The 57,671-nt window shown below is 57.2% G+C and carries 54 protein-coding genes and 1 other annotated feature (2 of these 55 cut by a window edge); of the genes, 18 read left to right on the plus strand and 36 right to left on the minus strand.

The features are described 5' to 3' along the window. On the minus strand, positions 1-28 hold the beginning of the coding sequence (locus D5067_RS19375; protein WP_119935588.1) for an alanyl-tRNA editing protein. Its footprint begins 614 nt before the window's first position; only the first 28 of its 642 coding nucleotides appear in the window; its start codon is at positions 26-28; the stop codon falls past the left edge of the window. A 92-nt stretch (positions 29-120) separates the two neighbouring features. On the opposite strand from D5067_RS19375, the gene D5067_RS19380 reads away from it, so the two are divergent. Continuing rightward, complete coding sequence (locus D5067_RS19380; protein WP_119935589.1) at positions 121-1,026, plus strand: LysR family transcriptional regulator; 906 nt, start codon at positions 121-123, stop codon at positions 1,024-1,026. A 17-nt stretch (positions 1,027-1,043) separates the two neighbouring features. Here the strand turns inward: D5067_RS19380 and ispH are convergent, their stop codons facing one another. The 5 genes from ispH to ribF form a co-directional block, all read right to left on the minus strand. After that, positions 1,044-1,994: a 4-hydroxy-3-methylbut-2-enyl diphosphate reductase gene (gene ispH, locus D5067_RS19385; protein WP_119935590.1), complete on the minus strand. Its 951-nt coding sequence runs from the start codon at positions 1,992-1,994 to the stop codon at positions 1,044-1,046. Position 1,995: 1 nt separating this feature from the next. After that, the gene (gene fkpB / locus D5067_RS19390) at positions 1,996-2,445 is read right to left on the minus strand and encodes an FKBP-type peptidyl-prolyl cis-trans isomerase (RefSeq protein WP_119935591.1); all 450 of its coding nucleotides are present in this window, start codon (positions 2,443-2,445) and stop codon (positions 1,996-1,998) included. Between the two features lie 118 nt (positions 2,446-2,563). Continuing rightward, positions 2,564-3,064 (minus strand): signal peptidase II, encoded by a 501-nt coding sequence (gene lspA, locus D5067_RS19395; RefSeq protein ID WP_003856452.1) that lies wholly within the window; start codon positions 3,062-3,064, stop codon positions 2,564-2,566. After that, on the minus strand, positions 3,064-5,880 hold the full coding sequence (gene ileS / locus D5067_RS19400; protein ID WP_119935592.1) for an isoleucine--tRNA ligase: 2,817 nt from the start codon (positions 5,878-5,880) through the stop codon (positions 3,064-3,066). The genes lspA and ileS overlap by 1 nt, the downstream gene beginning before the upstream one ends. Positions 5,881-5,926: 46 nt before the next feature. After that, on the minus strand, positions 5,927-6,853 hold the full coding sequence (ribF, locus tag D5067_RS19405) for a bifunctional riboflavin kinase/FAD synthetase (protein WP_119935593.1): 927 nt from the start codon (positions 6,851-6,853) through the stop codon (positions 5,927-5,929). Positions 6,854-7,180: 327 nt separating this feature from the next. Between ribF and rpsT the strand changes: the two genes are divergently transcribed. Next, complete coding sequence (gene rpsT / locus D5067_RS19415) at positions 7,181-7,444, plus strand: 30S ribosomal protein S20 (RefSeq protein WP_012015991.1); 264 nt, start codon at positions 7,181-7,183, stop codon at positions 7,442-7,444. A gap of 57 nt (positions 7,445-7,501) precedes the next feature. On the opposite strand, the gene nhaR is transcribed toward rpsT, so the two are convergent. The 4 genes from nhaR to dnaK form a co-directional block, all read right to left on the minus strand. Next, the gene (gene nhaR / locus D5067_RS19420) at positions 7,502-8,401 is read right to left on the minus strand and encodes a transcriptional activator NhaR (protein ID WP_032660752.1); all 900 of its coding nucleotides are present in this window, start codon (positions 8,399-8,401) and stop codon (positions 7,502-7,504) included. Positions 8,402-8,459: 58 nt separating this feature from the next. After that, positions 8,460-9,635, minus strand: coding sequence for a Na+/H+ antiporter NhaA (nhaA, locus tag D5067_RS19425; protein ID WP_119935594.1), 1,176 nt, complete (start codon positions 9,633-9,635; stop codon positions 8,460-8,462). 172 nt (positions 9,636-9,807) lie between these two features. Beyond that, positions 9,808-10,947 carry a molecular chaperone DnaJ gene (gene dnaJ, locus D5067_RS19430; protein ID WP_119935595.1) on the minus strand — a complete coding sequence of 380 codons (1,140 nt, stop codon included), beginning with the start codon at positions 10,945-10,947 and terminating at the stop codon, positions 9,808-9,810. 85 nt (positions 10,948-11,032) lie between these two features. Then, complete coding sequence (gene dnaK / locus D5067_RS19435) at positions 11,033-12,946, minus strand: molecular chaperone DnaK (protein ID WP_119935596.1); 1,914 nt, start codon at positions 12,944-12,946, stop codon at positions 11,033-11,035. Between the two features lie 296 nt (positions 12,947-13,242). Here dnaK and satP point away from each other — a divergent pair, with 296 nt between their 5' ends. The 5 genes from satP (at position 13,243) to D5067_RS19460 (ending at position 18,354) form a co-directional block, all read left to right on the plus strand. Then, a complete protein-coding gene (gene satP / locus D5067_RS19440) occupies positions 13,243-13,809 on the plus strand; it encodes an acetate uptake transporter (protein WP_119935597.1) in 567 nt (188 codons plus the stop codon). 108 nt (positions 13,810-13,917) lie between these two features. Continuing rightward, entirely contained in the window at positions 13,918-15,177 is a 1,260-nt protein-coding gene (locus D5067_RS19445) for a chloride channel protein (RefSeq protein ID WP_119935598.1), read from the plus strand. Between the two features lie 180 nt (positions 15,178-15,357). Continuing rightward, positions 15,358-16,431 (plus strand): FecCD family ABC transporter permease, encoded by a 1,074-nt coding sequence (locus D5067_RS19450; protein WP_119935599.1) that lies wholly within the window; start codon positions 15,358-15,360, stop codon positions 16,429-16,431. Continuing rightward, positions 16,428-17,204, plus strand: a complete 777-nt coding sequence (locus D5067_RS19455) for an ABC transporter ATP-binding protein (protein ID WP_119935600.1) — start codon at positions 16,428-16,430, stop codon at positions 17,202-17,204. Before D5067_RS19450 ends, D5067_RS19455 begins: the two co-directional genes overlap by 4 nt. Positions 17,205-17,223: 19 nt before the next feature. After that, positions 17,224-18,354 carry an ABC transporter substrate-binding protein gene (locus D5067_RS19460; protein WP_119935601.1) on the plus strand — a complete coding sequence of 377 codons (1,131 nt, stop codon included), beginning with the start codon at positions 17,224-17,226 and terminating at the stop codon, positions 18,352-18,354. A 43-nt stretch (positions 18,355-18,397) separates the two neighbouring features. Here the strand turns inward: D5067_RS19460 and D5067_RS19465 are convergent, their stop codons facing one another. From D5067_RS19465 to tal, 3 genes are all read right to left on the minus strand, one after another. Beyond that, a complete protein-coding gene (locus D5067_RS19465; RefSeq protein ID WP_119935602.1) occupies positions 18,398-19,687 on the minus strand; it encodes an MFS transporter in 1,290 nt (429 codons plus the stop codon). A gap of 122 nt (positions 19,688-19,809) precedes the next feature. Beyond that, positions 19,810-20,397, minus strand: a complete 588-nt coding sequence (gene mog / locus D5067_RS19470; protein WP_119935603.1) for a molybdopterin adenylyltransferase — start codon at positions 20,395-20,397, stop codon at positions 19,810-19,812. Between the two features lie 110 nt (positions 20,398-20,507). Further along, a complete protein-coding gene (gene tal / locus D5067_RS19475) occupies positions 20,508-21,461 on the minus strand; it encodes a transaldolase (protein ID WP_119935604.1) in 954 nt (317 codons plus the stop codon). Positions 21,462-21,723: 262 nt separating this feature from the next. Between tal and D5067_RS19480 the strand changes: the two genes are divergently transcribed. Together D5067_RS19480 and yaaA are read left to right on the plus strand one after the other, a co-directional pair. Then, positions 21,724-23,154 (plus strand): alanine/glycine:cation symporter family protein, encoded by a 1,431-nt coding sequence (locus tag D5067_RS19480; protein WP_119935605.1) that lies wholly within the window; start codon positions 21,724-21,726, stop codon positions 23,152-23,154. Positions 23,155-23,220: 66 nt separating this feature from the next. After that, on the plus strand, positions 23,221-23,994 hold the full coding sequence (gene yaaA, locus D5067_RS19485) for a peroxide stress protein YaaA (RefSeq protein ID WP_119935606.1): 774 nt from the start codon (positions 23,221-23,223) through the stop codon (positions 23,992-23,994). A 32-nt stretch (positions 23,995-24,026) separates the two neighbouring features. Here yaaA and D5067_RS19490 read toward each other — a convergent pair whose 3' ends face one another. The 7 genes from D5067_RS19490 to yjjY all read right to left on the minus strand — a co-directional run bounded on the left by D5067_RS19490 (position 24,027) and on the right by yjjY (position 30,889). Continuing rightward, complete coding sequence (locus D5067_RS19490) at positions 24,027-24,329, minus strand: DUF2502 domain-containing protein (RefSeq protein WP_119935607.1); 303 nt, start codon at positions 24,327-24,329, stop codon at positions 24,027-24,029. Positions 24,330-24,620: 291 nt separating this feature from the next. Next, positions 24,621-25,907: a threonine synthase gene (gene thrC / locus D5067_RS19495; RefSeq protein ID WP_119935608.1), complete on the minus strand. Its 1,287-nt coding sequence runs from the start codon at positions 25,905-25,907 to the stop codon at positions 24,621-24,623. A gap of 3 nt (positions 25,908-25,910) precedes the next feature. Continuing rightward, a complete protein-coding gene (thrB, locus tag D5067_RS19500) occupies positions 25,911-26,840 on the minus strand; it encodes a homoserine kinase (RefSeq protein WP_119935609.1) in 930 nt (309 codons plus the stop codon). Position 26,841: 1 nt separating this feature from the next. Then, the gene (thrA, locus tag D5067_RS19505; protein WP_119935610.1) at positions 26,842-29,304 is read right to left on the minus strand and encodes a bifunctional aspartate kinase/homoserine dehydrogenase I; all 2,463 of its coding nucleotides are present in this window, start codon (positions 29,302-29,304) and stop codon (positions 26,842-26,844) included. A gap of 24 nt (positions 29,305-29,328) precedes the next feature. Continuing rightward, positions 29,329-29,445, minus strand: a sequence feature (Thr leader region). Beyond that, positions 29,384-29,452 (minus strand): thr operon leader peptide, encoded by a 69-nt coding sequence (gene thrL / locus D5067_RS19510; protein ID WP_072039575.1) that lies wholly within the window; start codon positions 29,450-29,452, stop codon positions 29,384-29,386. (Overlaps the previous feature by 62 nt.) Before the next feature lie 219 nt (positions 29,453-29,671). Next, complete coding sequence (locus D5067_RS19515) at positions 29,672-30,349, minus strand: tRNA/rRNA methyltransferase (protein ID WP_119935611.1); 678 nt, start codon at positions 30,347-30,349, stop codon at positions 29,672-29,674. 399 nt (positions 30,350-30,748) lie between these two features. Continuing rightward, a complete protein-coding gene (gene yjjY, locus D5067_RS19520) occupies positions 30,749-30,889 on the minus strand; it encodes a YjjY family protein (RefSeq protein ID WP_001541509.1) in 141 nt (46 codons plus the stop codon). Positions 30,890-30,984: 95 nt separating this feature from the next. On the opposite strand from yjjY, the gene arcA reads away from it, so the two are divergent. Then, complete coding sequence (arcA, locus tag D5067_RS19525) at positions 30,985-31,701, plus strand: two-component system response regulator ArcA (RefSeq protein ID WP_039078271.1); 717 nt, start codon at positions 30,985-30,987, stop codon at positions 31,699-31,701. Positions 31,702-31,748: 47 nt separating this feature from the next. On the opposite strand, the gene creD is transcribed toward arcA, so the two are convergent. Genes creD through creA form a run of 4 tightly spaced genes read right to left on the minus strand, consistent with a single transcriptional unit; the run spans position 31,749 to position 35,756 of the window. After that, positions 31,749-33,101, minus strand: coding sequence for a cell envelope integrity protein CreD (gene creD, locus D5067_RS19530; RefSeq protein WP_119935612.1), 1,353 nt, complete (start codon positions 33,099-33,101; stop codon positions 31,749-31,751). A gap of 56 nt (positions 33,102-33,157) precedes the next feature. Next, a complete protein-coding gene (gene creC / locus D5067_RS19535) occupies positions 33,158-34,582 on the minus strand; it encodes a two-component system sensor histidine kinase CreC (RefSeq protein WP_119935613.1) in 1,425 nt (474 codons plus the stop codon). After that, complete coding sequence (creB, locus tag D5067_RS19540) at positions 34,582-35,271, minus strand: two-component system response regulator CreB (RefSeq protein ID WP_119935614.1); 690 nt, start codon at positions 35,269-35,271, stop codon at positions 34,582-34,584. Before creB ends, creC begins: the two co-directional genes overlap by 1 nt. Before the next feature lie 14 nt (positions 35,272-35,285). After that, entirely contained in the window at positions 35,286-35,756 is a 471-nt protein-coding gene (gene creA / locus D5067_RS19545) for a protein CreA (RefSeq protein WP_119935615.1), read from the minus strand. A 211-nt stretch (positions 35,757-35,967) separates the two neighbouring features. Here creA and robA point away from each other — a divergent pair, with 211 nt between their 5' ends. Then, on the plus strand, positions 35,968-36,837 hold the full coding sequence (robA, locus tag D5067_RS19550) for an MDR efflux pump AcrAB transcriptional activator RobA (RefSeq protein ID WP_119935616.1): 870 nt from the start codon (positions 35,968-35,970) through the stop codon (positions 36,835-36,837). Here the strand turns inward: robA and gpmB are convergent. After that, entirely contained in the window at positions 36,834-37,481 is a 648-nt protein-coding gene (gene gpmB, locus D5067_RS19555; RefSeq protein ID WP_119935617.1) for a 2,3-diphosphoglycerate-dependent phosphoglycerate mutase GpmB, read from the minus strand. The genes robA and gpmB overlap by 4 nt on opposite strands. A 49-nt stretch (positions 37,482-37,530) precedes the next feature. Here gpmB and yjjX point away from each other — a divergent pair, with 49 nt between their 5' ends. Next, positions 37,531-38,046, plus strand: coding sequence for an inosine/xanthosine triphosphatase (gene yjjX / locus D5067_RS19560; protein WP_119935876.1), 516 nt, complete (start codon positions 37,531-37,533; stop codon positions 38,044-38,046). A gap of 7 nt (positions 38,047-38,053) precedes the next feature. On the opposite strand, the gene trpR is transcribed toward yjjX, so the two are convergent. Further along, positions 38,054-38,383, minus strand: a complete 330-nt coding sequence (gene trpR, locus D5067_RS19565; protein WP_119935618.1) for a trp operon repressor — start codon at positions 38,381-38,383, stop codon at positions 38,054-38,056. A 55-nt stretch (positions 38,384-38,438) separates the two neighbouring features. Then, positions 38,439-40,376 (minus strand): murein transglycosylase, encoded by a 1,938-nt coding sequence (gene sltY / locus D5067_RS19570; protein ID WP_119935619.1) that lies wholly within the window; start codon positions 40,374-40,376, stop codon positions 38,439-38,441. A gap of 227 nt (positions 40,377-40,603) precedes the next feature. Here sltY and ettA point away from each other — a divergent pair, with 227 nt between their 5' ends. Continuing rightward, a complete protein-coding gene (gene ettA, locus D5067_RS19575) occupies positions 40,604-42,271 on the plus strand; it encodes an energy-dependent translational throttle protein EttA (protein WP_119935877.1) in 1,668 nt (555 codons plus the stop codon). 116 nt (positions 42,272-42,387) lie between these two features. Here the strand turns inward: ettA and D5067_RS19580 are convergent, their stop codons facing one another. After that, the gene (locus D5067_RS19580; RefSeq protein ID WP_119935620.1) at positions 42,388-43,287 is read right to left on the minus strand and encodes a LysR family transcriptional regulator; all 900 of its coding nucleotides are present in this window, start codon (positions 43,285-43,287) and stop codon (positions 42,388-42,390) included. A gap of 108 nt (positions 43,288-43,395) precedes the next feature. On the opposite strand from D5067_RS19580, the gene D5067_RS19585 reads away from it, so the two are divergent. Continuing rightward, positions 43,396-44,397, plus strand: coding sequence for a zinc-binding alcohol dehydrogenase family protein (locus D5067_RS19585; RefSeq protein ID WP_119935621.1), 1,002 nt, complete (start codon positions 43,396-43,398; stop codon positions 44,395-44,397). 99 nt (positions 44,398-44,496) lie between these two features. Here D5067_RS19585 and nadR read toward each other — a convergent pair whose 3' ends face one another. From nadR to serB, 3 genes are read right to left on the minus strand one after another with little or no spacing between them, the layout of a single operon-like run. Continuing rightward, the gene (gene nadR, locus D5067_RS19590) at positions 44,497-45,729 is read right to left on the minus strand and encodes a multifunctional transcriptional regulator/nicotinamide-nucleotide adenylyltransferase/ribosylnicotinamide kinase NadR (RefSeq protein WP_119935622.1); all 1,233 of its coding nucleotides are present in this window, start codon (positions 45,727-45,729) and stop codon (positions 44,497-44,499) included. Positions 45,730-45,764: 35 nt separating this feature from the next. Beyond that, complete coding sequence (gene radA / locus D5067_RS19595; RefSeq protein WP_119935623.1) at positions 45,765-47,150, minus strand: DNA repair protein RadA; 1,386 nt, start codon at positions 47,148-47,150, stop codon at positions 45,765-45,767. A 42-nt stretch (positions 47,151-47,192) separates the two neighbouring features. Next, complete coding sequence (gene serB / locus D5067_RS19600; protein WP_119935624.1) at positions 47,193-48,161, minus strand: phosphoserine phosphatase; 969 nt, start codon at positions 48,159-48,161, stop codon at positions 47,193-47,195. Positions 48,162-48,278: 117 nt separating this feature from the next. Between serB and D5067_RS19605 the strand changes: the two genes are divergently transcribed. Both D5067_RS19605 and lplA read left to right on the plus strand, forming a co-directional pair. Beyond that, positions 48,279-48,923, plus strand: coding sequence for a YtjB family periplasmic protein (locus D5067_RS19605; protein ID WP_119935625.1), 645 nt, complete (start codon positions 48,279-48,281; stop codon positions 48,921-48,923). Positions 48,924-48,962: 39 nt separating this feature from the next. After that, a complete protein-coding gene (gene lplA, locus D5067_RS19610; protein WP_119935626.1) occupies positions 48,963-49,979 on the plus strand; it encodes a lipoate--protein ligase in 1,017 nt (338 codons plus the stop codon). An 85-nt stretch (positions 49,980-50,064) separates the two neighbouring features. On the opposite strand, the gene deoD is transcribed toward lplA, so the two are convergent. From deoD to deoC, 4 genes are all read right to left on the minus strand, one after another. Then, entirely contained in the window at positions 50,065-50,787 is a 723-nt protein-coding gene (gene deoD, locus D5067_RS19615; RefSeq protein ID WP_010427122.1) for a purine-nucleoside phosphorylase, read from the minus strand. An 89-nt stretch (positions 50,788-50,876) separates the two neighbouring features. Further along, positions 50,877-52,100 carry a phosphopentomutase gene (deoB, locus tag D5067_RS19620; RefSeq protein WP_119935627.1) on the minus strand — a complete coding sequence of 408 codons (1,224 nt, stop codon included), beginning with the start codon at positions 52,098-52,100 and terminating at the stop codon, positions 50,877-50,879. A 53-nt stretch (positions 52,101-52,153) separates the two neighbouring features. After that, positions 52,154-53,476 (minus strand): thymidine phosphorylase, encoded by a 1,323-nt coding sequence (gene deoA, locus D5067_RS19625; RefSeq protein ID WP_119935628.1) that lies wholly within the window; start codon positions 53,474-53,476, stop codon positions 52,154-52,156. Positions 53,477-53,585: 109 nt separating this feature from the next. Further along, positions 53,586-54,365 (minus strand): deoxyribose-phosphate aldolase, encoded by a 780-nt coding sequence (gene deoC, locus D5067_RS19630; protein WP_210433789.1) that lies wholly within the window; start codon positions 54,363-54,365, stop codon positions 53,586-53,588. A 262-nt stretch (positions 54,366-54,627) separates the two neighbouring features. Between deoC and D5067_RS19635 the strand changes: the two genes are divergently transcribed. Both D5067_RS19635 and D5067_RS19640 read left to right on the plus strand, forming a co-directional pair. Further along, on the plus strand, positions 54,628-56,175 hold the full coding sequence (locus D5067_RS19635; protein WP_119935629.1) for a YjjI family glycine radical enzyme: 1,548 nt from the start codon (positions 54,628-54,630) through the stop codon (positions 56,173-56,175). Further along, positions 56,150-57,010: a YjjW family glycine radical enzyme activase gene (locus D5067_RS19640; RefSeq protein WP_119935630.1), complete on the plus strand. Its 861-nt coding sequence runs from the start codon at positions 56,150-56,152 to the stop codon at positions 57,008-57,010. Before D5067_RS19635 ends, D5067_RS19640 begins: the two co-directional genes overlap by 26 nt. Here D5067_RS19640 and D5067_RS19645 read toward each other — a convergent pair. Further along, positions 57,005-57,671: the 3' portion of a TatD family hydrolase gene (locus D5067_RS19645; RefSeq protein ID WP_119935631.1), read on the minus strand. It continues 116 nt past the right edge of the window; only the last 667 of its 783 coding nucleotides appear in the window; its start codon lies off the right edge, out of view; the stop codon is at positions 57,005-57,007. The genes D5067_RS19640 and D5067_RS19645 overlap by 6 nt on opposite strands.

Below are 57,671 nucleotides of genomic sequence, written 5' to 3' on the forward strand. Positions count from 1 at the left end.
CGCTTGTGTAATAAAGTCGTTCTGTCATGGTTGTTCTCCTCTGTATCCTGACAGTATATTCATGACGTCATCATAGATAATCCGCCTTTCAAACAATGCACTATTGCCTGGTAAGCACAAATGAAACCTGCACTGCTTCCCGACCTTGCCACTTTTGTTACCATCGTAGAACACGGCAATTTTTCGACTGCAGCCCGTATTACGGGAGCAACGCCTTCAGCGATCAGCCGTTGTGTTTCACGTCTTGAGCAGGAGATGGGATCTAAGTTACTGCACCGCACCACGCGCAAGCTGGCACTGACCGAAACCGGAAAATCGGTTTATGAACATGCACTGGATATGCTGGAAGCGGCACAACAGGCAATGGATTCTGGTAGCAGCGTGCAAACCGTTGCGCAGGGAAAACTCACGGTGAGCGTGCCAAAAGCCGTGGGACGATTTGTGATCCATCCGCTGATCCCCGAGTTCCTGGAGCGCTACCCGCAAATTGACGTTTGTCTGCGTCTGGAAGATCGCTACATGGACCTGATCGACGATGGGGTCGATCTGGCATTGCGGATCACCAGTACCCCTTCTCCTGGCCTGTACGGAAAGCCCCTGATGCCGGTAACCCATGTTATTTGCGCCACGCCAGAATATCTTCGACGTGCAGGCACGCCACAGCATCCGCACGACCTCCGGGCACATAGCTGTATATCGCTCGGGGAAACCCCGGCCGATTCACGATGGAAATTCACCCTGCAGGGGAAAACGGAGATCGTACAGACGCACGGCCGCTATGCTGCAAACCACACTGGCGTGCGGCTGGATGCGGTAAAACGTCATGTTGGTATCGGGAGCTTACCGCTGTTTACAGCGCGCGAGGCTTTGGAAAAAGGGGAGATTGTGCAGGTTCTGCCGGAGTGGGCATTTATCAGCAGCTATACGGGCGAGCTCTGGTTGCTCTGGACGCGCAACAAACATATGCCAGCCAGAATGCGGGCGATGATCAACTACCTGAATGAAAAAATGCCAGTCATTCAGTGACTGGCATTTTTTAACGCTTATTCCACCTCGCGGGCGTCGATACGCAGCTCTTTAGGCACTTCGAAGACAATGTTCTCTTCGCGGCCTTCCAGCGGAACCGCTTCGCCACCGCCCAGCTCCTGCAGACGGGCAATCACGTTCTGCACCAGAATATCCGGTGCGGAAGCACCCGCGGTAACGCCGACGCAGGCCGCATTTTTGACCCACGCTTCCTGTATATCCGTCGAATCGTCAATCAGGAACGCCGCTTTCCCCATACGCTGCGCCAGCTCGGCCAGACGGTTGGAGTTAGAGGAGTTTTTGGAGCCGACCACCAGCACCACGTCCGCCCGTTCAGCCAGCGCACGCACGGCCTCCTGACGGTTGGTCGTTGCGTAGCAGATGTCGTCCTTACGCGGCCCGACGATTTTCGGGAAGCGCTGGCGCAGGGCGTCAATCACGTCTGATGTGTCATCTACGGAGAGCGTGGTCTGGGTCATAAACGACAGACGCCCTTCGTTTTTCACGTCCAGCGTAAAGACGTCTTCCGGCGATTCGACCAGGTACATGCCCCCTTCCGGGTTGCTGTACTGGCCCATGGTACCTTCGACTTCCGGGTGACCAGCATGGCCAATCAGAATTGACTCTTCACCACGACGGCTGGCGCGCGCCACTTCCATATGCACCTTGGTCACCAGCGGACAGGTGGCATCGAATACGGTCAGATCGCGGCTTTTCGCTTCGTTACGCACAGCCTGAGAAACGCCGTGGGCGGAGAAGATCAGGATCGCACCATCCGGCACTTCGCTAATCTGCTCAATAAAGATCGCACCGCGCTCGCGCAGGCTGTCGACCACGTAGCGGTTGTGCACCACTTCGTGGCGCACGTAAATTGGCGCGCCGTAAATTTCCAGCGCGTTTTCAACAATGCTGATAGCGCGGTCTACACCGGCGCAAAAGCCGCGCGGGTTAGCCAACAGGATCTGCATTTCAGGCCTCCAGTGCCGGTTCGATTTCCAGCACTTCTACATCAAAATGAACGGTACGCCCGGCAAGCGGATGGTTGAAGTCAACGGTAATAGAGTCGCCGTTGATTTCGCGGATCACGCCAGGCATTTCGCTGCCGTCCATAGCGGTAAAGAGCATAATCGCCCCAACCTCCGGTTCGCCTGCATCCATAAACTCACGGCGCGAGAAGTATTGCACCAGGTCCGGGCTTGGCACGCCAAACGCCGCATCGGGCTCCAGCGAAAAGGCTTTTTTCTCCCCCTCTTTCAGACCGAGGAGCTGCTGTTCAAGGCCTTCAGACAGGGAAGTATCGCCAAGACGAAACAGGGCCGGTTTGCCGTTGTTGCGGGTGGATTCGGCCGTGGAGCCGTCATCCAGCTTCAGCGTGAAGTGAACGAGAACCGCGCTGTTGCTCTGTACGGATTTAGACATACACATTGCTCTTTAATGTTGTCTCGCCTGTGTGCCGGGTGGCGCTTCGCTTACCCGGCCTACAAGTGTCGGCATATTCGGTAGGCCGGGATCGCTACGCGTCACCCGGCTGGTTTTGTTACGCCTGCTCTTTCGCGGCCGGTTTAGGCAAGAAGCCTTCCAGCACGATTAACGCCGCGCCGACGCATATTGCGCTATCGGCCAGGTTAAAGGTGGCGAAGTGCCAGTCGCCGACGTAGAAGTCGATCATATCGACCACAAAGCCGTGCCACAGGCGGTCAAACAGGTTGCCCAGCGCGCCGCCAATGATCAGCGCGTAGGCGATGTTATTCAGCTTTTGCGTGGCCTTCGAGCGGTACATCAGCACCGCCAGCACTACGCAGATACCGATAGCGATACCCGCGAAGAACCAGCGCTGCCAGCCACCGCTGTCAGCAAGGAAACTAAACGCTGCGCCGTAGTTGCGCGCATAGTGCAGGTTAAGCGACGGGAACAGCGGAACCGTATCCCCCAGAGCAAAGTTCTGGAGGATCAGGAACTTGCTGCCCAGATCGATAATCAGCACCACCACAACCAGCCACAGCCAGCGCAGTCCTGTTGAACAGAGAGTTTTACTCATCAGGCAAACTTACGTTTTTCGCCGTCACCGGCGACGTTGCTTACACAGCGTCCGCAGATGTCTGCGTGTTCCGCCACCTGACCAACATCGGTGGTGTAATGCCAGCAGCGCGGGCATTTCTCACCGTCGGCCTTGCTCAGCGCGACTTTCAGTCCTTTGAGCAGTTCGCTCTGCTGAGCATCAGCAGAAGCCTCGGCATAATCCGCAACTTTCGCACCGGAGGTCAACAGGACAAATCGTAATTCATCGCCCAGCGCCGTCAGCTTCGCCGCCAGCTCAGGTTCCGCGTACAGGGTCACTGCCGCTTCCAGAGAGCCACCGACTTTCTTGTCAGCACGCGCCTGCTCGATAACCTTGTTCACTTCGCCACGCACTTTCAGCAGCTCGTCCCAGAAGGCGTCGTTCATCGCTTCAGTGCTGGAGAGATCGAACAGGCCTTCGTACCACTCGCCGGTGAAGACGTACTTCTCACGCTCGCCCGGCAGATAGCCCCAGATTTCATCCGCGGTGAAGGACATGATCGGCGCCATCCAGCGCACCAGCGCTTCCGCGATGTGGAACAGCGCGGTCTGGCAGCTACGACGCGCCACGCTGTCCGCTTTCGCGGTGTACTGGCGGTCTTTAATGATGTCGAGGTAGAACGAGCCCATCTCGATGGAGCAGAAGCGCATCAGGCGCTGCACCACTTCGTGGAAGTCGTAAGACTCGTAGGCCTTCAGAATATCGTCCTGCGCCGCTTTCGCGCAGCTTACCGCCCAGCGGTCCAGCACCACCATCTCTTCCGGCTTCACCATGTCTTTAACCGGATCGAACCCGTTCAGGTTCGCCAGCAGGAAGCGCGCGGTGTTGCGGATACGACGATAGCTGTCGGCGGCACGTTTCAGGATCTCGTCAGACACCGCCATTTCGCCGGTGTAGTCGGTAGAGGCCACCCACAGACGCAGAATGTCCGCGCCCAGCTTATTCATCACGTCCTGCGGAGAAACGGTGTTACCGATAGATTTGGACATCTTGCGGCCCTGACCATCCACGGTGAAGCCGTGGGTCAGAACCTGACGGTAAGGTGCTTTGCCCTTCATGGCGGTGGAGATCATCAGGGATGACATGAACCAGCCGCGGTGTTGGTCAGAGCCTTCCAGATACATGTCGGCAGCGTGACCGGCAAACTCCGGACGCACGTCAACCACGGAGGAGTGGGTAGAGCCGGAGTCGAACCATACGTCCAGGGTATCCGGCACTTTCTCGTAGCTGTCTGCGTCAGCGCCCAGGATGTCGCGGGCGTCAAGATCCCACCACGCCTGAATGCCGTCAACTTCGACGCGCTTCGCCACTTCTTCCATCAGTTCCAGGGTATTCGGGTGCAGTTCCTGCGTCTCTTTATGCACGAACAGAGACATCGGTACGCCCCAGGTACGCTGACGGGAGATACACCAGTCAGGACGGTTAGCGACCATGGATTCGATACGCGCCTGGCCCCAGTCCGGGATCCACTGCACGCCTTTGATCTCTTTCAGGGACTGCTCGCGCAGGCCTTTCTGATCCATGCTGACGAACCACTGCGGGGTCGCACGGAAGATGATTGGTGACTTGTGACGCCAGCAGCATGGGTAGCTGTGCTGCATTTTCTCAACGTGCAGCAGCGCGCCGCTGGTGCGCAGCATATCAACGATGATGTCGTTGGCTTTGAAGACGTTGATGCCGTCCAGCGCCGGATAGGTGCCCGGCAGGTAAGAGCCGTCCGGGCCAACCGGGTTAGCGATTTCCAGACCGTATTTCAGGCTGATGTTGTAGTCGTCAGGACCGTGGCCGCCGGCGGTATGCACCGCACCGGTACCCGCTTCCAGCGTCACGTGGTCGCCCAGGATCGCCGGAACGTCGAAGTCCAGGAACGGGTGTTTAAAGCGCATCAGCTCCAGCGCGTCACCTTTCACGGTGCCGAGCACGGTGTAGTCGGCGATGTGCGCGCGCTTCAGCACGCTTTCAACCAGATCTTTCGCCAGGATAACCGCCTGGCCTTCAACCTGCACCAGCGCGTATTCAAACTCACCGGACAGGGAGATCGCGCGGTTGGCTGGCAGGGTCCACGGAGTGGTGGTCCAGATCACCAGAGAGATCGGGCCGTTTACCGAGGAGACGCCAAATTTAGCTTTCACCGCATCCTGATCTACCGCGTGGAAGGCCACGTCGATAGACGGAGAGGTTTTGTCGTAATACTCAACTTCCGCTTCTGCCAGCGCAGAGCGGCAGTCCACGCACCAGTGCACCGGCTTCGCGCCTTTATGCAGGTGGCCGTTTCCGATGATTTTACCCAGCGCACGGATGATGTTGGCTTCGGTTTTGAAGTCCATGGTCAGGTACGGGTGCGACCAGTCGCCCAATACGCCCAGACGGATAAAGTCAGCGCGCTGACCGTCAACCTGGGTGGCGGCGTATTCGCGGCATTTCGCGCGGAACTCGGCGGCGGTGAACTTCTCACCCGGCTTGCCAAACTCTTGCTCCACTTTCAGCTCGATTGGCAGACCGTGGCAGTCCCAGCCCGGAACGTAAGGCGAGTCAAAGCCCGTGAGGCCTTTGGACTTCACGATAATGTCTTTCAGAATCTTGTTAACAGAGTGACCAATATGAATGCTGCCATTCGCATATGGAGGGCCATCATGCAGAATGAAGGATTTTTTGCCTTTTTTGGCTGCACGAATGATGCCGTACAGGTCATCATCGGTCCAACGCGCCAGCATTCCCGGTTCACGCTTGGCGAGATCGCCGCGCATCGGGAACCCTGTTTCCGGCAAATTCAGGGTTGATTTATAGTCACTCATCAGATTCTCGGTTCCGTATTTATCACGTAGGCATTTAAGCCGGGTTTTATCGCCCAAAAAACTCGCGGGCCGTCAATTCATCTCGCGCGATTTGCGCTTTTAGTTCATCCAGCGAGCCAAATCGCTGCTCGTTGCGTATCTTTTTACGCAGTATTACATCTATATGGCGACCGTAAAGGTCCATTACAACGTCCAGCAGGTGCACTTCTAGCTGTTGACGCACGCCGGCGACGGTAGGACGCGTGCCAATGTTGGCGACACCGTAAAAGGGTTTATCGCCCAGTCCTGCGACTTCTACCGCATAGACCCCTTTAACCGGGGAGACCTGACGACGCAGCGGAATATTCGCCGTCGGGAAACCTATAGTGCGGCCCAGCGCATCGCCGTGAACCACACGGCCTGAGATGGTGAACGGATGCCCCAGCAGGTTTTCTGCCGTATCCAGTTCATCATTCGCCAGCGCCTGGCGGACCGCCGTACTGCTGACGCGAACGCCGCCTTCACAGAAGGTCATCGCGCTGGTGACGTCAAAACCGTACTCCAGGCCAGCCTTCTGTAATAGCAAGAAATCGCCCTGACGACCAGCGCCAAAGCGGAAATCATCACCTACGGCAAGAAACTGCACGCCAAGCCGCTTAACCAGCAGGTCGCTGACAAAATTTTGTGCTGTCAGCGCGGCAAAGCGGCGATCGAAGCGCACGCATAATACGTAGTCCACGCCTGACTCTGCCAGATAGCGCAGCTTCTCGCGCAGGCGAGTAAGACGGGCAGGCGATTTTTCGCCCGCAAACAGCTCAAGCGGCTGCGGCTCGAAAATCATCACTACAACGGGCAGGCCACGCGCCTCCCCTTCTTTACGCAATCCCTGCAGCAGCGCCTGATGACCACGATGCACGCCGTCGAAATTACCAATGGTCAGCACGCACCCGTGCGGGGCTTTGCTGAGATTATGTATGCCACGTATCAGCTTCATGTCTGGCTCAAAACAGTGAAAATCGCCAAAGTATACCTTGTACAGCGGTTAAGGTTAACCGGCGATTGTTCACACAAAACAGAAAGCCGTAATGATTTCATCATGCTGACCTTTCACAGCGAAAAAATCTGCTCGCGAACAGCGTTTTTTATGCCGAAAGGCTGTATTCACGGAAGACAAGCTGGTAGAATCCTGCGCCATCACTACGTAACGAAGCGTCGCTAATTAACGGCGCTTATTTGCACAAATCCATTGACAAAAGAAGGCAGAGAGGGCATATTCCTCGGCCTTTGAATTGTCCACATAGATCATATTTGGGAGTTGGACTTGGCTAATATCAAATCAGCTAAGAAACGTGCCGTACAGTCTGAGAAGGCTCGTAAGCACAACGCAAGCCGTCGCTCTATGATGCGTACCTTCATCAAGAAAGTATACGCAGCAATCGAAGCTGGCGACAAAGCTGCAGCGCAGAACGCATTTAACGAAATGCAACCAATCGTGGATCGTCAGGCTGCTAAAGGTCTGATCCACAAAAACAAAGCAGCGCGTCATAAAGCAAACCTGACCGCGCAGATCAGCAAACTGGCTTAATCGCTACTTGTTGTTGCTTGTTTAAAGAACCCGCTTAACGCGGGTTTTTTTATATCCTCAGATTGCCGGTGGCGTAAACAGCGCCGAGTAGTCGCGGTTACAGATTCGCTGCACCGCCGGATGCTGAATCATTCGTTCAGCAAATATCGCGTGATACTCCTCCATCACGTTATCTACCCTGCCTATCTCCGTAATCTTGTCGTCCGAATAAAGATCGTGCGCGTACAGCGTTGGCGCAACGAAGATGGCGTTATGCGCTTCGCCAAAGGCTTTCATCAGCGCCGCATCGTCGAATTCGCCGAGAATTTCGACCTTCAGCCCCTGTGAGTTAAACCAGTTCAGCAGCTTGCGGCCGAGCATGGAGCGCCTTCCCGGCACCAGCAGACGGCGCTCTTCAAGGCACGCGGGGAACGGTTTTTCCGGCGGCGGGTTTATGCACCAGAAGCTCACGCCACATTCGCCAATTTTCACCGAGAACAGGCCTTCCTGCTGCGTGGAGTCGATTGGGCAATCCGAGATAATCATGTCCAGCTTATGCTGGCTTAGCTGCTCCAGCAGCATCTCGTGAGTGGATTCAAAGCAGCGCAGATGAATTTGCTCATCCTCAACCACGGCAGCATCCAGCACGCCGCTCACCAGTCGTTTTGACAGCGCATCCGCCACGCCCACGTCAAAGAGCAGGTTCGACTCTTTGCGATAGTTGACGATATCCAGCATCTCCTGGCTCAGGGTGAACATCTTGTCCGCGTAGCGGAACACCAGCTCGCCCAGCTCGCTTGGCTCAATGCCGCGCCCTTTGCGCTTGAACAGCTTGCCCTGCAGGCGCTCTTCCAGCGCCTTGATTTGCCCGGTGATGGTTTGCGGCGTCAGGTAGAGCGCCTCTGCCGCACCGACAACCGAGCCCTGCTTATAGACGTGCCAGAAGTAGTAAAGATGGTTGTAATTCAAATGAGACATCGCGTCTTCTCTCCCTGATTGTGTATCGGGAGAAGGCTCCCCTTCTCCCGGATTCCCGTTATGCCTGGACGGCCTGTCCTGACAATTTCACCTTTAACAAGGTGTAACCCACCACCGCAGCCAGTAATGACCCGATAAGAATGCCGAGCTTGGCCCAGACGATAAGCTCAGGCGCATGCGCGCCAAACGCCAGCGTCGAGATAAAGATCGACATCGTAAAGCCAATTCCGCACAACACGCCTACGGCCATAATCTGCTTAAACGTGGTCCCATGCGGTAACGACGCCAGCTTCAGCTTCAGCGCCAGCCAGCAAAAAAGGCTAATGCCCAGCGGCTTACCGATGAACAGCCCGGCAACGATGCCCAGCGGCAGCACGGACGTCAGTCCATCGAGCGTAACGCCTCCGAGGGAAACACCCGCGTTGGCGAAAGCAAACAGCGGCAGGATCATAAAGGCGACCCACGGATGCAGCACATGTTCCAGCTGTTTGGCTGGAGACTCGCCGTCCTGCTGCTTAAGCGGCACGAAGAAGCCGACAATCACGCCAGCAAGCGTAGCGTGCACGCCCGACTTCAGCACCGCCGTCCACAGGATCATGCCCACCAGGACGTATATTCCGATACGTCGTACGTTGAAAATATTCAGTAATGCCAGTACTGCAATAGCGCCAGCCGCCACGCTCAGCGACAGTATCGACAGCTCGCTGGTGTAAAAAAGCGCGATAATCACGATAGCGCCGAGGTCATCAATGATCGCCAGCGCCATCAGGAAAATTTTCAGCGCCACCGGCACGCGGCTGCCCAGCAGTGCCAGCACCCCAAGCGCAAAGGCAATATCCGTTGCGGCCGGGATCGCCCAGCCGTGGCGCGCCACCGGATCCTGCCAGGTAAAGGCCAGGAAGAGCAGCGCCGGGACGACCATTCCCCCCAGCGCGGCAATCACCGGGAACGCCGCACGCTGACGGCTGGCTAACGAGCCCAGCACCAGCTCGCGCTTCACCTCAAGCCCTACCAGCAGGAAGAACACCGCCATCAGCGCATCGTTGATCCACAGCAGCATGTTCTTATTAATTTCCAGCGCGCCCACTTTCAGCTCAACGGGCGTTTCCAGAAAGGCGTGGTAGAGATCGCGGGTGATGCCCAGGTTTGCCAGCACCATCGCGGCCGCAGCGGCGATAATCAAAATCACGCCGCCGGACGCTTCACTGCTAAAGAAACGGTGTAGTAGTTTCACTTAAGTTCTCTCTTTTACAACAATACCTCGATAAAACCATAATACCAAGCCTAACAACTCGGCAAAAACAGATTAATATTGAGTATAAATTCAGTTTTACCGAGCAATACCCGTAAATAGAAAAAGCCCGGAATCGCTTCCGGGCTTTTTGAGGATGAAAAGCGCTAACGGATTAGCGAGTCAAATCATCGAAGAATTTTTTGACGCCGTCGAAGAAGCTTTTGGAGCGTGGGCTGTTTTTCTCACCCGTCGGGCCACCAAAGCTTTCCTGAAGTTCTTTCAGAAGCTGCTTCTGCTTATCGTTCAGGCCAACCGGCGTTTCGACCACCACGCGGCACAACAGGTCGCCCTGCGCGCCACCGCGAACGGATTTAACGCCTTTTCCGCGCATGCGGAACAGCTTGCCGGTCTGGGTTTCGCCAGGCACTTTCAGGTTTACGCGGCCATCCAGCGTGGGGACTTCGATTTCACCGCCCAGCGCCGCCATCGCGAAGTTAATCGGCACTTCGCAGTACAGGTTGTTGCCTTCACGCTCAAAAATCGCGTGCTGCTTCACCTGAACCTGAACGTACAGATCGCCTGCTGGCGCGCCGTGCTCGCCCGCTTCACCTTCACCTGACAGACGGATGCGGTCGCCCGTATCGACGCCTGCCGGGATTTTAACGGACAGGGTTTTGGTTTTCTCAACGCGACCATGGCCATGGCATTTGTTGCACGGATCTTTAATCAGCGTACCGCGACCGTGACAGTGCGGACACGCCTGCTGAACCGCAAAGAAGCCCTGACGCATCTGCACCTGGCCGGAACCGTGACAGGTTGGACAGGTCTGCGGCTGGGTTCCCGCCTTCGCACCGCTGCCGTGGCAAATATCGCACTCTTCGAGCGTCGGGATGCGGATCTCTTTGGTCACGCCGCGAACGGCCTCTTCCAGCGTCAGGTCCATGTTGTAGCGCAGGTCTGCGCCACGCGATGCGCGTTGGCGACCGCGACCACCGCCGAAGATATCGCCGAATACGTCGCCAAAAATGTCGCTGAAATCTGCGCCGCCGCCACCGAAACCACCGCCGCCGCCGCCCATACCGCCCTGTTCGAACGCGGCATGACCGTACTGATCGTATGCCGCACGTTTCTGGGCATCGGTCAGGATTTCATAGGCTTCTTTGATCTCTTTAAATTTGGCTTCGGCCTCTTTATCACCCTGGTTGCGATCCGGGTGATATTTCATGGCCAGGCGCTTATACGCCTTTTTGATTTCACGCTCTTCCGCTGTTTTGGAAACGCCTAAAATCTCGTAATAGTCTTGCTTCGCCATTTTATTTTATCTGCCCCTAACATGCGTGCACGGGCGGAGAGGAAACCTCTTCGCCCGTGCCAGTAATTACCCGTTCAAAGGGCGATTATTTTTTGTCTTTCACTTCTTCGAATTCAGCGTCAACAACGTCGTCGTCTTTCGCATTATTCTGGGAAGCATCAGCGCCCGCCTGCTGTTGAGCATGCTGCTGCTGAGCGATTTCCATCAGCTTCTCGGAAGCCTGTGCCAGCGCCTGCATCTTCGCTTCGATATCCGCTTTATCTTCACCTTTCAGTGAGGATTCCAGCGCAGTCAGCGCAGCTTCGATAGCAGTTTTGTCTTCCGCTGGCAGTTTATCGCCCGCTTCTTCAACCTGCTTACGGGTGCTGTGCAGCAGATGGTCACCCTGGTTGCGGGTCTGAACCAGCTCTTCGAACTTACGGTCGGATTCCGCGTTAGCTTCGGCATCGCGAACCATTTTTTCGATTTCCGCTTCGTTCAGGCCAGAAGACGCCTTGATGGTGATCTTCTGCTCTTTACCGCTGTTTTTGTCTTTCGCAGACACGTGCAGGATACCGTCAGCATCGATGTCGAAGGTAACTTCGATCTGTGGCATGCCGCGCGGTGCCGGGCTGATACCGTCCAGGTTGAACTGACCCAGAGATTTGTTATCAGACGCACGCTTACGCTCACCCTGAATCACATGGATGGTTACCGCAGACTGGTTGTCTTCAGCGGTAGAGAACACCTGGCTGTGCTTCGTTGGGATGGTGGTGTTTTTGTTGATGAGCGCAGTCATCACTCCGCCCATGGTTTCGATACCCAGAGACAGCGGGGTAACGTCCAGCAGCAGTACGTCTTTCACTTCACCGGTCAGTACGCCACCCTGAACCGCAGCACCGATAGCTACCGCTTCGTCCGGGTTAACGTCTTTACGTGGCTCTTTACCAAAGAATTCAGCCACTTTCTTCTGAACCATTGGCATACGCGTCTGACCACCCACCAGGATAACGTCCTGGATGTCAGAGACGGACAGGCCAGCGTCCTGCAGTGCAACTTTCAGTGGCTCGATGGAACGGTTCACCAGGTCTTCTACCAGGCTTTCCAGTTTCGCACGGGTCACTTTGATGTTCATGTGTTTAGGACCGGACGCGTCTGCAGTGATGTACGGCAGGTTTACGTCGGTCTGCTGAGCGGAAGAGAGTTCAATCTTCGCTTTCTCAGCGGCTTCTTTCAGGCGCTGCATAGCCAGCGGATCGTTACGCAGGTCAATGCCCTGATCTTTCTTAAACTCGTCAACGAGGTAGTTGATCATACGGCTGTCGAAGTCTTCACCACCCAGGTGGGTATCACCGTTGGTTGCCAGAACTTCGAAGGTTTTTTCGCCGTCAACTTCGTCGATTTCGATAATAGAGATATCGAAAGTACCACCACCCAGGTCGTAAACCGCGATAGTGCGGTTGCCAACTTCTTTATCCAGACCGTAAGCCAGTGCAGCCGCGGTTGGTTCGTTGATGATACGTTTGACTTCCAGACCTGCGATACGGCCAGCATCTTTAGTTGCCTGACGCTGAGCATCGTTGAAGTATGCAGGTACGGTGATAACCGCTTCAGTTACCGGTTCGCCCAGGTAATCTTCAGCCGTTTTCTTCATTTTCTTCAGCACTTCAGCAGAAATCTGCGGTGGTGCCATTTTCTGACCTTTTACGTCAATCCATGCATCACCGTTGTCAGCACCGATGATTTTGTACGGCATGATGGCTTCATCACGCTGCACTTCTTCGTCCTGGAAGCGGCGACCAATCAGGCGTTTAATCGCAAACAGGGTGTTTTGCGGGTTTGTCACTGCCTGACGTTTAGCCGGCTGACCAACCAGAGTTTCACCATCCTGGGTATAGGCAATGATAGAAGGCGTGGTGCGATCGCCCTCGGCGTTCTCCAGCACACGTGCAGTAGTGCCATCCATAATCGCTACACAAGAGTTGGTAGTACCCAGGTCGATACCAATAATTTTACCCATCTAAACGTCTCCACTAAAAATTCAGTCAACATGTGGTTGTGTACCTGTAATAAGGGCAGAACGTGCTTTTTCAACTGCCCAGATTTGCTTTTTTTCAGGTCCACACACTGCGGTTGCTTACAAGATGGGGTCGCAACGGCATCCATCAAGGGGGAAGGATAAAAAAAATTTTAAATTCACCCTGATGAGATCATAGACGGCAATGATTGCGCCCCTTATTATGCCGCGCCCCGTCAGGGAGAATTGACGTGGGTTTAACCATTTCACCATATTAATGATGATTTTTTTGAGGACTTATGGGCAACACTAAGTTGGCTAATCCGGCTCCGCTGGGCCTGATGGGTTTTGGCATGACCACTATCCTGCTGAACCTGCACAACATCGGGATGTTCCCGATGGATGGCATTATCCTGGCGATGGGCATTTTTTACGGCGGCATCGCGCAAATCTTCGCGGGCCTGCTGGAATATAAGAAAGGCAACACCTTCGGCCTGACCGCCTTTACCTCTTACGGCTCTTTCTGGCTGACCCTGGTTGCCATTCTGCTGATGCCTAAAATGGGCCTGGCAGACGCGGCAAACGCGCACTTCCTGGGCGTCTACCTGGGCCTGTGGGGTGTCTTCACCCTGTTCATGTTCTTCGGCACCCTGAAGGCTAACCGCGCGCTGCAGTTCGTCTTCCTGAGCCTGACCGTGCTGTTCGCCCTGCTGGCGATTGGCCACCTGGCTGATAACGAAAGCATCGTCCACGTTGCAGGCTGGATTGGCCTGGTGTGCGGCGCAAGCGCTATCTACCTGGCAATGGGCGAAGTGCTGAACGAGCAGTTCGGCCGCACCGTTCTGCCGATTGGTGAAAAACACTGATCCCCTTTCGTGCCCGCCCGGCGGGCACGATATCCCCTCCCCGATTGATTCCCCGTTAATGTGTGTTATGAAATGATGGGCTTACCGCCTCTCATTAAGACATGCACCATGACGACGCTTCCGACTCGTACCTATTGGCTCCAGCGATGGGCTGCACTTCTTCTTACCGGGCTCCTGGCCGGGCTCGGCGGCATGCTTCTCGCGCTGCTGCTGCATGAAGTTCAGCATCTTGTCTACGGCTACAGCCGGAGCACGGTCCTCAGCCCGCAAACCTTTCTTCAGGGCGTGACGGATGCCAGCGCGCAGCGGCGCTTCCTCGCCCTCCTTGCCGCCGGTGTGGTTGCCGGCTGCGGATGGTGGCTGCTTGGCCGCTTTGGCAAAAAACGGGTCAGCATCAGCGCCGCCGTAAAAAATACCGACAAACCAATGCCCGCCGTTACCACGCTGATTCACGCCCTGCTGCAAATCGTTACCGTAGGGATGGGCTCGCCGCTTGGCCGCGAAGTCGCGCCGCGTGAAGTGGGGTCACTTTTTGCCGGCGGCGTTGCGCGGCGGCTGCATCTGACGAGCGCGGATATTCAGCTGATGATTGCCTGCGGTGCCGGTGCCGGGCTTGCAGCCGTGTATAACGTCCCGCTGGCCGGGGCCGTGTTTACGCTTGAAGTCCTCCTGGTCAGCTTTCGCTGGGAAGCGGCGATTGCCGCGCTGGCAACCTCCGCGCTGGCGGCATGGATTGCCACACTCGGGCTTGGTGATGAGCACCAGTATCGCTTCACCGCCAACATGGCCGCAACGTCGCTTATCTTCTGGGGGGCGCTTTCAGGCCCTCTGTTCGGCGCGGCGGCGTTTGGGTTTCGCCGCCTCACGCAGCGGGCGCGCGGCAAAGTGCGTAGCAACTGGCAGATGCCCGTATTCAGCCTGATAGCGTTTGCAGCGCTGGGAGCGCTTTCCGTCTGGTTCCCGCAGCTCCCCGGCAACGGCAAAGGCCCGACCCAGCTCACGCTTGACGGTGACGTGACGCTAAAGCTGGCGCTGGCGCTCCTGTGCATCAAGGTCTTTGTTATCTGGGCGGTACTGCGCGGCGGGGCCGAAGGCGGGCTACTGACCCCCGGCCTGACGGTGGGGGCATTGCTGGGTTCTCTGCTGTTTATCCTGCTGGGACGTTTCTTTCCCGGCAGCGATATGGCCGGTTTTGCGCTGACGGGAGCAGCAGGATTCCTGTCTGCATCAATGCAGATGCCCGTCACCGCCATTACACTGATGCTGGAATTTACCCGAATGGACCACAGTTTCCTGGTGCCGGTGACGCTGTGCGTAACGGGCGCGTTCATGACCTGTCGCCAGCTTGAGCGGGTAAGGCCTGGCTAATTTTCAGCCAAAACAGCAACGATGATTAAACGGAAAGCGGATAATCATCCCATACAATTGATAAGCATTATCATTGCGATTAGTGTTGACTGGCACATCCCGGATATTGGATATCAGGCAGCACCCGAAATGGAACGTTAAGGGATAAAACGATTCTGTTGTGTTGCATAAGGTTATCTGATGAATTCCAGCCTTGCCGCCGGCGAACAGTCTGGCGAATCCACCGTCGCGTTACGCTACCGTAAAATCCTCATCAGGCGTTTCGCGCTCGCTGGTGTCCTTTTCGCTCTTATTATCTGCTCGCTGCTCCTCGACTTTACTATCGGGCCGTCCGGTATCTCCGTTTCTACGCTCTGGCATACGCTCGTCAATTCGGCCGCCGCCGACGCAGGCACGCGCGTCATCGTCTGGGATATTCGCCTGCCGTTCGCCCTGATGGCCGTCGCCGTCGGTATGGCGCTGGGGCTGGCGGGAGCAGAAATGCAGACCATCCTGAACAACCCGCTCGCCAGCCCGTTTACGCTGGGCGTCTCCTCTGCCGCCTCCTTTGGCGCCGCGCTGGCGATTGTGCTGGGGCTGGGCATTCCCGGCATCGACGATAAGTGGTTTATTCCGGCGAATGCCTTTATCTTTGCGCTGCTGGCCTGCTTTATCCTCGACGGCATCAGCCGCTGGACCCGCGTGGCAACCTCCGGCGTCGTCCTCTTCGGCATCGCGCTGGTCTTTACCTTCAACGCCCTGATTTCCATTCTGCAGTTTATCGCCAGCGAAGATACCCTGCAGGGGCTGGTCTTCTGGACGATGGGCAGCCTGGCTCGCGCCTCGTGGGATAAGCTGGCGATCCTGGCCGTCGCCCTGCTGATTATCGTGCCGCTGTCGCTAAAAAATGCCTGGAAGCTTACCGCGCTTCGGCTGGGTGAAGATCGTGCCGTCAGCTTCGGCATCAACGTGAAGAAGCTGCGCATGACCACGCTGCTGCGCATCAGCATTATCTCGGCCCTGACGGTGGCCTTTGTCGGTCCGGTTGGCTTTATCGGCCTGGTTGCGCCGCATATCTCACGCATGATGTTCGGGGAAGACCACCGGTTTTACCTGCCCGGCAGCATGCTGATCGGCGCGCTGGTGCTCTCTTTGGCCTCCGTATTTTCTAAGAACATTGTTCCCGGCGTCATTATACCCGTGGGGATCGTGACCTCGCTGGTTGGCGTACCGTTCTTCCTCAGCATCATTATCCGCAACCGGGGGAACGTATGACCGACGGCCTGCTCGTACGCGATCTCCACACCGGTTATCGCAAGAAGAAGATCATCAATGGCTTAACGACGCCGCTGCTGCCGCGCGGGAAAATTACCGCGCTGCTGGGGCCAAACGGTTCGGGAAAATCAACCCTGCTGCGCGCGCTTGCAGACCTCAATCCCGCCGAAGGGGCGCTGCTGCTCAATGGCGACGATTTAATGACGCTGCCGCCAGCAAAGCGCGCGCAAAAGGTGGTTTATCTGCCGCAGTCCCTGCCGCAGGGCGTGCATCTTCATGCCCTTGAGTCGGTCATTGTCGCCCGCAGGGCAAGCGGCAACACGCGCACGCATAACGTTGAACAGGAAGCGTATGCCATTCTCGAAAAGCTGGGCGTTGCCCATCTGGCAATGAGCTTCCTCGACCAGCTCTCCGGCGGTCAGAAACAGCTGATTGGGCTTGCGCAGTCGCTCATCCGCCAGCCGGACCTGCTGCTGCTGGACGAGCCCCTAAGCGCCCTCGATCTCAACTATCAGTTCCACGTGATGGATATCGTTGCTCGCGAGACGCAGCTGCGCAACATCGTCACCGTGGTGGTGATCCACGATATCAACATCGCCCTGCGCCATGCGAACTACGCCATGATGCTCAAAGGCGGAGAGCTGATTTCCAGCGGGCTGCCGGGAGAAGTGGTGAATTCCGCCAATCTGGCGACGGTGTACGGCGTGGATGGCCGGGTTGAATACTGTTCCCGTGGGCTACCGCACGTGGTGGTCGACGGGTTAACGCCATAAAAAAGAAGACGGGGAAAACATGACGCTAACAAAACGAATCGCTGCCGGCCTGGCCCTGGTATTTATGCCTCTGCTTGCGCTGGCCCAGAGCTGGCCGATCACGGTAAAGGATCTGGATAACCGCACTGTCACCGTTGAACGCGAGCCGCAGCGCATCATCCTGCAGGACGGACGCGATATTTTCACCCTGGCTCTGCTGGAGCGTGATAATCCGTTCGCCCACGTGGTGGCCTGGAACAACCTGCCGAAAAAACAGGATACCGAAACCTGGAACGTGCTGAAGCGCAAATGGCCGGAAGCGGAAAAGATCCTCGACATGAAGTTTTCCGACCAGGGAAACGTCGATCTCGAAACGGTGATCTCCCGCCAGCCTGACCTGATGATCGCCCAGCTTCGTGCCAAACCGTCGCTGGTGCAGACCGGCGTGCTGGCGAAGCTCGAGGCGCTGCATATCCCGGTTGTGTTCGTGGATTACGAACTGCATCCGGTCCAGAACACGCTGCCAAGCATCGCCCTGCTGGGTAAGGTCATGGGCCAAACCGATCGCGCGCAGGCCTATATCGATTTCTATCAGCAGCGTCTGGATACGATCCACCAGCGTCTGGCGAACGTCAGCAAGAAGCCGCTGGTCTTTATCGAACCGATAGCCGGCGTAGGTGGCCTGGATAACGGCTGCTGCTTTACCCACGCGCGCAACGGCTGGGGCGGGCTGGTGGAGGCCGCAGGCGGGAACAATATAGGTTCACAGCTGCTGCCGGGCGCAACCGGGAATATCTCGGTGGAAAAAATTATCTCAATGAACCCGGATTACTACCTGATGACCGGGTCTAAGCGTCCGGGTAAAGGTACGGCGGTGATCCCATTCGGCTATAACGTCCCGGCGGGCGACGTGACGGCAGCGTTTAATGCCCTGCTGGCGCGTCAGGGCGTTGCCAGCATTCCGGCAGTCGCAAAAGGCCATACCGGGGCGCTGTATCATCACTTCTATAACAACCCGTATAACATCATCGCCATTGAGGCGCTGAGCAAAATCTTCTATCCAACGCAGTTTGAGGACGTTGACCCGCAGGCGGATTATCACACCATTATTACCCGCTTCACCGCCATTCCGGATGACAACATTATCCTGAGCTATACCCCTTCGCGCTGACTCACTGGCCGGGCGGCGGCTTCGCCTGACCCGGCTCGTTCGGTTATCCCGCCATCGCCGCAGCTTCCACCGGTTTCTGGCGCAGCCAGACGCCCAGCACCAGCCCCATCAGAGACAGCGCCAGCACGTACCAGGCCGGCGCCATCGGCGACACGCCCATCAGCACGGTAACGGCAATCGGGGTGAGTCCGCCGAAGATGGCATAAGAGACGTTGTACGAAAACGAGATGCCGGTGAAGCGCACCTCCGGCGGAAACGCGCGCACCATCACGTACGGTACCGCACCCACTACCCCAACGCACAGCCCCACCACGCCGTACAGCAGGAACAGCTGCTCCGGGTGGCTGCCCGCCAGATGGTAGAACGCCCAGCTCGACGCGGCCAGCAGCAGGCTGCCGACGATAAAGGTTACGCTAGCACCGAAACGATCCGCCGCCAGCCCGGCGATCAGGCAGCCGAAGCAGAGCATAATCGTCGCGATACTGTTGGCCTGCAGCGTGACCGCAGGGGCGAAACCGTACTGCTTTTGCAGCCAGACCGGCGACATCAGGATCACCACGACAATACCTGCCGAGAGCAGCCAGGTAAGCAGCATTGAGATCGCCACGGCGCTTCTGTGGCGTACCACCACCGCCTTAACCGGCAGCTCCTGCGCCAGCGCCTTGCGCTGCTGCATTTCAAGGAAAATCGGGGTCTCCTGCAGCCAGCGGCGCAGGTACATGGCCACGAGGCCAAACGCCCCGCCCAGCAGGAACGGCAGGCGCCAGCCCCACTCGTGCACGGCCTGCTGCGTCATGCTGGTATTCACAAGCGTTGCGACCACAGAACCCAGCAGAATGCCGATGGTCAGCCCTGCGGTTAGGGTGCCGCAGGCGATACCAATGCGGCGCGCCGGGACATGCTCGGCCACGAAAACCCATGCGCCGGGCACTTCGCCGCCAATCGCCGCGCCCTGCATAAGGCGCATCAACAGCAGCAGTAACGGCGCAACGATACCCACAGAGGCATAGGTAGGCAGGAGGCCAATCGCCAGCGTTGGCACGGCCATTAGCAGAATACTGAGGGTAAACATCTTCTTACGCCCGACCAGATCGCCGAAGTGGGCCATCACGATGCCGCCCAGCGGACGCGCCAGATACCCGGCGGCAAAAATGCCAAAGGTTTGCACCTGACGCAGCCATTCCGGAATGTCCGCCGGAAAGAAGAGTTCCCCCACCACGGCGGCGAAAAAGACGAAGATGATGAAGTCGTAAAACTCCAGCGCGCCGCCCAGTGCAGCCAGCGTGAGGGTTTTGTAATCCTGCCGATTCAGAGGTCGAGCGTTATGTGACATAGCGAACCATTATGCGTTTATTGTGGATTTATTTTTACAGCAATCGTAAAGAAAAAATTACTATACCGTAAAACCCTGACCACGCCATCGCCGCTTCAGCTAATGTCACATAATCGTTATTTTCAGGAGATTGTTTCGCGACGCGCGCTCTTTGGACGAAATGCTGCTACGATCTTGTCATCCGTTTCCACGTAGGGCCCGTCAAGCAGCTGTATACAATACGGTACACTTGCAAAGATCCCGTGCACAATCACGCTACCGTCTTCCGCTTTAAGCCCTTCTAAGGTCTCTTTGATCGACTTCGGCTGGCCCGGCAGGTTCAGGATCAGCGCCTGTTTGCGGATCACGCCCACCTGGCGAGAAAGAATGGCGGTTGGAACAAAGTGTAGGCTGATCTGACGCATCTGCTCGCCAAAGCCCGGCATTTCGCGGTCGGCCACGGCCAGCGTCGCATCCGGGGTTACGTCGCGGCGCGCGGGTCCGGTTCCACCCGTCGTTAAGACCAGGTGGCAGCTCATCTCATCCACCAGCTCGCAAAGCGTCTGCTCGATAATGGGCTGCTCGTCGGGAATTAAACGGGTCTGGATTTCAAAAGGGGTAGTCAGCGCGTTGCCCAGCCACTCTTCCAGTGCGGGGATGCCTTTATCCTGATAAACACCGCTGGAGGCGCGGTCAGAAATCGACACTAAGCCGATACGTAAGGTATTCATAGCCATTCCATTCAAAAAGTACTGATTAAAGGGAATGATACACGCAGAGGAGAATTTCAGACAGCGTACGAAAGAAGTAGCGTGACCGGGAACCCGGTCACGCAGAATGATTACAGCAGGTCGCCGATCATTTTTTCCAGTTTACCCTGGTCAACAGCAAACTTGCGGATACCGTCCGCCAGTTTGTCTACGGCCATTGGATCCTGGTTGTGCTGCCACAGGAACTCGGATTCAGTGATGCGCTCTGGACGCGCTTTCACTTCACCGGTGTAGGACAGTTTACGCTCAAGCGCGCCTTCGCTCTCTGCCAGCTCTTTCAGCAGCGCAGGGGCGATGGTCAGACGGTCGCAGCCAGCCAGCTCGATGATTTCACCGACGTTACGGAAGCTTGCGCCCATAACCACGGTCTCATAGCCGTGCTGTTTGTAGTATTCGTAGATTTCAGTAACGGAAACCACGCCTGGATCTTCAGCCGGTGCGTACTCTTTCTTGTCGGTATTGGCTTTGTACCAGTCCAGAATACGGCCGACGAACGGAGAAATCAGGTATACGCCAGCTTCTGCACATGCGCGCGCCTGCGCGAAGGAGAACAGCAGGGTCAGGTTACAGTTGATACCGTCTTTTTCCAGCTGCTCTGCAGCGCGGATGCCCTGCCAGGTGGAAGCCAGTTTGATCAGAATGCGGTCGTTGCTGATGCCAGCATCGTTGTACATTTTGATCAGACGTTTTGCTTTCGCGATAGACGCGTCGGTGTCGTAGGACAGACGTGCATCAACTTCGGTAGAGATACGGCCAGGAACCAGCTTCAGGATTTCCAGACCGATGTTCACTGCCAGTTTGTCAGTTGCATCCACAACCTGCTGCGCGCGGTCGTTGCTCTGCGCTTTCGCCCAGGTCACTGCGTCGTCAATCAGTTTGCGATACTCAGGGATCTGCGCGGCGTTAAGGATCAGAGAAGGGTTGGTTGTGGCATCCTGCGGCTGGTACAGCTTCATTGCCGCGATATCTCCGGTGTCAGCTACGACAGTGGTGAACTGACGAAGGGAGGTCAATTTATCCGTCATGATAGTGTTTCTCTTTTAACGTGCCCTGGATAATTCACGCTACCGACAGCATGCCTGCAGCGGAAAAATGACAGGTTTACTTGTTAGGGGGATGTAACCGGTCTGCCCTGATGATAACACGACGGGATAGCAGCGCAACCGCAGACAGTGCGCTTAGGCAGAGTATGATAAACTGGCATTATTAACAGGCTGCTAAGCAACAGCATGCCCAATCAGTGGTAGCGCTTACATATTCACTTCGGCATCAACAAGAGGGACGTTAATGCCTGATTTCCTTTTCTTTATTAACGAAATCCTCTGGGGTTCAATAATGATATACCTGCTTCTGGGAGCAGGTATCTGGTTCACGTTGCGCAGCGGTTTTATCCAGTTTCGCTATATTCGCAAGTTTGGCAGAAGTCTTAAAAACAGCATCGCGCCACAGCCGGGTGGGCTGACATCCTTCCAGGCGCTTTGTACCAGCCTCGCGGCCCGGGTCGGCAGCGGAAACCTTGCGGGCGTTGCGCTGGCAATCAGCGCGGGAGGCCCTGGCGCAGTGTTCTGGATGTGGGCCACGGCGATTATCGGCATGGCTACCTCGTTTGCCGAATGCTCACTCGCGCAGCTCTACAAAGAGAAAGACAAAAAGGGCCAGTTTCGCGGCGGTCCAGCCTGGTACATGGCCCGTGGACTGGGGATGCGCTGGATGGGCGTTCTGTTCTCGCTCTTTTTACTTGTCGCCTACGGCCTGATTTTCAATACCGTGCAGGCTAACTCCGTGGCTCATGCCCTGCGTTATGCGTTCGCCTGTCCGGAATGGATAAGCGGCGCCGTATTAGCGCTTCTCACCCTGCTCGCCATCTCTACCGGCCTCAAAAGTATTGCCCGCCTGATGCAGTGGCTGGTGCCGATTATGGCTCTCCTGTGGATCGCAGCCAGCCTGTTCGTGACCGCGCTGCATATCGATCGGATGCCGGAGGTGATTGCCACTGTCTTTAAAAGCGCGTTCGGCTGGCGCGAAGCGGCCTCGGGCGCACTGGGTTATACCGTCAGTCAGGCTCTCACGGCTGGATTTCAGCGCGGGATGTTCTCGAACGAAGCGGGAATGGGCTCAACGCCCAATGCTGCCGCGACGGCAGCGTCCTGGCCTCCTCATCCTGCTGCACAGGGTATTGTGCAAATGATTGGCGTGTTTACGGACACTATCGTCATCTGTTCTGCCAGCGCGATGATCGTCCTGCTGGCGGGGCCGCTTCCCCATCCATCAGGTGCCGTTGGGATCCAACTCGTTCAGCAGGCGCTGGTCAATCTGGCCGGCGGCTGGGGCGCGGGATTTGTCTCGCTTATCGTAATGTTGTTTGCCTTCAGCTCGATCGTCGTGAACTACGTCTATGCCGAAAACAACCTCATCTTCCTGAAGTTCGACTCGCGAAATACCCTCAGGCTCCTGCGTCTGGGGGTGATACTGATGGTTATGGCAGGTTCATTGCTCAGCATGCCGCTGGTGTGGCAGCTTGCGGATGTGATTATGGCGCTGATGGCCATCACTAACCTCACGGCGATTTTGCTGCTCTCGCCGGTTGTCACCCTTATTGCCCGGGACTACCTGCGCCAGCGGAAGCTCGGCGTTCAGCCGGTGTTCGATCCTTCCCGCTATCCCGAAATAGAAACCCAGATTGCTCCCGGCTCCTGGGATGATTTGCCGCGGCGATAACAGCTATCGATCAATTCAGGGCGATTTTTTGCTAAAGTCGCTCTAAATTTCCTGCAAGGACTGGATATGCTGATTCTGATTTCACCTGCAAAAACGCTCGACTACCAGAGCCCGCTCGCCACCGAGCGCTATACCCAGCCCGAACTGCTGGACTATTCCCAACAGCTGATCCACGAAGCGCGCAAGCTCTCCGCGCCGCAAATTGCCTCGCTGATGAGCATCAGCGACAAGCTCGCGGATCTCAACGCGACCCGCTTCCACGACTGGCACCCGGACTTCACGCCGGACAACGCCCGTCAGGCGCTTCTGGCGTTTAAGGGCGATGTCTATACCGGCCTGCAGGCTGAGACGTTTAGCGAAGCCGATTTCGATTTCGCCCAGCAGCATCTGCGCATGTTGTCCGGGCTGTACGGCGTGCTGCGCCCGTTAGATTTGATGCAGCCCTATCGCCTGGAGATGGGTATCCGGCTGGAAAACACCCGGGGCAAAGACCTGTACCATTTCTGGGGCGACATCATCACCGATAAGCTGAACGCCGCGCTGCGCGCGCAGGGCGATAACGTGGTGATTAACCTGGCGTCCGACGAATATTACAGGTCCGTTAAGCCGAAAAAGCTGGAGGCGGACATCATCAAGCCGGTCTTCCTTGATGAGAAAAACGGTAAGTTCAAGGTCATCAGCTTCTACGCCAAAAAAGCGCGCGGCCTGATGAGCCGCTTCATCATTCAAAACCGCCTGACGAAGCCGGAGCAGTTGACCGGGTTTAACAGCGAGGGCTATTTCTTTGACGAAGAAGCGTCAGGGAAAGGCGAGCTGGTCTTTAAGCGTCACGAGCAGTAAAAACAAACCCCGCCAGCTGGCGGGGTTTTGCATTAATGGTGTTTCCAGTCCGGCCCGCGATCGTCGCGGTGGTTATCGCGGTGATGATCATCATGGCGATTGTCATGGTTGCGATGTTCATCATGCGGACGCCAGTGGTTATCGCGCCAGTCATAGTGCGCCTTCCACCAGTCATGGTCGCGCCAGCGGCCGCCGTCCCAGTAATGCCCGTTGTTGTCCTGGTCGCCAATCTGCAGTTTTACCGCAGGCACGAGGGTGATTTCGGATGCCTGTACCGCCATGGGAGCGACCAGCATCAGTGAAAGCGCGATGAGTGCAGGTTTCAGTTTAGACATAGGTGACTCCTTATTATTCTTGCCCAACTTGGGCCGATGTAAGGAGATTACGCGAGGGAAACGAGGGTTGTTATTCTCTGCAATCCTAATCTCTAAGTGACCGCATTTAGTGGGAATTTCTGCATTTTTCCTGCTTTATTTCTCCTTAATTTCTTCACAAAAAAAGCCGGGTATCGGCTATGCCTTACCCGGCCTCGGTACAGTACTGCTGTTGCCGGGTGACGCTGCGCTTACCCGGCCTACGTTCAGGGGATTGTAGGCCCGGTAAGCGAAGCGCCACCGGGCAAAAAATCACGCGCGGGTCATCATCAGCTTACGCAGCGCGGCAAAATCCGCCGGGAGCTCATGCGACAGTAGCGGCAGTTCGGCACGGTCCGCCAGCTCTTTCGGCAGCGGCAGCGTTTCGCCCAGAATCTCTTCTACGCTCTCTTTGAACTTGGCCGGATGCGCCGTGCCGAGGAACAGGCCATATTCACCCGGATTAAGCTGGTCGCGCAGCGCGCGGTAGGCAATCGCCGCGTGCGGCTCGGAGGTGTACCCCACCGCCTTCAGCTCGCGCATGGTTGCTTTGGTGGTTTCATCCGTGATTGCCGCGTAGCCCAGATCGCCCAGGCGCCAGATCTTACGGCGGAACAGCTCTTCCACGCGCGGCCAGTTGTTCGGCTGCGATACATCCATTGCGTTAGAAAGCGTCGCCTGCGTCGCGTTTGGCGCCCATTTTCCATCTTTCAGGAAGCGCGGCACGGTGTCGTTGGCGTTGGTGGCGGCGATAAAGCGTTTCACCGGCAGACCCAGGGATTTCGCCAGCAGGCCCGCCGTCAGGTCGCCAAAGTTTCCGCTTGGCACGGACACCACCAGCTGATTGCGCGCTTCCTGCGGCAGCTGCGCTACCGCTTCGAAGTAGTAGCAGATCTGCGCCAGCAGGCGGCTGATGTTAATAGAGTTCGCCGAGTTCAGGCCCAGCGCGACCTTCAGCTCTTCGTCGTCGAAGGCCTGCTTCACCAGCGCCTGGCAGGCATCGAAATCGCCGTCGATCGCCACGGTTTCAATGTTGCCGCCGAGCGTACAGAACAGCTTTTCCTGCAGCGGGCTGATTTTTCCTTTCGGATAGAGGATCACCACGCGGACGTTTTTCAGGCCGTAGAACGCGTGGGCTACCGCCGCGCCGGTATCCCCGGAGGTCGCGGTCAGGATGGTCACCGGTTTGTCACCGCTGATGTGCGTCAGCATCTGCGCCATAAAGCGGCCGCCGAAGTCTTTAAAGGCCAGCGTCGGGCCGTGGAACAGCTCCAGACAGCCAACGTCAGGCTCGACCTGCTTAACCGGCGCCGGGAAGGCGAACGCCGCGCGCACGCGCTCTTCCAGCAGCTCCTGCGGGATCTCATCGCCAATAAACGCGGACAAAATTTTGGTGCTGCGGGTGACAAAGTCCTGCTTCAGCAGTTCGTCGATGTCGGTCAGCTGAAATTCCGGCAGGTCATGCGGGAAGAACAGCCCCTGATGTTTGCCCAGCCCCTGTGTTACCGCCTGCGCGAAGCTGACCTGCTCGTTATGATCTTTAAGGTTGTAGAGTTTCATTCGTTATCCCAGTACTCGTGCGCCAGCCGTGTCCAGACGGCAAATATGAACAAAGCCTTCCTGATTTTGCAGGTAGTGTTTAGAGAGCCAGTCCGCCACGCGCTGCGCGGTGTCTGGCTTGTCGCACAGGGCGAACAGCGTCGGGCCGGAGCCGGAGATGCCGCACGCCTGCGCGCCGATATCCATCGAAGCCTGTCGCGCCTCGTTAAAGCCCGGCAGCAGCTTCGTGCGGTACGGTTCGGCAATGACGTCTTTCATCAGCTTCGCCGCCAGCTGCGGCTGACGGGTGTAGCAGGCGTGAATAAAGCCCGCCAGGTGACGTCCGTGGGCAATGCAGTCCTGACGACGGTATTGCGCAGGCAGGATTGCACGCGCTTCGGCTGTAGACACTTTAATACCCGGATAGGCCAGCACCCACAGCCACTCATCAAACCCTGGCACCTGCTGGCTGATGATGCCATTTTCTTCAATCATCAGCTGCATGCCGCCAAGGAAGCACGGCGCCACGTTATCATAATGAATACTGCCCGAAATGCGCCCTTCCAGTTCGCCCATCAGGCCGAGCAGGCGATTATTGTTCAGCGGCTTGCCGCAGTGCTCGTTCATCGCCACCAGCGCGGCGACTACGGAGCAGGCGCTGGAACCCAGACCCGAGCCGATCGGCATGCTTTTTTCCAGCGTCATAGCGACCGGCACGTTTTTGCCGATCTCCTGACAGAAGCGTTCCCAGCACTGATAAACGATATTTTCGCGCGGCTCGGACGGCAGCTTGCTGGCGAAACGCCCGACATTATTCAGGCTGAAGCTCTCTGCCGCTTCCACCGTTACCGTATCGCCCAGCAGCGAACCATCCACCGGCGTGACCGCCGCGCCCAGCACGTCAAACCCGACGCTCATATTGGCGCTGGAAGCCGGTGCATAAACTTTGACCATGTTAAACTCCTAACTTCCATGACAGGGTACGCAGCAGATCGGCAAACACACCCGCCGCCGTAACATCGTTCCCTGCGCCATAGCCGCGAAGCACCAGCGGCAATGGCTGATAATAATGGCTGTAAAACGCGAGGGCGTTTTCGCCGTTTTTCACTTTATACAGCGGATCGTTGCCATCCACTTCGGCAATCTTCACGCGACAGACGCCATCTTCTTCAATATTGCCAACATAGCGCAATACCTTACCTTCATCACGGGCTTTCGCCACGCGAGCGGCGAAGGCATCGTCAAGCTGAGGTAAATTCGCCATAAAGGTGCCGACGTCACCGCCGTCATCAAAGTCTGCTGGCAGCACCGGCTCAATCACGATATCCGACAGCTCCAGCTCGCGGCCCGTCTCACGCACCAGAATCAGCAGCTTGCGCGCCACGTCCATGCCGGAAAGATCGTCGCGCGGGTCCGGCTCGGTATAGCCCAGCTCGCGCGCGGCGCGGGTGGCTTCCGAGAGGCTCATCCCCTCATCCAGCTTGCCGAAGATAAAGGACAGCGAGCCGGAAAGAATGCCGGAGAAACGCTGCAGTTCATCACCCGCGTTGAGCAGGTTTTGCAGGTTCTCGATAACCGGCAGCCCCGCGCCCACGTTGGTGTCGTACAGGAACTTGCGGCGCGACTTGCTCGCCGCCAGACGCAGCTGGTGATAGTAATCCATCGACGAGGTGTTGGCCTTTTTGTTCGGCGTCACCACGTGGAAGCCTTCGCGCAGGAAGTCGGCGTACTGATCGGCCACCGCCTGGTTGGAGGTACAGTCGACGATCACCGGGTTAAGCAGATGATACTCTTTCACCAGACGGATCAGGCGGCCCAGGTTGAACGGCTCTTTCGCCTCGTTCATTTCGGCCTGCCAGTTTTCCAGGTTCAGGCCGTGAACGTTGGTCAGCAACGCCTTTGAATTCGCGATCCCGCAGACGCGCAGGTCGATATGCTTCTTCTTGAGCCACTCCTGCTGGCGCTTCACCTGCTCCAGCAGCGCGCCGCCAACGCCGCCGACGCCAATCAGGAACAGCTCGATCACCTGGTCGGTGTTGAACAGCATCTGGTGAACGACGCGCACGCCGGTGGTGGCATCCTCGTTATCCACCACCACGGAGATGGAACGCTCAGACGAGCCCTGGGCAATCGCCACGATGTTGATGTTGGCGCGCGCCAGCGCGGCAAAGAATTTAGCGGAGATGCCGCGCAGCGTGCGCATGCCGTCACCAACGACTGAGATGACCGCCAGACGCTCCTGAATGTAGAGCGGCTCCAGCAGTTCCTCTTTCAGCTCCAGATAGAACTCTTCCTCCAGCGCGCGACGGGCGCGCAGGCAGTCCGCCTGCGGTACACAGAAGCTGATGCTGTATTCAGACGAGGACTGGGTGATCAGCACAACCGAGATACCGTTGCGGGACATCGCTGCAAAGACGCGCGCCGCCATGCCGACCATGCCTTTCATTCCCGGGCCGGAGACGCTGAACATCGCCATGTTGTTGAGGTTGGAGATGCCTTTCACCGGCAGACCGTCCTCATCGGAGCTGGCGCCAATCAGCGTGCCCGGCGCCTGCGGGTTACCGGTGTTTTTAATCAGGCAGGGGATCTGGAACTGGGCAATCGGAGAGATGGTACGAGGATGAAGCACTTTGGCGCCGAAGTAGGAAAGCTCCATCGCTTCCTGATACGACATCGACTTCAGCAGCCTGGCGTCCGGCACCTGGCGCGGGTCGCAGGTATATACGCCGTCGACGTCAGTCCAGATCTCACAGCAGTCTGCGCGTAAACAGGCGGCCAGCACGGCGGCGGAGTAGTCAGAGCCGTTGCGGCCCAGCACTACCAGCTCGCCCTTTTCGTTTCCGGCGGTGAAGCCCGCCATCAGGATCATGTGGTCAGACGGAATTTTGCTCGCGGCGATGCGGCGGGTTGATTCGGCAATATCAACGGTGGATTCGAGGTAGTGGCCCACCGCCAGCAGTTTTTCAACCGGGTCGATGACGGTCACGCTATGGCCGCGCGCTTCCAGCACGCCGGCCATGATGGCGATGGAGAGTTTTTCGCCGCGGCATATCAGCGCCGCGTTGATGCTGTCCGGACACTGGCCCAGCAGGCTGATGCCGTGAAGAACGTGTTTAATCTGGGCAAATTCTTGCTCAACGAAGGCTTTAAGCTGAGCGTGCGGGAAACCGGGAAGCGCCTCCGCCAGCCCCTGCAGCAGGTCTGCGAAGATACGCTCGGCGTCGCTGATGTTCGGGAGTGCATCCTGACCACCGATGGTTTTTTCAATCATCGCCACCAGATGGTTGGTGATTTTTGCCGGGGCAGAGAGCACGGTCGCAACCTGCCCCTGCCTGGCGTTACTTTCCAGGATATCGGCAACACGCAAAAAACGTTCTGCATTTGCCACTGATGTACCGCCGAACTTCAACACTCGCATGGTTCTACCTCATTTCCTTTAGCCGAAAAAAAAGCCCGCACTGTCTGGGTGCGGGCTTTTTTTGTTTTTCCTGTACGCGTCAGCCCGCATCGTTACCTGTGGTAATGATGGTGGTTGTGGTAATGGTGGTGATGCTGATGCGTTTCATGGATGTTGTGTACTCTGTCATTATTATCTGTCTGTGCTGTATTCTTTTAGGGTTAAAGGATTGGGCACCTTAAGTCAATGAATTTTTAATTTGATCACACTTCGGGACGCTCTTACGTCCCGCTGCGTGCAGATTTATTTTCATCCGAATCCCCCAGAAGCAACCCCGGTTATCAGACGGTTCAGCCATACTAAAAACGTATGGCAGAATTTTACTCGGCTAATTTTTTTCAATATCGTGGAGCAAACGGTGCAACATAGCCGTGTCGCGTTGCTCGAGCCGGCCCAGACGCTGCTGTAACCAGTCCACCATTTTTTGATCGTCCGCTACGCCTAGCTGCGATAACAGGTTTTCCACGCGAGCGCGCAGCGCCGCCAGCTGATTTCCGTCCGCGTCTGAAACCTGTGGCTGTGGGATTTGCATTAAGGATGCTAATTGATAGCAATAAACCATCACCGCCTGGCCTAAGTTAAGAGACGGATAGTCAGCCGCCATTGGCGCTCCCGTCAGCACATCCGCAAGCTCCAGCTCCTCGTTGGTCAGCCCGGAATCTTCCCGACCAAACACCAGCGCCGCTTTCTCCAGCCACTGGCTTTTTTCTTCCAGCATCGGCACCAGTTCCGCAGGCGTGGCGTAGTAGTGGAACTTCGCCCGGCTGCGCGCGGTGGTTGCCACGGTGAACGAAATGTCGTGCAGCGCGTCTGCGAGCGTATCGTAAGTGGTTATATTATCGAGAATATCTCCCGAACCGTGCGCCACCCAGCGCGCCGCGGGCTCCAGATGCGCCGTGCTGTCAACAATACGTAAATCGGTAAAACCCATGGTCTTCATGGCACGGGCCGCAGCGCCTATATTTTCAGCTCTTGCTGGCGCAACCAGCACAATCGACAGATGCATTTATGCTCTCTTTTTAAGCAGTTAGCGGATAAAAATGTGATGCACTTCAACATATTACGCAGCACGAATTTACAAAATTGCAACACAAATCACCGAAATAGCGTTTCATAACAAATTAAAGACGCTAAACTATTTTGTGGCTGAACAATCAGTTAGAATGTTAACAGAACATCATTATCCTTATGTTTTATAATGATAATGACCGTATGAATACCCTGTTATGATTGGATTCGTAATGTTTATCAATCAATGTCCGCAACTGGTTGGTTTATTGAAAAATTGTGACAAAGGCTAGCATTCGGCTACGATGATTTCATCAAACTGTTAACGTGCTACAATTGAACTTGATATATGTCAACGAAGCGTAGTTTTATTGGGTGTCCGGTGTCACTTAGCCTGTTATGTTGCTGTTAAAATGGTTAGGATGACAGCCGTTTTTGACACTGTCGGGTCCAAAGGGAAAGTACCCACGACCAAGCTAATGATGTTGTTGACGTTGATGGAAAGTGCATCAAGAACGCAATTACGTACTTTAGTCACGTTAGGCCGATCATGTTAATTTGCGACATGCATCAGGCAGGTCAGGGACTTTTGTACTTCCTGTTTCGATTTAGTTGGCAATTTAGGTAGCAAACATGCAGACCCCGCACATTCTTATCGTTGAAGACGAGTTGGTTACACGCAACACGTTAAAGAGCATTTTCGAAGCAGAAGGCTACGATGTCTTTGAAGCGACCGATGGCGCAGAGATGCATCAGATCCTTTCTGAAAATGATATCAACCTGGTCATTATGGATATCAACCTGCCGGGCAAAAACGGCCTTCTTCTGGCGCGCGAACTGCGTGAACAGGCGAACGTCGCGTTAATGTTCCTGACAGGCCGTGACAACGAAGTTGATAAGATCCTTGGCCTGGAAATCGGTGCAGATGATTACATCACCAAACCGTTTAATCCTCGCGAGTTAACCATTCGTGCACGCAACCTGCTGTCCCGCACCATGAACCTGGGTACGATCAGCGAAGAGCGCCGTAGCGTCGACAGCTACAAGTTCAACGGCTGGGAACTTGATATCAATAGCCGTTCGCTGATTAGCCCGAACGGTGAGCAGTATAAACTGCCGCGCAGTGAATTCCGCGCGATGCTGCACTTCTGCGAAAACCCGGGCAAAATTCAGTCCCGTGCAGAACTGCTGAAAAAAATGACCGGTCGCGAGCTGAAGCCGCATGACCGTACCGTAGACGTGACTATCCGTCGTATTCGTAAGCATTTCGAATCAACGCCAGATACGCCGGAAATCATCGCCACGATCCACGGCGAAGGGTACCGTTTCTGCGGTGACCTGCAGGAATAATTCCGCACGATACGCATAAAAAAAACGGCGCATTTGCGCCGTTTTTTTTATTTCCAGATCCGCATCGTATCGTCATCCGGTTCTGCGGGAGGCTCAGGTCTCTTCGGCTGGGAAAGCGAATACCAGTCAAAGTGGCGCGTCAGGTACATCACCGAGAAAAGGGACACTGCCAGCACCGCAGACCCCAGCAGCAGCGCGCTATCTTCCGAGCGCAGCAGGAACCACATCACCACGTCCAGCCCCAGCAGCGCCAGTACAAACATCCCGCTGCGCTTCCAGCTTTTCAGCACCGCCTGTAGATACATTCCGTTCATGGCCGCGCCAACGAGGCTTGCGACAATCCAGGCAGGCGTAAACCCAACGTGCTCAGACAACGCCAGCAGTACCAGATAGAACAGCACCAGTGAAAGCCCCACCAGCAGATACTGCATCGGGTGCAGACGCAGCCCGGTTAGGGTCTCGAAGACAAAGAACGCCATGAACGTCAGCGCAATCAGCAGGATGGCGTACTTCACCGCACGGTCGGTCAGCTGGTATTGGTCTGCTGGCGTAGCGACCGTGACGCTAAAGGCAGGGATATCGCTCCATTCCGGGGACTCCTGGCCACCAAACCAGCCCTCCATATTGTTCGCAAACCAGCTGCTCTGCCAGTTCGCCTGAAAACCAGAATCACCAATCTTGTGCTTCACCGGCAGATAGTTGCCCATAAAGCCCGGGTGCGGCCAGTTGCTGTTGAGGGTCATTTCACTGTTACGCCCGACCGGCACCACGGAAAAGCTGCCTGTCCCTGCCAGATTCAGCGAGACATCGAGGGCGAAGGTTTTTGCCGCCAGCGCGTTGTCCGTCAGCGGGATATGAATACCGGAAAGCGCCCCGTACACGCCGGAACCCGGCTCGACGCTCGGCGTTTCGCCGTTAATGTCTGCCACCTTCACCGTGCCAATTCCCCGGGCATCGCCCACGCCAACGACGATAAACGGCTGTCCCAGCGTCATGGTTTCCCCCTTCAGCTGCGCCATTTTCTCGGTGCTAAATTGCGCTTTTATCTTCAGGTCGGTGTTCCAGATTTGTCCGTCATAGATGCCAATACTTCGGGACTCAACGTGCTGATTCCCCTCGACAAGCAGAGATTCCGGGAGAATGAAGTGCATATAGCTTTTCTTGTATTCGACCTTCTTCTCGTCCTCCAGCTTGTAAAAGATCTCCGTTACCGGAATGGCAATGAGCGGGCCGACCAGCTTTTGCGGTCCGCTGGTACTTTGACGAAGCGTGTTTTCAACGTCGTTACGGTAGCTCTCGCGTTCCGAAATCAGGTTACTGACCATAAACAACGGAACTAACAGCAGCAGAATGCACCCCAGCAAGGTGCTCACTTTCCAGAACAGGGGGGATTTCATCATTACGTCTCCTTTGTGATGAGGAGAGCGTAACGAGGCTGTGTGGGGTCAGTTTGAAGCTATGTGAAGTGACGGTGAAGTGCCAGCGTGGCGGTTGCGCCCCCATGATCCCGATTCCGCAACGTAATGCTCCCCTGGTGCAAACGGGCAACCTCCTGAACAAAGGCCAGCCCAAGCCCGCTGCTCTTCAATCCGTTGCTGCGCGGAAGGGAATAGAAGCGTTCAAAAATACGCGTCAGGGCATAATCCGGGATACCGCTTCCGCTATCGGTCACCGTCAGCAGGACCTGCGTTTGCGCTTCACACGCGGCCAGCGCAATAGCTCCGCCGGGCGGCGTGAAGTCGATGGCGTTATCCAGCAAATTACCCAGAGCCTGCTCGAGCAGCTCAGGATCGCCCGCAACGCACAGAGAGGCGCCCTGGCTCGTGAGCGTGATATTTTTCGCCGTCAGAACTGCCGAACGCGCGTCCGCCAGGCGGGTAAATAGCGTGTCGATATCGACGCTGACCGGCACGATCTCCACCCGATTTTCAAGCCGCGCCTGGGTCAGCAGCTTTTCGACCAGCGACTGCATGCGCGCGTTTTGCACCAGAATATTATCAATAAACCGCGCGGCCACCGGCGGAGGCGGCTGCTCGGTGAGGATTTCCGCCGCACCGCGAATGGCCGCGATGGGGCTTTTCAGCTCGTGAGTGAGGGCATGGACATAGTGTTCAATGTAGTTTTTCCCCTCCAGCCGAATGCGCATATTTTCCAGCGCCTGCGCCAGCTTGCGCAGTTCGCTACTGCCTGGGTTAGGCAGCGGGAGAGGCGTATCGGTGGTCACCGCGTCGGCGTAACGCGATAAGGTGCCGATGGAGCGATTGATCCACCACGCCACTACAAGGCCAATCAGCAAGGCAATGCCGAGCAGCGCCCCGCCCGCCCACAGGATCCGCCGCTCGCTGCGGTGGATAACCGGCGCCATCGCGCTGTTCGGTTTCCCCACCGACAGCACGCCGACGATCTTACCCCGATCCACCACCGGCGCGGCAACGTACATCACCGTGCTCTGTGGATCGTCAGGGTCGCTCTGGGTACTGCGCGCACCGTATTCGCCGCGCAGCGTCAGCCAGACGTCGTTCCAGCGGGAATAATCTTTCCCCACGGCCTGACCGGCGGAGTCAAACACCACCTTCCCCCGGGCATCGGTCATATAGACGTGATACTCGTTACGCACTTTATGAATGCCGCCGATATTGGCGCGGAAGGGGCGCTGATGGAGCCGTGAAAAGGCCTGCGCCAGCTTGCCCTGCTGCGCGTCACCCGACAGCAGATCGTCACGCCCCACCTCCGCCAGTAAGGTAGCGGTATCGATCAGCGTGCCCTCTGTTGCCCTGCGCACGCCGGGCTTCACTTCCTGCACGAAGATAGACAGCACAAACCACGCGGCAATTGCCACAATCAGGAAGTATCCCAGCAGCAGCCGCATGCCGATGCGCATTAATAAAGCCCCAGACTGTAGCCCATACCGCGATGGGTGCTGATGGGCGAAAGCGCCTCGTTCACCGCCCGCAGCTTGGCGCGCAAGGTTTTGATGTGGGTGTCGACGGTGCGATCGAAACTGTCGCCGTCGTCTCCCCAGACCTTATCCATCAGCTGCTGGCGCGAAAACACGCGCCCCGGTGCCTGCAACAGCGTTTTGAGTAATAAAAATTCGTAGCGGGTCAGCGGAAGAGGTTCCCCGCACCAGCAGATCCGCGCGGCTGGCTCATTCAGCTCAAACTGTCCAATTCGGACGATGTCAGAAGGCGCTGCCGATTTTTGCATCCGCCGTAAAATCGTCCTTACCCGGGCGCACACTTCCCGTGGGGAGAAAGGCTTGGCAACGTAGTCGTCAGCGCCCATTTCCAGGCCGAGCAGCTTGTCGACCTCATCGCTGCGCGCCGTCAGAAACAGCACCGGCAGTGACGGATGCTGCGCCAGCAGCTGACGACACAGTTCAAAGCCGCTGATATCCGGCAGCCCGACGTCCAGAATAGCCAGCGCGGGAGCCTGCCGCCGCGCCTCCTCCAGCACCGGCAAACCGCGCTCAAACGCCTTTACCGCAAACCCTTCCTGCTGGAGCATGTAGATAAGCGTATCGGCGATACTGGTTTCATCTTCAACCAGCCAGACCACAGGTTGTTGCATGGTTCATCCCTGAATTAATGCCACGGCATAATCGGCACGGCGCTGATGGCGTTTTTCGGCGAGCCTTCCACCACTTTGTCGGAGTAAGCAAGATAGGCCAGAGTGTTGCGCTTCGCATCATAGAAACGCACCACCTGCAGCTTTTTGAACACCAGCGAGGTCCGTTTCTGGAAGACCACGTCGCCCTGCGCTTTGCCGTTTTTAATTTTATCGCTCAGCTCAACCGGGCCAACCTGCTGGCACGAAATGGCGGCGTCTGACGTATCTTCCGCCAGCCCAAGGCCGCCTTTAATCCCGCCCGTTTTCGCGCGGCTGACGTAGCAGGTGACGTTTTTCACGTCCGGATCGTCGAAGGCTTCCACCACAATTTTGTGGTCAGGGCCGAATATTTTAAACACGGTATCGACGGAGCCAATCTGTTCCGCCTGGGCGGCGCGCCCCACCAGCAGCATCAACGCGGTAAAGAGTAAAGTCTTGTATTTCATATTGTTACCATTCTTTAAAATTGCACTGAGCGATTATTCAACACTTTAGACAAAAATGTAGCAAGATCACAGGATTAGAATATATTTGCCCATAATGCGCTGCAAAAAGCATTAATGCGCAAAAAAAACACCGAATGCTAAAACATCAAAAAATGCTATTATCCGCTAACCTGTTATCAGGCACCTGCTGTTTTAAGGATGAGGATAGTATATGGATCAGGCTGGAATTATTCGCGACCTGCTTACCTGGCTGGAAGGTCACCTCGACCAGCCTTTGTCACTGGATAATGTGGCGGCAAAAGCAGGCTATTCCAAGTGGCATCTGCAAAGGATGTTCAAGGATGTCACCGGTCATGCCATCGGTGCCTATATTCGCGCGCGTCGTTTATCAAAATCCGCTGTCGCACTGCGCCTGACCGCGCGCCCGATCCTGGATATTGCCCTGCAGTATCGTTTCGATTCACAGCAGACCTTCACCCGCGCCTTTAAAAAACAGTTCTCGCTGACGCCAGCGCTCTATCGCCGCTCGCCTGACTGGAGTTCGTTTGGCATGCGTCCACCGCTGCGCCTGGGCGAGTTCGCTATGCCAAAATACGAAATGGTCACCCTGCCGGAAACCCATCTGATTGGTACGACGCAGAGCTACTCCTGCTCTCTGGAGCAAATTTCCGAGTTCCGTCACCAAATGCGCGTCCAGTTCTGGCGTGATTTCCTCAGCCATGCTCCGGCTATCCCGCCGATGTTATACGGCCTGAACGAAACGCACCCAAGCCACGAAAAAGACGACGAGCAGGAGGTGTTCTACACCACGGCGCTCACGCCTGAACTGGCAAATGGCTACATTCAGGGCTCTAAACCGGTCGTGCTGGAAGGTGGCGATTACGTCATGTTCGCGTATGAAGGGCTGGGAACGGGCGTTCAGGAGTTTATCCTGACCGTTTACGGAACCTGCATGCCAATGCTGAATCTGAATCGCCGTAAAGGTCAGGATATCGAGCGTTACTATCCGGCAAGCGATGCAAAACCGGAAGAAGGCCCCATCAACCTGCGCATGGAATACCTCATTCCGGTACGTCGTTAACGCTGAAGTTCGTCCAGCGCAGGGGCATCAAGATGCGAAATGTCCCCTGCCATCTCCACCACCCACCCCGACGCCAGCCACTGGCTTTCCTGATAGTCGATACGGGAAATGGAGCAGTTGCGCAGGCGCAGACGGCGCTCGGCGTAAGCCGGTAGGCCGAGAATGGTGCTCACCAGGCAGCCCAGCGCGATACCGTGGCTCACCAGCAGCGGACGGCTACCCGCCGGAAGCTTCAGGCACTCTGCCAGCGCGGCATGCATACGCACGCTCAGCTCCTGCATGGATTCACCTTCCGGAATTCGGCCATCTTCGGTGCCGTTCACCAGCGTACGGCGCCAGCCCTCTTCCGTTTCCGTCAGCGTATCGATGTGGCGTTTTTCCAGCACCCCCATATCCAGCTCGCGAATGCGCGGCTCAAGGATAACGTCGCAGCCGCAGGCATCCGCGATGATACGCGCAGTCTGCTGGGTACGACCTAAATCGCTGGAGATGACGTGCGTGATGCCCAGCGTTCTGGCGCGCTCTGCCACCTGCCACGCTTGCTGCACGCCCTTTTCCGTGAGAGGGCTGTCTGACTGGCCTTGAATACGTCGCTCGGCGTTCCACTGCGTTTCACCGTGGCGAACAAGGTATACCTGTAACATGCTTTTTTTCCGTTATACTGCGATGAGTTTTTTTGAATCGAGCTTAATTATGCACCATGTTGTCTCTGCTACCACTAATCCTGCCAAAATTCAGGCAATTCTAAGGGCATTTGAAGAGATCTTCGGCGAAGGATCCTGCCACATTGACGCCGTCGGCGTCGAGAGTGGCGTACCTGAACAGCCGTTCGGAAGCGAGGAAACGCGCGCTGGCGCACGGAATCGCGTGGTGAATGCCAAAGAAGCCGCGCCAGACGCTGACTTCTGGGTTGCCATTGAGGCCGGCATCGACGAAGGCGCAACCTTTAGCTGGGTGGTGATTGAAAGCCGCCAGCAGCGCGGTGAAGCCCGCTCGGCGACCCTGCCGCTGCCGGAGATCATTCTGGAAAAAGTACGCGAAGGTGAAGCCCTTGGGCCGGTGATGTCACAGTACACCGGCATTGACGAGATTGGCCGCAAAGAAGGGGCGATTGGCGTCTTTACCGCGGGCAAGCTGACGCGCTCAAGCGTTTACCACCAGGCGGTGATCCTGGCGTTAAGCCCGTTCCATAACGCGATTTATCGATAAGCCATCGTCATCCGGCGTTTTTCAACAACACCGCTTCAAGCCACTGGCGCAGCTCTACCGGCGCCGACTTCAGGCTGTTCGATCCGCGGGTAATGGTCGCGATGCCCGCGCCGAGCTCGTTCTTCAGCTCGCGCTGGCTCATCTCGCCGCGCAGCAGCTCTTCAATAATCCGCACGCGCGTGCCCAGCGCTTCGCGCTCGTCGGGCGTCAGCATCAGCTGCAGCAGCGGTAAATGCAGATCCTTGTCATAAGACTGGCGGAGCAACTCCACAAAACGAAGCCACTCCTGATTGCGTTGTTCGGCCATCGCCGAGGAATACGGGGAATGCTGGGTCATGTTATGCTGCCTCTTGTACTCATTAGCGAGTACAGCATAACACAACCCGCGCCGATCAGTAACGTCTCTGCCACTCGGCATCGCTCATCAGGGCGTCATTCTGCCCCATGAAGTAGCGATAGTAGGCATCATACGCCAGCACGTTTTTCACGTATCCGCGCGTTTCCGAGAACGGAATGCTCTCGACAAACGCCACGGCATCGATGCGCCCTGCGCTGTTACCCAGCCAGGTTCGCACGCGTCCCGGACCCGCGTTATACGCCGCCGAAGAGAAGATGCGGTTATTGCCGAACTGCTGATACACATACTGGAGATAGCTGGTACCAATGTTAATGTTGGTATCCGGATCCAGCAGCTGTGACGGGCTGCTGTAGCCTGGAATATTAAACATCTTCACCGTGTGCGTCGCCGTGCCCGGCATGATCTGCATCAGGCCGCTGGCTCCCACCGGGGAGCGCACCTTCGGGTTCCAGGCGCTCTCCTGGCGGGCAATTGCCATCGCGTAGCTTTTCGGAATGTCTTTGCCGCTGGTGTAGCGGTCAAAGAGATCTTTATACGCCAGCGGGAAGCGCTCCTCGAGATGATCCCACAGCTTGCCGGCGATCGTCGCCTGCACGCTCAGATCCCACCAGCGGTTATCAAACGCATAGCGCGCCAGCTGGGCTTTCTCGTCCGTCGTGCGGCTGGTGACCAGGTTGGCCCATTCGCTGCGCGCGGTGTTGTCGAGGTTCCAGTACATCAGCTCGCGCACGCGCGCCATCTCCGGCCCCTGCGTCAGCGACGGGCTGGCGTTGGCGGGCGCTTTGTCGATCTTCAGGGTGTACTCTTCCCCAAGACGCTGGGCTGCCACCATCGGGTAGAACCCGCGCTGCTGCATTAATGCGTGGAGGATCTCTTTGGCTTCATCATCACGACCGCGCTCCAGCAGCAGATCGGCCTGCCAGTAGCGCCATTCGTCTTTCTCTTTGGCATCCATCGGCAGACGCGCCAGCCAGGTATTCAGCCCATGACGATCGCCCGTGCCCAGCGCCATGCGCACGCGGCGCTCCACCAGAGAGGTAGAGTTTGAGCGCATGATGGCATCGTCACGCCAGCGGGCCTGCTCATCGGTCACATCGTTACCCATCAGCCGCCATGCAACGATGTCACGCAGCTCCTGGGTTTGCTCTTCTGTAAGCTGCTGCGCCTGCACCAGCTGCGGGATCATCAGCCGCGCGTTTTCCACGTCGTCACGCGCCACGCTGGTAAAAGCGACCGCCGCCATCTGGCGGGTAAAGTCCGTGGCTCCCGTCGTACGGGCAAAGGTCAGCACGCTGTTCGGATCGTTTGCCAGCCCGATAACCGCCGTAGAAATGGTCTGGTACTCCGGCGGCATCTGCCCCGCCAGCGCGGTGACCAGGCGGGTATTTCCGGCCTTCATCGCCAGGCGAATGCGTTCAAGATACGCCAGCGGATCCTGCTTGCCGGACGCGCGCCATGCGCCAAAGAGGGAGTCACAGGCGTTAGGCTGGCTCTTGCCCGTCAGCCACAGATCTTTGGCACCGACCCAGGCCTCTTCCTGCTGTCCGGTCGCCCATTTGGCGTAGTAGTAGTTACACTGCGCTTCCGTAGTGCCCGGTTTTTCCGGGCTAAACGCCAGCAGCCCGCGCCAGTCTTCGCGACGCGCCAGTTCGTTCACAAAGCGCGACTGCAGGTTGCGTGCGGGCGGGAGCGTTGGGTTCGCCTGAATAAAGTTATTCACGGTCACGGTAGGCTGGTTCATCAGATCGTCGGTGATCTGGCGATACTCGAGATACGGGTACAGCGGATAGTCTTTCAGCGTCGGCATCAGCGCCTGCACGGTATCCATCTGCTTATTGTCCCACGCCTGCTTGATTTGGGCATAGCGGTTACGTTGTTCATCCAGTGAATCGGCATGCACCGCCTGGCTTACCGCCATTACGCATACGCTGGCAGCCAGCAGACGCCAGACCACCTGTTTGGCTCTTTCCACAAGCTCTTCCTCTTTGTTTTTTCATTATTTGCAGCGTCTTGCCACGTCAAAGTCTACTTAACTTATGCTAACCAGGCATCCTGCAACGCGCCACGTCATGGACACTTTTTTACCTTTCCTGCGCGTTTTAACACTCCCGACGTTCCTGGCTGGGATTAGGGCGTGAAAAAGGCTACACTTCGAGGCTGAATTCCATACTCATCATGATAAAAGAGGCGAAGTCCAACGTGGCTCAATTCGTTTATACCATGCATCGTGTCGGCAAAGTGGTTCCGCCGAAACGTCATATTCTTAAAAATATCTCGCTGAGCTTCTTCCCGGGCGCAAAAATCGGCGTTCTGGGTCTCAACGGTGCCGGTAAGTCCACCCTGCTGCGCATCATGGCCGGCATCGATACAGACATCGAAGGTGAAGCCCGTCCGCAGCCCGGCATCAAGATTGGTTACCTGCCGCAGGAACCTCAGCTGAATCCGGAACACACCGTGCGCGAATCCGTTGAAGAGGCGGTTTCCGAGGTGGTTAACGCGCTGAAAGGTCTGGATGAAGTGTATGCCAAATACGCCGAACCGGATGCGGACTTCGACAAGCTGGCCGCTCAGCAGGGCAAGTTTGAAGAGATCATCCAGGCGCACGACGGTCACAACCTGAACGTGCAGCTGGAGCGCGCGGCGGATGCCCTGCGTCTGCCAGACTGGGATGCCAAAGTTGAGAAGCTCTCCGGGGGTGAACGTCGCCGCGTCGCGCTGTGCCGCCTGCTGCTGGAAAAACCAGACATGCTGCTGCTCGACGAACCAACGAACCACCTGGATGCAGAATCTGTCGCCTGGCTGGAACGCTTCCTGCACGACTTCGAAGGCACCGTTGTGGCGATTACCCACGACCGTTACTTCCTCGACAACGTTGCGGGCTGGATCCTGGAGCTGGACCGCGGCGAAGGTATTCCGTGGGAAGGCAACTACTCCTCCTGGCTGGAGCAGAAAGATCAGCGTCTGGCGCAGGAAGCTTCTCAGGAAGCGGCGCGCCGCAAGTCTATTGAGAAAGAGCTGGAGTGGGTGCGTCAGGGCGCGAAGGGCCGTCAGTCTAAGGGCAAAGCCCGTCTGGCACGCTTTGAAGAGCTGAACAACACCGAATACCAGAAACGTAACGAAACCAACGAACTGTTTATTCCGCCTGGAGCACGTCTGGGGGATAAAGTGGTTGAAGTCAGCAACCTGCGCAAGTCTTACGGCGACCGCCTGCTGATCGACGACCTGAGCTTCTCCGTACCGAAAGGGGCTATCGTCGGGATCATCGGTCCGAACGGCGCGGGTAAATCCACCCTGTTCCGCATGATGTCCGGTCAGGAACAGCCTGACAGCGGCTCTATCACCCTGGGTGAGACCGTGAAGCTGGCGTCCGTCGATCAGTTCCGTGACGCAATGGACAACAGCAAAACCGTGTGGGAAGAAGTGTCCGGCGGTCTGGATATTATGCGTATCGGCAACACCGAGATGCCAAGCCGCGCCTACGTTGGCCGCTTTAACTTCAAAGGCACCGACCAGGGCAAACGCGTGGGCGAGCTGTCCGGCGGCGAGCGCGGTCGTCTGCACCTGGCGAAGCTGCTGCAGGTGGGCGGTAACGTTCTGCTGCTCGATGAACCAACAAACGACCTGGATATTGAAACCCTGCGCGCGCTGGAAAACGCCCTGCTGGAGTTCCCGGGCTGTGCGATGGTTATCTCGCACGACCGCTGGTTCCTTGACCGTATCGCGACCCACATCCTGGACTACCAGGACGAAGGTAAAGTGGAGTTCTTCGAAGGTAACTTCACCGAATACGAAGAGTACAAGAAACGCACGCTGGGCGCCGACGCGCTGGAGCCGAAGCGTATTAAGTACAAGCGTATCGCGAAATAAACGCAAAACGGCAACTTCGGTTGCCGTTTTTTATGTTTGTACTCTCTCCCCGTGGGTGAGGGCATCAGGCCGCGCTGTTTGTAGGCCGGGTAAGGCGAAGCCGCCACCCGGCTTTTTTATTTACCCACGTAATACCGCTTCACCTCATCAAACTGCATCGCAAACTCGATATAGCTCATCAGCGCGGGTGAATTCAGCTTGCGGCTTGGATACGCCAGCCAAAGGTCGTTGCCTTCAACGTTCCACTCCGACAGCACCTTTACCAGCGCGCCCTTTTCGATCTTATCTTCCAGCAGGAAAGCGGGCAGCAGCGTGATTCCCGCCCCGGCGATCGCACACTCTCGTGCGTACACCAGGTTATCCGTCATGTGGGCGTTATCCGGCAGGTAGCGGTAATCCTCGTTCTCGCTGCGTAACAGCCACTCAGACCACGCTCTGTGCGTAATGCTGCGGTGCTCAACCAGCTGACGGGGATGGATTAACGGCTCCCGACGCGCCAGATAGGCGGGCGAGGCCAGCATGTAGCGCGGGCAGTGCCCTATCATGCGGCCAATCAGGGAGGAGTCCTGCGGCTTGCCGGTGCGCAGCGCCACGTCAAAGCCGGACTCGACCAGATCCACCACATCGTCAGAAATCGACACATCGAGCGAAACGTCAGGATAGCGAAGCTGAAACTCGGCGTTCAGATGCGCCAGCAGCGTTGCGCCAATCCCCGCCGGACAGGTGATCCGCAGCCGTCCGCTGGGGTTTTCACGCAGTCGCTGGATGGCGTACTCCGCCCGCTCGCTGGCGGCCAGCATCTCCCGGCAGTGCACCAGATAGTGTTCGCCCGCAAACGTCAGGTTCAGCCTGCGCGTGGTGCGGTTAAGCAGGCGGATCCCCACCTGCTGCTCCAGCTGGCTGATGCGCTGGCTGACGCTGGATTTCGGCAATTCAGCCTTTTGCGCTGCGGCGGTAAAGCTGCCCATCTCCGCGACCAGCGCGAACAGCGCCATATCCTGAAGCTGCTTAAACATGATTGTTCATCCTGTACGAACACTGCGTTCTTGATTGTCCATCTTATCACGCAACTGTCCACTTAATAGACTAGCCTCAACAAAACGCATTCCATTGAGGAGCACACCATGTCTGTTAAAGCCATTGCCGTTAACCCAGCGAACCCATCAGCTTTTATCGAAATCACCCAACCGATGCCGCAGCCCGGCGAGCACGATCTGCTGGTCGAGGTCAAAGCCGTTTCCATAAATCCTGTCGATACCAAAGTCCATGCAGGTATCGCTAAAAATGGCCTGAAAGATCCGCGCATTCTCGGGTGGGATGCCAGCGGGATCGTCAAAGCCGTTGGGGCTGGCGTCACCGGGTTCAAACCGGGGGATGAAGTGTGGTACGCAGGCGACATCACCCGTTCGGGCAGTAACGCCACCTACCAGCTGATAGATGCGCGCATCGTCGGGCATAAACCGGCAAGCCTTGGCTGGGCCGCCGCCGCCGCGCTGCCGCTGACCGCCCTCACCGCCTGGGAAGGATTGTTCGAACGGCTGAATATTCAGGATGCCGGATCGGACAAAACGCTGCTGATCGTCGGCGGCGCAGGCGGCGTGGGATCGCTGGCGATCCCGTTTGCGAAGCACAACAGTAAGGTCACCGTCATCGCAACGGCCTCGCGGGAAGATTCCGCCCAGTGGTGTCGCGCTCGCGGTGCGGATCGGGTGGTGAACTACCGGGATCTGAAAGGCGAGCTGGCAAAACAGGGTATTACCTTTGTGGATTACATCTTCATCCTCAACGATACCGACGGGCACTGGGATGCCGTTAGCGAGCTTATTGCGCCACAGGGGCACATCTGTTCCATCGTTGAGAATGAACATCCGCTGAATCAGGATAAGCTGAAATCCAAATCCGCCGCGCTGCACTGGGAATTTATGTACACCCGCAGCATGTACCAGACGGCGGATATGGCGCGTCAGGGGGAGATCTTAGACGAGGTTGCGAAGCTGGTGGATAACGGCGTGGTCGAAAGCTCGCTCAGCGAAACGCTGCACGGGCTGAGCGTGGAAAGCATTACCGAGGCGCACCGCAAGGTGCTGGAGGGACATATGCGCGGTAAAGTGGTGGTTGAGTATTGAGTGGTTTGTTCCCCTCTCCCCGGCCCTCTCCCAAAGGGAGAGGGAGGCTAAAGTTCCCTCTCCCCTGTGGGGAGAGGGTTAGGGTGAGGGGTAAGTTTTTTACCCCTGCTCCCCCATCATCTCCTTCACCAGCTCGACGCAGCGCAGGAAACGGGAGTCGTAGTCAGACTCCTCTACGTGGACGAACTCAACGTTATTCTCGTTCAGCATCTCCACCAGCATGGACTGGAACTCTTTTCTGTTGACGGAGCTGCCGAGGCTGCGCATGCCGTCGGCCACCCACGGGGTATTGTTTTCCAGCAGGATCACCAGGTCGAAGCGGTACTCGTCAATCAGCGCCTGCACGAACGGGTGCTCGCGCCCCTCGTACTTTTTACAGAACGCCTGCGTGGTGACGAAATCGGTGTCGATGAAGGCCACCTTGTTGGCATATTTCACGGCAAAATCAATGTACTGCGCATGGCCGAGCGCGATTTTATCGTAATCGGAATACTGCAGCGCCATCTCATCGCCGCCCAGGTGAGATAAGACGTAATCACGTCCGTATTCCCACGCGCTGGTGGTGTTGAAGATGTTCGCCAGCTTGTTGACCAGCGTGGATTTGCCGCTCGATTCCCCGCCCAGAATGGCCACCGTACGCACAAAGAACGGCTTTACTTCGGTCGGAATGTAATCCCAGTAGCGGGAGGGATTCTCGCGGATCTGCGCCCCGCTGATGTTCATGAACGTTCGCTTCGGATCGATCAGCACCGTCTCGATGCCCAGATGTTCGCGGAACTGCGGCGCGTCGGACTCTTCAGAGGTGTAGATCCAGTTCGGGGCGATACCTTTCTCTTCCATAAACGCTTTGACGCCGTTGCTCCACACGTCCCAACCGTGCGGATACGGCTCCATGCCCTCTTCGTTGAAGGCATGAATACGGATGTTTTTCTGGTACTTAAACGTCTGAAGCAGCCAGCGCAGGCGGTCAGAGACCGTCGGCTGCTGCGACATGGCGCTGTCTTCAAACAGCTGGCGGTCGCGCGTTTCGTCGTAGCCCATAATGATATGCAGCTCGTCCACCTGGCTACAGGCGCGCTGGATCAGATAGATATGCCCGGTATGCAGCGGATAAAACTTGCCGAACACCACGCCAATGCTCTTTGAAATACGCGGAAATTCCAGCCCCAGAAAGCGGTGCAGCGCTTCCAGCTTCTGCGCGCTGGGGCTTTTGATTTTGGCGTTCAGCAGCTGGCTCAGGTAGCCTTTCGTCATGCCGCTGGCGTCCGCCACCTGCTGCAGCGTGCAGCCCTTCTGGCGAATTGCGGTCTTAAGATAGTCAAATGATGACATAAATTACGGTGCCTCCTGCAAAATCGAATACGTAATTATAAGTCGTCAAAGACATTTAACGCATCTGCGAGTTTTTTCACGCCGAAGACCTTCATCCCTTCCGGGATCTTTTTCGGCACGTTAGCGGCTGGGACAATGGCACGACGGAAGCCGTGTTTCGCCGCCTCGGAGATACGCTCCTGGCCGCTCGGCACCGGACGGATCTCCCCGGCCAGCCCTACTTCGCCAAAGACCACCAGATCCTGCGGCAGCGGCCTGTCGCGAAGGCTGGAGACCATCGCCAGCAGCAGCGCCAGGTCAGCACTGGTTTCAGATACTTTCACGCCGCCCACCACGTTGACGAATACGTCCTGATCCGCCATCTGCAGGCCGCCATGACGGTGCAGCACCGCCAGCAGGATCGCCAGGCGGTTCTGCTCCAGGCCCACCGCCACGCGCCGCGGGTTGCCCATCATCGAGACGTCCACCAGCGCCTGGATCTCGACCAGCAGCGGACGTGTTCCTTCCCACAGCACCATCACCGAGCTGCCGGAGGTGACTTCATCACCACGGCTCAGGAAGATGGCCGACGGGTTGCTGACTTCGCGCAGCCCCTGCTCGGTCATGGCGAAGACGCCTAACTCGTTTACGGCACCAAAGCGGTTCTTATGGCTGCGCAAGGTGCGGAAGCGGGAATCCGCATCGCCGTCGAGCATCACGGAGCAGTCGATACAGTGTTCGAGAACTTTCGGCCCGGCCAGCGAGCCGTCTTTAGTCACGTGGCCGACCATCACTATCGCCACGCCGCGCGTTTTGGCAAAGCGCGTCAGGTAGGCCGCGGTTTCACGCACCTGCGCGACGCTGCCCGGCGAGGACTGTATGTCCGCCATGTGCATGACCTGGATGGAGTCGATCACCATCAGCTTCGGCTGCTCTTCTTCAGCAATCATGCAGATCTGCTCGATGCTGGTTTCAGAGAGCATGTTCAGATTGCCGGTCGGCAGGCCAAGACGGTGCGCGCGCATCGCCACCTGCTGCAGTGACTCTTCCCCCGTGACGTACAGGGTTTTCATCTGTTCAGCGAGCTTGCACAGCGTTTGCAGCAGCAGGGTCGATTTACCCGCGCCCGGGTTACCGCCGATCAGAATGGCGCTGCCCGGCACCACCCCGCCGCCGAGGACGCGATCGAACTCTTTGAAGCCGGTGGAGAAGCGCGGCAGCTCTTCAAGGCTGATGTCCGAGAGCTTTTGCACTTTCGACACGCCGGCGTTGCCCGCGTAGCCGCTCAGGCGCTCGTTGCGGGCCACGCTCGGCGAAGCCGCCACACCGCGCACTTCGGTGATGGTGTTCCAGGCATGACAGGCGCTGCATTGCCCCTGCCAGCGCGGATAATCCGCACCACATTCATTACAGACAAATGCGCGTTTTGGAGCTTTCGCCACGGTTTACCTCGTTATTTCTGAGCGGCCTACAATAGCAGACCGCTATTTCTGATTAATACTGCCGGAGAGAATGCAGAATACCCCCATCAGGTCGGCATGACGGATGGTGACTTCCGTCTTTTCATTTACTTTTGGCTTGGCATGGTAGGCAATGCCAAGACCGGCGACCTTGATCATCGGCAGATCGTTGGCGCCGTCGCCGATGGCCACGGTCTGCGCGACCGGAATGTCATATTTTTCCGCCAGGCGGGTCAGCGTGCTGGCTTTGTACTGCGCATCCACAATGTCGCCAATAACGTGACCGGTAAGTTTGCCGTCCATGATCTCCAGCTCGTTCGCCACCACGGTGGTCAAACGCAGCTTGTCACGGAGATAATCGGCAAAGAAGGTGAACCCGCCGGAGGCAATCGCCACTTTCCAGCCCAGCGTCTCCAGCTTTAGCACCAGCTGGGTTAGCCCCGGCATCAGCGGCAGCTCGTCGCGCACCTGACGCAAAATGGTCGCGTCGGCCCCTTTCAGGGTTGCCACGCGCTGTCTCAGGCTGGCGGTAAAGTCCAGCTCGCCGCGCATCGCGCGCTCGGTCACATCCGCCACCAGCTCGCCGCTGCCCGCCAGCTTCGCAAGCTCGTCAATACACTCGATCTGGATCGCCGTTGAGTCCATGTCCATCACCAGCAGGCCCGGCGTTTTCAGGTGTGGGATTTTGCCGAGCGGAGCAACGTCCAGCCCGGCGTCGTGCGCCAGACGCGTCGCGCGCTGCGTCAGGGAACCCGCCAGGCGAATGACCTGATAATCCTCTACGCACCAGGCCGCCACAATGACCATCGCCGCACCCAGTTTGCTTTGGTACTGGGTCAGGCGTTGCTTGTCCAGGCCGCGTCCGTACAGCAGCCAGCCGCTACGGCCAGCGTGGTAATCCAGAGGCATCACCTCATCGCCACTTAGAGAGAGCGGCAATCCTGGCCATAAAGAGACATCCGTTGGCAGGTCGCACCAGGTAATGTTCGGCATTGAAGCTCCTGTAAATTCGTTCGCGCCGGAAGGTTCCAGAGGGAAAATAACGCATGAGGCTACCCTGTAACCATCACTTCTGGCAACATTAAGCCGTAAATTTTCAGCAGGTGGAATATGGCTCGCGCAAAACTGAAATTCCGGCTTCATCGCGCCGTGATTGTCCTTTCCTGTCTCGCACTATTGGTCGCGCTGATGCAGGGGGCATCCTGGTTTAGCCAGAATCATCAACGACAACGTAACCCACAGTTTGAAGAGCTGGCCCGTACGCTGGCGCGTCAGGTGACGCTCAACGTCGCCCCGTCCATGCGTAACGAAACGCCGGATGACAAGCGGATAGCTCAGGTGTTACGCCTGTTAACGGAAAACAGCCGTATTCTGGATGCCGGGGTCTATGACGAACAAGGCGACCTGATAGCGCGCGCGGGAGAGCACGTCGACGTGCGCGACAGGCTGGCGCTGGACGGCAAAAAAGCCGGCGGCTACTTCAACCAGCAGATCGTCGAACCTATTCAGGGCAAGAATGGCCCGCTGGGGTATTTGCGTCTTACGCTTGATACCCACACCCTGCCAACCGAAGCCAAGCAGGTCGATAACACTACCAATATTCTGCGCCTGATGCTGCTGCTCTCCCTGGCAATAGGCGTGGTGCTGGCACGAACCCTGCTGCAGGGCAAACGTACCCGCTGGCAGCAGTCACCGTTCCTGCTCACCGCCAGCAAATCGGTGCCTGAAGACGAAGAGAGCGAGAAGAAAGAATAGTGATAAAGTAGGCGTATGAATCGGTAAAGGAACGCTGCCATGTCGTCATTACGCCTGCTTATCTCTGACTCTTACGATCCCTGGTTTAACCTCGCGGTGGAGGAGTGCATCTTCCGCCAGATGCCCGCCACCCAGCGCGTGCTTTTTCTCTGGCGCAACGCCGACACGGTCGTTATTGGCCGCGCGCAAAACCCGTGGAAAGAGTGTAACACCCGGCGCATGGAAGAGGACAACGTCCGTCTCGCGCGCCGCAGCAGCGGCGGCGGCGCGGTATTCCACGATCTGGGCAATACCTGCTTTACCTTTATGGCGGGCAAGCCGGAGTACGACAAAACCATCTCTACCTCGATTGTGCTCAACGCGCTGAATTCGCTCGGCGTCACGGCGGAAGCCTCAGGCCGTAATGACCTGGTGGTGAAAACGCCTGACGGTGACCGGAAAGTGTCGGGCTCAGCCTATCGCGAAACGATGGATCGCGGTTTCCACCACGGCACGCTGCTGCTGAATGCCGACCTGAGCCGTCTGGCGAACTACCTCAACCCGGACAAGAAAAAGCTGCAGGCCAAGGGGATCACCTCCGTGCGCGGCCGCGTGGCGAATCTGGTGGAGCTGCTGCCGGGCATTACGCACGAGCAAATCTGCCACGCCGTGCGCGAGGCGTTCTTTGCTCACTATGGCGAGCGCGTCGAAGCGGAAGTCATCTCCCCGGATAAAACCCCGGACCTGCCCAACTTCGCGGAAACCTTCGCCCGCCAGAGCAGCTGGGAGTGGAACTTTGGCCAGGCGCCTGCCTTCTCGCACCTGCTGGACGAACGCTTCACCTGGGGCGGCGTGGAGCTGCATTTTGACGTGGAGAAAGGCCATATCACCCGCACGCAGGTGTTTACCGATAGCCTGAACCCGGCACCGCTAGAGGCGCTGGCGGCTCGTTTACAAGGCTGTTTGTACCGGGCGGATATGCTGCAGCAGGAGTGCGACGCGTTGATCGGCGATTTCCCTGAGCAGGAAAAAGAGCTGCGGGAGCTGTCGGCGTGGATTGCACAGGCCGTGCGCTAGTAAAAAAGCCCGCTGGCGCTGCGCTTAGCGGGCCTACAAAACCGTAGGCCGGGTCAGGCGAAGCCGCCACCCGGCACAACAGTTCTTACTCTTTATCGCCCAGCAGAACGGATTCCAGCGCGATTTTGATCATGTCGTTGAAGGTGGTCTGACGCTCGGCAGCGGTGGTCTGCTCGTGGGTACGGATGTGGTCAGACACGGTGCAGATGGTCAGCGCTTTCGCACCAAACTCAGCCGCCACGCCGTAGATACCGGCCGCTTCCATTTCCACGCCCAGAATGCCGTATTTTTCCATCACGTCGAACATTTCGCCGCCGTCCGGCGCATAGAACAGGTCAGCAGAGAAGATGTTGCCCACGCGAGCCTCAACGCCCAGCGCTTTTGCCGCGTCAACCGCGTCGCGCACCATGCCGAAGTCAGCAATTGCCGCGAAGTCATGGTCTTTAAAACGCATGCGGTTCACTTTGGAATCGGTGCAGGCACCCATACCGATAACGATGTCGCGCAGCTTAACGTCCATGCGCACCGCGCCGCAGGAGCCCACGCGGATGATTTTCTTCACGCCGAAATCGGTGATCAGCTCTTTGGTGTAGATAGAGCAGGATGGGATACCCATGCCGTGGCCCATCACGGAGATTTTGCGGCCTTTATAGGTCCCGGTGAAGCCCAGCATGCCGCGAACGTTGTTCACTTCACGTACGTCTTCCAGGAAGGTTTCTGCAATGTGCTTCGCGCGCAGCGGGTCGCCCGGCATCAATACGACGTCAGCGAAATCACCCATTTCTGCATTAATGTGAGGAGTTGCCATCTTCAGTTCCTTTCAAATTGTTTATTCTTTTCACCCTCTCCCTGTGGGAGAGGGCCGGGGTGAGGGCATCAGGCCGCACCCAACACGATTTAGAACATGGCCTTGCCATATTCCATGTCAGACGTACCAAAGTATTTCGCGATGGTCTGGCCGATATCCGCGAAGGTTTCACGGTGACCGAGCGAGCCCGGCTTCACTTTCGGGCCGTACACCAGCACCGGAATGTGCTCACGGGTGTGGTCGGTACCGGTCCAGCTTGGGTCGCAGCCGTGGTCCGCAGTCAGGATCAGAATGTCATCTTCACCCACCAGCTCCATCAGCTCCGGCAGACGGCGGTCAAACAGCTCCAGGCCGGCAGCGTAGCCCGCGATATCGCGGCGGTGGCCCCATGAGGAGTCGAAGTCCACGAAGTTGGTGAAGACGATAGTCTTGTCGCCCGCCTCTTTCATCTCTTTGATGGTGGCGTCGAACAGCGCGTCCAGACCGGTGGCTTTCACTTTTTTAGTGATGCCGCAGTTGGCGTAGATATCCGCGATTTTACCCACGGACACCACGTGGCCGGCTTTCTCTTCAACCAGCTTCTGCAGCACGGTCGGCGCCGGTGGCTCAACGGCCAGGTCGTGACGGTTGCCGGTACGCTGGAAGTTACCGGCTTTGTCGCCGATAAACGGACGCGCGATAACGCGGCCGATGTTGTAGCCGCCTTCGGTCAGCTCTTCACGGGCGATTTCGCACAGCTCGTAGAGTTTATCCAGGCCGTAGGTCTCTTCGTGGCAGGCAATCTGGAACACGGAGTCGGCAGAGGTGTAGAAAATCGGCTTGCCGGTTTTCATGTGCTCTTCGCCCAGCTCGTCCAGAATCACGGTACCGGAAGAGTGGCAGTTACCGAGGTAGCCCGGCAGGTTGGCACGCTTCACCAGCTTATCCAGCAGCTCCTGCGGGAAGCTGTTCTGGTGATCGGAGAAGTAGCCCCAGTCAAACAGAACCGGTACACCGGCGATTTCCCAGTGTCCAGACGGCGTATCTTTACCGGAAGAGAGCTCGTGCGCCCAGGCGTATGCGCCCACCACTTCCGCGTTGCCGTCCATACCGGCTGCGATCTTACCGGTAGAACCTTCATGCGCTTTTACCAGACCGAGGCGGGTCAGGTTTGGCAGGGTCAGAGGACCTTTACGACCGTTGTCCGCTTCGCCTTTGGCGCAGGCTTCCGCGATGTGACCCATGGTATCGGAACCCACGTCACCAAAACGATCTGCATCTTCAGTTGCGCCGATGCCGAATGAGTCCAGCACCATAATAAATGCACGTTTCATAATTGTTCTCCGTACGTAGTGCTTCAAAAAATAGCGATCAGATCAGTATACCGTTATTCAGTGATACGGCGATAGACAGTCGGTGTGGTTTCCGGTGCTTTATCGTCAAGCCTGATTGCCGCTTTTACCGCTTTCGCCGCGTCCTGCCAGCTGGCTTCGTCTTTGGCGTGGATCACCGCCAGCGGACGCTGGCCGTCAATGCTGTCGCCCAGGCGGGCCATATCGGTAAAGCCGACGCTGTAATCAATGGTGTCCGATGCCTGACGACGACCGCCGCCCATCGAAACAACCGCCATGCCGAGCGCGCGCGTGTCCATTGCCGACACAAAGCCTTCGCCGTCCGCATAGACCGCCTTGCTGAGCATCGCGGTTGGCAGGTATTTCGCGTAGTTCTCGACGAAATCGGTCGGGCCTTTCTGGGCTGCAACCATGCGGCCGAAGATCTCTGCCGCTTTGCCGTTATCCAGCACCGCCTGCAGTTTCGCGCGCGCTTCCGCATCGTCTTTGGCCAGCTTGCCGGAGATTAACATCTCAACGCACAGCGCCATGGTGACGTCGAACAGACGCGGGTTGCGGTATTCACCCGTCAGGAACTGGACGGCTTCGCGGACTTCCACGGCGTTACCGGCGCTGGACGCCAGCACCTGGTTCATGTCCGTCAGTAATGCCGTGGTGCGCACGCCCGCGCCGTTGGAGACGCCAACGATCGCTTCGGCCAGCGCAGCAGAAAGTTCATAGGTTGGCATAAAGGCGCCGCTGCCCACTTTCACGTCCATCACCAGGGCGTCCAGACCTTCTGCCAGCTTTTTGGCAAGAATCGACGCGGTGATCAGCGGGATGGAGTCAACGGTCGCGGTAATATCGCGGGTTGCGTAGAAACGCTTGTCTGCCGGAGCGAGAGAGCTGGTCTGGCCGATAATCGCCACGCCAACGTCTTTAATAATGTCGCGGAAGCGGCCGTCATCCGGGAAGATATCGAAGCCCGGAATGGCTTCCAGTTTGTCGAGCGTGCCGCCGGTGTGGCCCAGGCCGCGCCCGGAGATCATTGGAACGTAACCGCCGCAGGCTGCCACCATTGGGCCAAGCATCAGGGAGGTCACGTCACCCACGCCGCCGGTGGAGTGTTTATCCACAATCGGGCCGTTGAGGTTGAGGCTTTTCCAGTCCAGAACGGTTCCTGAATCTCGCATCGCCATGGTCAGCGACACGCGCTCCGGCATCGACATATCGTGGAAGAAGATGGTCATCGCCAGAGCCGCAATCTGCCCTTCGGAGACGGTGTTATCACGAATGCCGTTGATAAAGAAGCGGATCTCTTCGTCGCTTAATGCGTGACCATCACGTTTTTTACGAATAATTTCTTGTGCGAGAAACACGGTAACCTCCATGCGGAATCGGGGGATTTGTGGCGGGTGTCGCTACGCTTACCCGCCCTACGATCCTGTAGGCCGGATAAGCGAAGCGTCATCCGGCATTGTCTGGCAATCAGTAGCTGCTTGCGCTCTTACCGTCGCCGTGGCCCAGCGCTTTCAGCAGGCTTGCCAGCAGGCTGGACGCGCCGAAGCGGTAGTGACGGGAATCGGCCCAGTCGGCGCCGAACAGCTCGTCGGCAATCGCCAGGAACTGCTGCGCGTCTTCAGCGGTACGCACGCCGCCCGCAGGTTTGAAGCCCACGGTTTTGGACACGCCCATGTCGCGGATAACTTCCATCATGATGCGGGCGCTTTCCGGGGTGGCGTTAACCGGCACTTTACCGGTAGAGGTTTTAATGAAATCCGCACCGGCTTTGATGGAGATTTCAGATGCTTTACGAATCAGCTGCTCTTCTTTCAGCTCGCCGGTTTCGATGATCACTTTCAGCAGCACGTTTGCCGCCGCGCACGCGTCTTTACAGGCTTTCACCAGGTCAAAACCGACCTGCTCGTTGCCGGCGATCAGCGCGCGGTACGGGAACACCACGTCAACTTCGTCTGCGCCATAAGCAATCGCCGCGCGGGTTTCCGCCAGCGCAATTTCGATATCGTCGTTGCCGTGCGGGAAGTTAGTTACGGTTGCAATGCGCACGTCCGGCGTGCCCTGCTCGTTCAGCGTTTTACGGGCAATCGGGATAAAGCGCGGGTAGATACAGACGGCGGCGGTGTTACCGACGGGCGTTTTCGCCTGGTGGCACAGGGCGATGACTTTTTCACTGGTGTCGTCATCGTTCAGGGTGGTCAGGTCCATCAGTTTCAACGCGCGCAGGCTGCTTGCAGTTAAATCGGTCATAACATTCTCCAACGGCAGTGCCGTATAAATTTTACCTTGCGGGTCTGTGAGTATTCTAACATTCACCCGCATCCACACTTCGACATTCATCACAGTTAATGAAAACTGCGTACAAATTTGCATTACTGTAATGAGATCAACGTCAAATTTTAGTTCGCGAATTGCTGACTAAAACAGCGATACCCCCTGTCGGATCAAAAGCCCCGACGGGACAACTTCCTACAATCCGCTCATCATCCGCAGAACATTTAAGGAAGCGAACATGCCTCACTCCAGCCTCGACGCGCTGCAACAACGTTGCCAGCAAATTGTGACAAGCCCGGTGTTAACCCCTGAGCAAAAACGTCATTTCCTGGCGCTGGAAGCGGAGAACGACCTGCCTTATCCGGCACTGTCCCCGACAGCCCGTGCCGCGCTGGATCAGGGCTTTATCTGCGACATGTTCGAAGGCCATGCGCCTTATAAACCTCGTTACGTTCTGCCGGATTACGAAAAATTTCTGGCAAAGGGATCAGAATGGCTGGAGCTGGAAGGGGCAAAAGATCTCGATGACGCCCTCTCGCTCTTAACCATTCTCTATCACCATGTTCCGTCCGTCACATCGATGCCCGTGTATCTCGGCCAGCTTGATGCGTTACTGAATCCATATGTTAGAATTCTAACACAGGAAGAGATAGATAGCCGAATAAAACGTTTCTGGCGCTACCTCGACCGCACGCTGCCGGATGCCTTCATGCACGCCAATATCGGCCCGGCGGATACGCCCGTCACGCGCGCCATTCTGCGCGCGGATGCAGAGCTGAAGCAGGTCGCGCCAAATCTAACCTTTATTTACGACCCTGACATCACCCCGGACGACTTGCTGCTTGAGGTGGCTAAAAACATTTGCGAATGCAGCAAGCCGCATATTTCTAACGGCCCAGTGAATGATAAAATTTTCACAAAAGGCCGCTATGGCGTGGTGAGCTGTTACAACTCGCTGCCGCTGGCAGGCGGTGGAAGCACGCTGGTTCGCCTCAACCTGAAGGCAATTGCTGAACACAGTTCTTCTGTTGAAGACTTCTTTACCCGCACGCTCCCACACTACTGCCAGCAGCAGATTGAGATCGTCAACGCACGCTGTGCATTTTTGTATGAGCAGTCAGGCTTCTTTGAGAATAGCTTCCTGGTGAAAGAGGGGCTGATTGATGCCGACCGTTTCGTGCCCATGTTTGGCATGTATGGCCTGGCGGAAGCGGTGAACGCGCTGTGCGATAAAAGCGGAATGGAAGCACGCTACGGCAAGGACGAACGGGCCAACGCGCTGGGCTATCGCATCAGCGAACGGCTCGCGGCGTTTGTGGAAAACACGCCGGTGAAATACGGCTGGAAGCATCGCGCTATGCTGCACGCGCAGTCGGGGATCAGTTCGGATTCAGGCACCACGCCGGGAGCACGACTGCTCTACGGAGACGAGCCGGATCCTATCAGCCATCTGCTGGCCGTCGCCCCGCACCACAAACACTATCACTCCGGGATTAGCGATATTCTGACGCTGGAAGAGACGGTAAAACGCAACCCGCAGGCCGTTGTGCAGCTTTGCCTGGGTGCCTTCAACGCCGGCATGCGTGAATTTACCGCCAACGTGGCGGGTAACGATCTGGTGCGCGTCACAGGCTATATGGTGCGATTATCGGATCTGGAGAAATATCGGGAAGCGGGTTCAAGAACCAACACCACGTGGCTGGGTGAGGAAGCCGCACGAAATACCCGTATTCTGGAACGTCAGCCGCGCGTAATAAGCCATGAACAGCAGATGCGCTTTAGTTAGTCAGGTTATCCCCTTCTCCTGCGTCGACGGGCCGGGCAGCCGCCTGGCGCTGTTCCTGCAGGGGTGCAACCTGCGATGCAAAACCTGCCACAACCCGTGGACGATCGGTCGCTGCAACGACTGCGGCGACTGCGTGCCCCACTGCCCTCATGATGCGCTGACCATTCGGGCCGGGCGCGTCTGGTGGCAGGAGAGTGACTGCCAGCAGTGTGATACCTGTCTTCACCTCTGCCCGCAGCAGGCCACGCCGATGGCGCAACGCTTCAGCGTGGAGGAGATCCTCACGCAGATCCGCAAAGCGGCACCTTTTATTGCAGGCATCACCGTCAGCGGCGGTGAAGCCACCACGCAGCTGCCGTTTGTGATCGCCCTTTTTACGGCGATCAAAGCCGATCCCGCCCTGCGCCATTTAACCTGTCTGGTTGACAGCAACGGACTGCTGGGGGAAACCGGCTGGCAAAAACTCCTGCCGGTACTGGATGGGGCGATGCTCGATCTAAAGGCATGGGGAAATGAGCGTCACCGCTTCCTGACCGGGCGCGAAAACCCGCAGATTAAACAGAGCATCCGCTGGCTGGCGCAGCATCAGCGGCTGACGGAACTGCGGCTGCTGGCGATCCCTGAGCAGTCTGATTATCTGGAACATTTTAAGCCACTGATAGCCTTTATTCGCGGGCTTGGGGATATCCCGGTGCGGATCAACGCGTTTCACGCGCACGGCGTATACGGAGAGGCGGCGTCATGGCGCAGCGCCACGCCGGACGACGTTGAGCCACTGGCGGCAGCGCTGGAAGAAGAGAGGATCAGGGTGATCCGCCCGTCACTTTACTTATAGGGTAATGCCAAATACCGAACGGCTGTTCTCAAGCAGCGCATCGGCAACCACCTCTTCTGGCTCCTGGCGCAGCTCGCACAGCGTGGCAAACACGCGCGCCGCCCGTTCCGGCCGATTGGGCTGCCCCTGAAAACCATTCAGCGGCATATCGGGGGCATCGGTTTCCAGTAATAACGCCGACAGGGGCAGCTGTGCCATCACATCGCGGGTCTTACTGGCGCGCGGGTAGGTAATGGTCCCGCCCACGCCGATCTTATAGCCCAGCTCAATGAAACGCTGCGCCTGCTGCAGGCTGCCGGAAAAACCGTGCACCACGCCCCTGCGCGGCAGATCGATGCGCTTCAGGTGCATCGCCAGCTTGTCGTGCGTGCGGCGGGAGTGGAGGATCGCCGGCAGATCGTGGCGCTTTGCCAGCTTAAGCTGCGCGTCGAGGATCGCCTGCTGGCGTTCAAAATGGGGGTCCTCGCGATAGAGATCGAGGCCGATCTCACCGACTGCAATCAGCTTCCTTTCGCCAGCGCGCAGAAGTGAATCCAGCCGGTCGATATCGTCTTCAGTGTGCCGCTCGATAACGATAGGGTGCAGCCCCAGCGCGGCGTACAGCGCGTTATGCTGTCGGGCAAGCTCCAGCACCCGGGTAAAATTTGCCGCTTCCGTTGAC

Source organism: Enterobacter huaxiensis, assembly GCF_003594935.2.
Lineage (GTDB): Bacteria > Pseudomonadota > Gammaproteobacteria > Enterobacterales > Enterobacteriaceae > Enterobacter > Enterobacter huaxiensis.

Coding starts and splice junctions, on each gene's coding strand:
- D5067_RS19380 (WP_119935589.1), top strand. CDS start 121: ATGAAACCTGCACTGCTTCCCGACCTTGCCACTTTTGTTACCATCGTA.
- ispH (WP_119935590.1), bottom strand. CDS start 1,994: ATGCAGATCCTGTTGGCTAACCCGCGCGGCTTTTGCGCCGGTGTAGAC.
- fkpB (WP_119935591.1), bottom strand. CDS start 2,445: ATGTCTAAATCCGTACAGAGCAACAGCGCGGTTCTCGTTCACTTCACG.
- lspA (WP_003856452.1), bottom strand. CDS start 3,064: ATGAGTAAAACTCTCTGTTCAACAGGACTGCGCTGGCTGTGGCTGGTT.
- ileS (WP_119935592.1), bottom strand. CDS start 5,880: ATGAGTGACTATAAATCAACCCTGAATTTGCCGGAAACAGGGTTCCCG.
- ribF (WP_119935593.1), bottom strand. CDS start 6,853: ATGAAGCTGATACGTGGCATACATAATCTCAGCAAAGCCCCGCACGGG.
- nhaR (WP_032660752.1), bottom strand. CDS start 8,401: ATGTCTCATTTGAATTACAACCATCTTTACTACTTCTGGCACGTCTAT.
- dnaJ (WP_119935595.1), bottom strand. CDS start 10,947: ATGGCGAAGCAAGACTATTACGAGATTTTAGGCGTTTCCAAAACAGCG.
- dnaK (WP_119935596.1), bottom strand. CDS start 12,946: ATGGGTAAAATTATTGGTATCGACCTGGGTACTACCAACTCTTGTGTA.
- satP (WP_119935597.1), top strand. CDS start 13,243: ATGGGCAACACTAAGTTGGCTAATCCGGCTCCGCTGGGCCTGATGGGT.
- D5067_RS19445 (WP_119935598.1), top strand. CDS start 13,918: ATGACGACGCTTCCGACTCGTACCTATTGGCTCCAGCGATGGGCTGCA.
- D5067_RS19450 (WP_119935599.1), top strand. CDS start 15,358: ATGAATTCCAGCCTTGCCGCCGGCGAACAGTCTGGCGAATCCACCGTC.
- D5067_RS19455 (WP_119935600.1), top strand. CDS start 16,428: ATGACCGACGGCCTGCTCGTACGCGATCTCCACACCGGTTATCGCAAG.
- D5067_RS19460 (WP_119935601.1), top strand. CDS start 17,224: ATGACGCTAACAAAACGAATCGCTGCCGGCCTGGCCCTGGTATTTATG.
- D5067_RS19465 (WP_119935602.1), bottom strand. CDS start 19,687: ATGTCACATAACGCTCGACCTCTGAATCGGCAGGATTACAAAACCCTC.
- mog (WP_119935603.1), bottom strand. CDS start 20,397: ATGAATACCTTACGTATCGGCTTAGTGTCGATTTCTGACCGCGCCTCC.
- tal (WP_119935604.1), bottom strand. CDS start 21,461: ATGACGGATAAATTGACCTCCCTTCGTCAGTTCACCACTGTCGTAGCT.
- D5067_RS19480 (WP_119935605.1), top strand. CDS start 21,724: ATGCCTGATTTCCTTTTCTTTATTAACGAAATCCTCTGGGGTTCAATA.
- yaaA (WP_119935606.1), top strand. CDS start 23,221: ATGCTGATTCTGATTTCACCTGCAAAAACGCTCGACTACCAGAGCCCG.
- D5067_RS19490 (WP_119935607.1), bottom strand. CDS start 24,329: ATGTCTAAACTGAAACCTGCACTCATCGCGCTTTCACTGATGCTGGTC.
- thrC (WP_119935608.1), bottom strand. CDS start 25,907: ATGAAACTCTACAACCTTAAAGATCATAACGAGCAGGTCAGCTTCGCG.
- thrB (WP_119935609.1), bottom strand. CDS start 26,840: ATGGTCAAAGTTTATGCACCGGCTTCCAGCGCCAATATGAGCGTCGGG.
- thrA (WP_119935610.1), bottom strand. CDS start 29,304: ATGCGAGTGTTGAAGTTCGGCGGTACATCAGTGGCAAATGCAGAACGT.
- D5067_RS19515 (WP_119935611.1), bottom strand. CDS start 30,349: ATGCATCTGTCGATTGTGCTGGTTGCGCCAGCAAGAGCTGAAAATATA.
- arcA (WP_039078271.1), top strand. CDS start 30,985: ATGCAGACCCCGCACATTCTTATCGTTGAAGACGAGTTGGTTACACGC.
- creD (WP_119935612.1), bottom strand. CDS start 33,101: ATGATGAAATCCCCCCTGTTCTGGAAAGTGAGCACCTTGCTGGGGTGC.
- creC (WP_119935613.1), bottom strand. CDS start 34,582: ATGCGCATCGGCATGCGGCTGCTGCTGGGATACTTCCTGATTGTGGCA.
- creB (WP_119935614.1), bottom strand. CDS start 35,271: ATGCAACAACCTGTGGTCTGGCTGGTTGAAGATGAAACCAGTATCGCC.
- creA (WP_119935615.1), bottom strand. CDS start 35,756: ATGAAATACAAGACTTTACTCTTTACCGCGTTGATGCTGCTGGTGGGG.
- robA (WP_119935616.1), top strand. CDS start 35,968: ATGGATCAGGCTGGAATTATTCGCGACCTGCTTACCTGGCTGGAAGGT.
- gpmB (WP_119935617.1), bottom strand. CDS start 37,481: ATGTTACAGGTATACCTTGTTCGCCACGGTGAAACGCAGTGGAACGCC.
- yjjX (WP_119935876.1), top strand. CDS start 37,531: ATGCACCATGTTGTCTCTGCTACCACTAATCCTGCCAAAATTCAGGCA.
- trpR (WP_119935618.1), bottom strand. CDS start 38,383: ATGACCCAGCATTCCCCGTATTCCTCGGCGATGGCCGAACAACGCAAT.
- D5067_RS19580 (WP_119935620.1), bottom strand. CDS start 43,287: ATGTTTAAGCAGCTTCAGGATATGGCGCTGTTCGCGCTGGTCGCGGAG.
- D5067_RS19585 (WP_119935621.1), top strand. CDS start 43,396: ATGTCTGTTAAAGCCATTGCCGTTAACCCAGCGAACCCATCAGCTTTT.
- nadR (WP_119935622.1), bottom strand. CDS start 45,729: ATGTCATCATTTGACTATCTTAAGACCGCAATTCGCCAGAAGGGCTGC.
- serB (WP_119935624.1), bottom strand. CDS start 48,161: ATGCCGAACATTACCTGGTGCGACCTGCCAACGGATGTCTCTTTATGG.
- D5067_RS19605 (WP_119935625.1), top strand. CDS start 48,279: ATGGCTCGCGCAAAACTGAAATTCCGGCTTCATCGCGCCGTGATTGTC.
- lplA (WP_119935626.1), top strand. CDS start 48,963: ATGTCGTCATTACGCCTGCTTATCTCTGACTCTTACGATCCCTGGTTT.
- deoD (WP_010427122.1), bottom strand. CDS start 50,787: ATGGCAACTCCTCACATTAATGCAGAAATGGGTGATTTCGCTGACGTC.
- deoB (WP_119935627.1), bottom strand. CDS start 52,100: ATGAAACGTGCATTTATTATGGTGCTGGACTCATTCGGCATCGGCGCA.
- deoC (WP_210433789.1), bottom strand. CDS start 54,365: ATGACCGATTTAACTGCAAGCAGCCTGCGCGCGTTGAAACTGATGGAC.
- D5067_RS19635 (WP_119935629.1), top strand. CDS start 54,628: ATGCCTCACTCCAGCCTCGACGCGCTGCAACAACGTTGCCAGCAAATT.
- D5067_RS19640 (WP_119935630.1), top strand. CDS start 56,150: ATGAACAGCAGATGCGCTTTAGTTAGTCAGGTTATCCCCTTCTCCTGC.